Here is a 57671-nt window from a genome sequence, read left to right on the forward strand (position 1 = left end):
GGTGCGCGGCCTGGTGCAGGACCTCGAGCAGCTCAAGTTCCTCGGCGGCCTCCAAGGACTTGTCCCGCAGCTGGATGATGTCGACGCCGCCGGCGAAAGCGGCATTGATGAAGGCCTCGAAGTCGCCGCGGTCCTTGCGGGCATCGGTGCACAGATACAGGCGGGCGGTGGTGTGGACGTCGTTCCGGCTCATGCCACAAGCCTAGTTCCTCTAGACTGGGCCCATACCGCGGGAGCCCGTTGCTGCACCGTGCGCCATTGGCGCCCGGCGCCCCAGGGCTGAGAGGGCATCAGAGCCGACCGCTTGACCTGATCCGGTTAGTACCGGCGTAGGGAAGGATTCCGTCATCGGCACTACAGCCGGACTGAAAGATGCCAGCGCCGCCGCTGAAGACGCGCAAATGGGGCAGTATTACGACGTTGCCGTGATCGGCGGAGGCTTGGTCGGGCACGGCATCGCCTGGGAGCTGCGCCGCTCGGGCCGCACAGTGGCCCTGATCGACGACGCCCCCGGCACCGGGGCCAGCTGGGCCGCGGCCGGCATGCTTGCCCCGGTGAGTGAACTCCACTACCAGGAGGAGGGCCTGCTGGAGCTGATGCTCGAGTCCTCCCGGCTCTGGCCCGGCTTCGCCGCGCAGCTCCAGCCCACCACGCAGCTCCAGCCCGTGGCCGGGGAAGCCGGGGATCCCGGAACCGGTTACCTCACGACGCCGACCCTCGCGGTCGGCGCCGACGCGGCTGACCGGCAGGCGCTAGCGGACCTCCGGACCGTACAGCGGGCCTGTGGCCTCACGGTGGAGCCGCTGACGGTGCGTGAAGCCCGCGCCCGCGAACCCCTGCTGAGCCCTGGCATCTCCTGTGCTTTCGACATTCCCGCCGACCACCAGGTGGACCCCCGCCTCCTGCTGGCCCGGATCGCGGCGCTGCTGGCTGCCGACGGCGGAAGCCACGCCCTGCGGCGCCGCGCCACAGGGCTGCTCTGGCAGGACGGACGGGTCGGCGGCGTTCGCCTGGCCGGCGGAGGTGAGCTCCTCGCCGGGGAGACGATCGTGGCCAACGGCCTGGGTGCTGCCGGGCTGGGCGGGCTCCCGCCCGGGCTGCGGCTGCCGCTGCGCCCGGTCCACGGCGACATCCTTCGGCTCCGGGTGCCGGTCCGGCTGCGGCCGCTGCTGGGCTCCACCGTGCGCGGGCTGGTCCGCGGGGTGCCGGTGTACATTGTGCCGCGGCAGGACGGCACGGTGGTGATCGGGGCCACCCAGCGCGAAGACGGCCCGGGGGAGCGGACCGCGACCGGCCCGGGTGCAGTCTCTGCCGGCGGCGTCTATCAGTTGCTGCGCGATGCGCAGCAACTGCTGCCTGCCGTCGCGGAGCTGGAACTGCTGGAAGCCACCGCCCGGTCGCGGCCCGCCACCCCGGACAACGCCCCCTTGCTGGGCCGCGTTCCGGACCGGGCCTCGGGCGGCGCGGGCGACGTTGCGGGACTCACCATCGCCACCGGCTTCTTCCGGCACGGGATCCTGCTGACGCCCGTGGCCGCGCGGATCTGCCGGCAGCTGCTGGACGGCCGGGCGGACGCCCGCTGGAGCCGTTTCCGGCCGGACAGGTTCTCCGCCCAGAACCCAAACCCGCAGCAGCCCGGGGCCCACACAGACACTAGAAAGGACACACCATGAACATCAAACTCAACGGCGTGGAGCACACAGTCCCCGACGGCGCCTCCGTCAGCACCCTGGTCACCCAGGTCACCGGGCGGACGCTGGCCCCGAACGGGCAGTCCGCGGACGGCGGAAGGCTGGGCATCGCCGTCGCCCGCAACGCAGGGGTGGTGCCCCGCAGCCAGTGGCACGGCACGGCGCTCGCCGACGGGGACGACATCGAGCTGGTTACGGCAGTACAGGGAGGCTGAAAAGCATGGAAGAAACAACACTCACCGCAGCTCCGGGTGCGTCCACCGGAACCGATGACCCGTTCGTCGTCGACGGCGTGCAGCTTGGGTCACGGCTGATCATGGGGACCGGCGGGGCTCCGAGCCTCCACGGCCTCGGGGCGGCCCTCCTGGCGTCAGGCACCGAACTGACCACCGTGGCCATGCGGCGCTATTCACCTGCGGAGACGGGATCCCTGTTCCAGCTGCTGGTTGAGAGCAATATCCGCGTGCTGCCCAACACGGCGGGCTGTTTCACCGCCCGGGACGCCGTGCTGACCGCCGAACTGGCCCGCGAAGCCCTCGAAACGGACTGGGTGAAGCTGGAGGTCATTGCCGACGAGCAGACCCTCCTGCCGGACGCCGTGGAACTCGTGGATGCAACCGAGCAGCTCGTGGCACGCGGCTTCAAGGTGTTCGCCTACACCAACGATGACCCCGTGCTGGCGCTGCGCCTGGAGAATCTTGGCGCCACGGCGGTGATGCCCCTGGGAGCACCCATCGGCACCGGGCTGGGTATCCTCAACCCGCACAACATCGAGCTGATCGTCTCCAGGGCCTCCGTGCCGGTGGTGCTGGACGCCGGCATCGGCACCGCCTCCGACGCGGCCCTGGCGATGGAGCTCGGTTGCGACGCCGTTCTGCTCGCCACCGCAGTGACCCGGGCGCAGGACCCGGCCCGGATGGGAGCGGCCTTCAAGCACGCAGTCATCGCGGGAAGGCTTGCCAGACGGGCCGGCAGGATCCCGCGCCGCGAGCACGCGCTGGCATCCTCCGCGATGGAAGGCCGGGCCGAATTCCTCTAGGACACTTAGAGGCGCAGGATGGCGGTGAGGCGGGCCGTGTCGTGCCGGGTGCGGCGCCGGCCGAGGTACAGCACCACGGCCACGGCCGCCGCCGCGCCCAGCAGAAGGGGCAGGATCCAGGGAATCCAGGTCAGCCCGGGCTGGTAGCCCAGGCCAGCCGCCATGAAAATGATCCAGCTCAGCATTCCGACGGCCACCGCCACGCCGGCAGGTACGCTGATGCCGTACTTGGCATGCCGCTTGTCATTTGCCCAGACCACGAAGCCGACGGCCGCGGTCACCATGGCAACCACAATCAAGGACAGCATTTTCGGACTCCTGCTTCTGGCGGATCGGCAGATCCTGCCGTGGTCTGGCGGGTCGGCGGTTCCCTCGCGGCAGTTAAAGCGCGCCGAAACCTACGCGACGGACTTCTTCGGCGCCGATTTCAACGTAGCCCAGGACGCTGGACGGGATGATGATCTGGCGGCCCTTGTCATCGGTGAGGCGCAGTTCCGTGCCCTTCGAGATGGATTCCGCCACCACCTTGGCCAATTCGTCCGCGTCCTGCGCCGACTCGAGCGTGATTTCGCGGCCGATGTTCTGAATGCCGATCTTTACTTCCACAGCAAGGCCTCCCAGCCAATCAAAGTTCTAAAGGTGTTCTCTCCATTTGTAGCCTAGGACTCCTTCGGAAACCGGGAGATTCCGCGCCAAGCTAAACGATAGATCAGGTCGCTGGCCACATCGAGGTCGAGATCCCCGCCCGTTTCCAGCCAGTACCGGGCGCTGACCTGGGCCAGGCCGGCGAGTCCGCGGCCCAGGAGCCGGGCCTCAAGTTCGGGCAGCTTCGTGTCCTCGGCGATAACGTGTGCGACCGCATCGGCGAAGGTTTTATTGAACGACTCCAGCCGGGCGCTCACATCCGGATCGTTAATGAGGTCCGATTCAAAGACGAGGCGGTGGGCCTGGTCATCGTTGGCAATGAAACGGAAATAGGCGCGCATGACGGCCTGGACCCGCTCGTCGTTGTCCGTAGTGGAATTCAGCGCACCCAGCAGCAGCGCGATGAGCGTGCTCAGATGGCTGTCCAGCAAGGCAAGGTACAGCTCCCGCTTGGACGGAAAGTGCTGGTACAGCACCGGCTTGCTGACATGCGCGGTCTCCGCGATCTCATCCATCGCAGCCCCGTGGTAGCCGTTGGCAACGAAGACCTCATGGGCGGCGGCGAGCAACTGGGCCCGGCGTTCGTTGCGGGGCAGTCGTGCCGACCGGCCTCCGCTGCGGGCCTGTCCGTACCCCGTCCCACCCGCGGAGCCACGTTCACCCGGTGCCTCATGAACCACTGTCGGCCTTCTTTCCTTCGCTGTTAGGTCCCACTTTACGCGGGGGTAATATGACCTGGCGGTATCTTCGGGCATAGATTGAACTATGGCCTCCAAGTTCACCCCCGCCGCCACCCCTGCAACTCCGGAGCAACCGCTGGACCTGCTGCCGGACCCACTGCTAAACCAGGAGCCCGGCCCGCTCGTGGAGCCGGCCGAAGGCCTCAGCCCCGAAGAGGTGGAACGCTACTCCAGGCACCTGATCATTCCCGAGATCGGATCCCTCGGCCAGCGCCGCCTGAAGAACGCCAAAGTCCTCGTCATCGGAGCCGGCGGCCTCGGCTCGCCGGCCCTGTTGTACCTCGCCGCCGCCGGGGTGGGCACGTTGGGCATCATCGATGACGACGTCGTGGACCTGAGCAACCTCCAGCGGCAGGTGATCCACGGGGTTGCGGACGTCGGACGGCCCAAAATCGAATCCGCCCGCGACGCGATCGCCGCACTGAACCCGCTGGTGGACGTCCGGCTGCATCATGACCGCCTCGACGCCTCCAACGCCCTCGAGCTCTTCGCCGGTTATGACCTGATCCTCGACGGCGCCGACAATTTCGCCACCCGCTATCTGGTCAACGACGCCGCCGCCATCCTGGGCAAGCCCTATGTGTGGGGCTCAATCTTCCGCTTCGACGGGCAGGTCAGCGTTTTCTGGGAAAAGTACGGCCCGACGTACCGCGACCTTTACCCGGAGGCGCCGCCGGCGGGCTCCGTCCCGTCCTGCGGGGAAGGCGGGGTGTTCGGCATGCTTTGCGCCGCCGTCGGCTCGCTCATGGTGACCGAGGCGGTCAAGCTGATCACCGGCGTCGGGCGTTCCCTGCTGGGGCGCGTGGCGCTCTTCGACGCCCTTGGGGGGAGCTGGCGCGAAATCAAGGTGGCCCGGGACCCGGAGGCGGAGCGCATCACGGAACTGACGGATTATGAAGCGTTCTGCGGCATCACGCCGTCCGCGGAGTCCGGTACCGAACACACCGTCACCGCGACCCAGCTCGCCACGATGCTGGCGTCCCGGAAGGCCGGGCTGAAGGACTTCCAGCTTGTGGACGTCCGTGAGACCGGCGAGCACGAGATCGTCCGCATCGACGGGGCCGTGCTGATCCCGCAGGGCAGGATATTGGCCGGGGAAGCGTGGGGCGAGCTGCCCCGGGACGTGGACATCGTGTTCCATTGCAAGGCCGGAACCCGTTCGGCCGCCGTCCTCAGCGCGGCACGTGCTGCCGGCTACGAGCGGGTGAGCCACCTCGACGGCGGAATCCTGGCGTGGGTGCGCGATGTGGAACCCGGAAAGCCGGTCTACTAGGAGCCGGCCGGCCCCTACGCGGTCTGCTGGTCTGCCCGAGAGGGTGCGCCGGCGGGGCCGCCGTGGGCGACCGGGCACTCCGCCGCATCCGTCCGGGCGGCCGGCTGTTCGACCGTGATGCCGTAAAGGGCCTCAAGTGCTGCGACGTAGTCGTCCTGCTGCCCGTTGGCGGCAAGCTCGCGGGCCCGGACCGTCGGCACGTGCAGCAGCTGCTTGACCATGCGGCGCAAGGCAAACTCGACTTCTTCAGCCGCGGCGGTGCAGCCGTGCCGGGCGCGGACCTTTTCCATCTCCGCATCCAGCACATTCATGGTGTGCCGGCGCAGGGCCACAATCGCGGAGTCCACCGAACGAGCTTCCCGTTCCTGCTCAAAGGCGCCGGCGGCGCCCGCGACAATGCTGCTGGCCTGCTCCAGCGACTCCGACTGCTCCTGCGGGGCGGCGAGGCGCACCGACTCCAGGGTGAGCAGCTCCACGCCGTCGAGCTCGCCGACGGCGGGATCGAAATCGTGGGTCAGGGCAAGGTCGATAGCGATCAGCGGCTGGGGCGAGCCGGACCGGATCCGTGCCAGTTCCGAAGCCTCGACCCGGCTGTCGGATCCGCTGCAGCCGATCATGACATCCGCGGCCGCGACGGCGCCCGGAAGGGTCTCCTCGTCCAGGGCGGTGCCGCCGCGGGTGGCGACGAAGCCGGCCGCGCGGCCGGAGGAGGAATAGACGGAGACGTCGGTGCAGCCGCGTTCGCGCAGCAGCGACATGGTGGCCCCGGCATAGGCGCCGGTGCCGAACACCACGGCCTTCTTGGTGGACCAGTCCGGGTTTTCAGACAGTTCGGTGGCAAGGTCCAGGGCCACGGAGACGATCGAGAGGCCGCGGGAACCGAGGGCGGTCTGCGCCCCGACGTCCTTGGCGGTCTTGGACGCGGCCTGGAACAGCCGGACGAGCCCCGAGCTGGCCGTGCCCTCATGCTGCGCGGTGATCAGGGCCCGGCGCACCTGCCCGGCGATCTCGCGCTCGCCCACGACGGCCGAGTCCAGCCCGGAGCTGACCGAAAACAGGTGCCGGCTGACATCGGAGCCCGTCCGGGTGCTGAAGGACCGTGCGACGAGCTGTTCATTGAGCCCGGTGGAGCCGCTGATCTGGGAGATGAGAGCGGCGCGGGCGGCCTCGACGTCGTCGGGACGGTGCGCCTCGCCGTAGATCTCGAAGCGGTTGCAGGTGGCAAGGACAACGGCACCCGCTACGGCCGGCGATCCGGCGAGGGCGGATGTTGCGAGCTCTGAAGCCCCGGTGCTCAGTTGAGCAACGGTCTCGAGGTCGATGTCGGCGTGAGTCGCCACCAGTGAAAAGAGAACCACAGCAGGACCATCATAGCTTTGACGTCCCTCCGCCGGACAATAAAGCGGCGTGGGCCTGCGCACGCCGCCGTGTGATTCCCGCCACGGGCGTTCCTGCGGCCCCGCCTGTGACAGGTTGTCGTTATCTTTTGAAGCTGATTTTCGGCACAATCGGAGTCATGACTCCTAGCGCTGCGGCCACCGACGGCACGTTCCAGACGAGCACGTCGCACCTTCACACCTCAACCGGCGGTTCCGCCGCCGGCCAGGCAGCAGACGGCCGTCCGGGCCTGCCTGCCGACCACCCGCTGAAGGACGGACGCACCGCGGATTCCCCGCTGATCACGGCGTACCGCGGCGGCACACCTTCCCGCCGTCCGGTCTGGTTCATGCGGCAGGCCGGACGTTCGCTGCCCGAGTACCTCAAGGTCCGGGAGGGTGTGGCCATGCTGGACTCCTGCCTGCGCCCGGAGCTCGCCGCCGAAATCACCCTGCAGCCGGTACGCCGCCACGACGTTGATGCGGCCATCTTCTTCTCCGACATCGTCATCCCGCTCAAGCTGGCCGGCGTCGGAGTGGATATTGTGCCCGGCGTCGGACCCGTGCTGGACCGGCCGGTGCGCACCGCCGCAGACGTCGCCGCCTTGCCGCAGTTGACCTGGGAAGCTCTCGAACCCATCCGCGAGGCAGTCCGTCTTACGGTGGCCGAGCTGGGCAGCACCCCGCTGATCGGCTTTGCCGGGGCCCCGTTCACCCTCGCGGCCTACATGGTCGAAGGCAAGCCGTCCCGTGACCACCTCGGCCCGCGCACCATGATGCACGCCGATCCGGACACCTGGACTGCGCTGGCCAACTGGGCTGCTGATGCGTCCGGGATGTTCCTGCGTGCCCAGCTGGAAGCCGGCGCGTCCGCTGCCCAGCTCTTCGATTCCTGGGCCGGATCGCTGGGGCTGGCGGACTACCAGCGGTTCGTGGCGCCGGCCTCCGCGCGTGCCCTGGACCATGTCCGGCACCTGGGCGCCCCGCTGGTCCACTTCGGCACCGGTACCTCGGAACTGCTCGTGGCCATGCACGACGTCGGAGTGGACGTGGTGGGTGTGGATTACCGGCTGCCGCTCGACGAGGCCAACCGCCGCCTGGGCGGAATGGTGCCGCTGCAGGGCAATATCGACCCTGCCCTGCTGTCCGCACCGTGGGAGGTCCTGGAAGCCCACGTCCGGGAGGTTCTTGCGGCCGGCGCGTCGGCCCCGGGCCACGTGGTGAACCTGGGCCATGGGGTGCCTCCGGAAACGGACCCGACGGTGCTGACGCGCGTCGTCGAACTGATTCACTCGATTTCCCCGGAGTAAGGCCATGGGCGCAGCTGAAGGCAGCCCCCCGCCCGCCGCCGTGGTGGTGGGCGGCGGGATTTCCGGCCTCCTCGCCGCCCGTGAGCTGGTCCGCGCCGGCGTCCGCACCACCGTGCTGGAGGCTTCGGGGGAGTGGGGCGGCTGCGTCGGCCGCCATGTCGTCGGCGGCCTGACACTGGACAGCGGCGCCGAGTCCTTCGCCACCCGGTCGTCGGCGGTGGCGGACCTCGCAGCCGAGCTGGGTCTTGCCGCGGAGATCGTGGCCCCGAATCCCGGAGGGGCATGGGTCCAGTTGCCAGAGGGGCCCCGCGAACTGCCCCGGACCGGTGTGCTCGGCATCCCGGCCAACCCCTGGGATCCCGAAGTGCGGCGTTCCCTGGGCACGCTGGGCTCGCTCCGCGCCTCCTTCGATGCCCTTCTGCCGGGCTCGCTCGGCACCCGCGGCGCGGACACCAGCGTGTCCGCGCTGGTCCGCGCCCGGATGGGGCGCCGTGTCCTGGAGCGCCTCGTGGCGCCGGTCGTCGGAGGTGTCCATTCGGCGGATCCCGCCGTGCTCGATGTCGATATGGTCGCCCCGGGACTGCGTGCCGGAATGCGGCAGCACGGCTCCCTCGCCGCCGCCGTCGCCGCCCAGCGCGGGGGAGCCCGCGGAAAGAAAGCGGGCTCGGCCGTGGCAGGCCTGCGGGGCGGCATGCACACGCTCGTTTCCGCGCTCCTGGCCGATCTCCGCGAAGGCGGCGTGACGCTGCTCAACCGCACCCGGGCGGACGCCGTCGAGCGCACTGCCGGCGGCTGGCGGGTACGGTCCGGGGACCTTAACTACGACGCTGGCCTCCTCGTCGTCGCGGTGGAAGGTCCGGCCGCCGTCGATCTGCTGTCCGCGGCCCTGCCGGAGCTTGCCAGCCGCCGCCCGGCTCCCGGACCGGACGTCAGCCTGGTCACCCTCGTGGTGGACCTGCCGGCGCTCGGCTCAGCCCCGCGCGGCACCGGGGTCCTCGTTGCGCCGCAAAGTCCCGGCATCGCGGCCAAGGCCCTGACCCATGCCACGGCCAAGTGGGGCTGGCTCGCCGAACAGACCGCCCCCGGCACCCACGTCCTCCGCCTGTCCTACGGCCGGGCGGAGCGGCCTGCCGCCGGGCGGACGTCCGCTGCGCCGCCGGACACGGAGCCCCGGACCGATGCGGACCTGTTCGAGGCTGCCCTGCAGGATGCTTCGGCCCTGCTCGCGGTCCCGGTCCGCGAGGGCTCCGTCCTCGCCTGGGACGTGGTGCGCTGGTCCGGCGCCCTGCCGTTCGCGTCGCTGGGGCACAGACGCCGTGTCGCGGAGGTCCGGGAGATCTGCGCCGCGGACGGGACCCTGGCCGTGGTGGGCGGCTGGCTGTCCGGCAACGGACTCGCCGCGATCGTGGCCGACACGCCGAAGGTGCTGCGGCCCCTCCTGCCCTGAACAGGAGTTCGGACTTCCATTCCGACCCGGCGTCGGCGTCCACAGTGTGAAATCCAGCACTTCTACTTGTTGTAGAAGTCGCCGGTTTCGACTTAGCAGTAGGGAAGGGGCAGACTGGTAACCATGAGCCACACTTCTGCCGAATCTGTCACTAAAACCGGGTCAGTCACCGAATCAGCAAGCGAAGAAGCGACCGAGCAGTTCTTCACGCTCTGGACGGTCTTCAAGCGCTCGGCCGGCGTCGCGCGCAGCGACGATGCCGTCGCGGAGTTCGAGGCACTGACGGCCCGGCTGGCCGAAGCAGGAGTGGTCCACCGCGGCAGCTACGACGTCTCCGCCATGCGCGCGGACGCCGACGTCATGGTGTGGCTGCACGGACCGCAGCCGGAGGACCTGCAGCGGGCGGTCCGCGACATCCGGCGCAGTGAGCTTTTCGCGGGCACGGAGATCGCCTGGTCGGCGATGGGCGTCCACCGTGAGGCCGAGTTCGCCAAGAACCACACCCCGGCCTACTCCCGCGGGGTGGCACCGGCGGAGTGGCTCTGCGTCTACCCCTTCGTCCGCTCCTACGAGTGGTACCTGCTGCCCGACGCCGAGCGCGGCGCCATGCTCCGCGACCACGGCATGCTGGGCCGCGACTTCCCCCAGGTCATCTCGAACACGGTTTCCTCCTTCGCCCTGGGCGACTGGGAATGGATCCTCGGCCTGGAAGCCCCCGAGCTCGTCGACCTCGTGGACCTGATGCGCCACCTGCGCTCCACCGAGGCCCGCAACCACGTCCGCGAAGAAATCCCCTTCTACACCGGCCGCCGCATCTCCGCCGCCGAAATCGCCGAGGTCCTTGCATGAGCCCGCTCGATCCGCAGGTTCCCGCGCCCCAGCTGACCGCCGTCAACCCGGTCACCGAGGCCGGCCGGATGGCCCCCAAGGATTACGACGCCGTGCTCCTCGCCTCCTTCGGCGGCCCCGAGGGCCAGGAGGATGTCCTCCCGTTCCTCCGCAACGTCACCCGCGGCCGCGGCATCCCGGACGAGCGGCTCGAAGCCGTCTCGCACCACTACCGCGCCAACGGCGGCATCAGCCCGATCAACCAGCAGAACCGCGAGCTGAAGGCCGGCATCGAGGCCGAGCTGGCATCCCGCAGCATCGACCTGCCGGTGTTCTGGGGCAACCGGAACTGGGACCCGTACATCCCGCAGACGCTCCAGGACATCTACGACGCCGGGCACCGCAAGGTCCTGATGATCACCACGAGCGCCTACTCCTGCTACTCCAGCTGCCGCCAGTACCGCGAGGACATCGGCATGGCGCTGACCGAGACCGGCCTCGACGGGAAACTCGAAGTGGACAAGGTGCGCCAGTACTTCGACCACCCCGGCTTCGTGGAGCCGTTCATCGAGGGCACCGCGGCCGGCCTCGCCGACGTCCGTGCCCGCCTCGCCGCGGCCGGCACTCCGGACGCTCCCGTCCACATCCTCTTCGCGACGCACTCCATCCCCACCCGCGACGCCGAAGCCGCCGGACGCTCCGAGGAGGAGCCCCGCCACTTTGCCGAGGACTCCGCTTACGCCGCGCAGCACCTGGCCTCCGGCGCCGAGGTCATCCGCCGGGTTGAAGCCGAGACCGGCCAGACCGCGCCGTGGTCCCTCGTCTACCAGTCACGCTCCGGTGCGCCGCACGTGCCGTGGCTGGAACCGGACATCAACGACGCCATCGAGGAACTCGCCGGACAGGGAGTCAAGGGCATCGTGATCGTGCCGCTGGGCTTCGTCAGCGACCACATGGAAGTCGTCTGGGACCTCGACACCGAGGCCATGGAGACATGCGCGAAACTGGGGCTGGCCGCCGCCCGCGTCCCCACCCCGGGCACGCACCGGAAGTTCGTCGCCGGCATCGTGGACCTGATCTGCGAGCGGACCGCCGCGAACAACATCGCCGACCGCCCGCACCTGACCGCGCTCGGACCCTGGTACGACATCTGCCGGCCCGGCTGCTGCGCCAACTTCCGCGGCGAGAAGCCCACCATCGCCGGAGCCGACACCACCGTCGGGACCGGCCATGACCCCTACCCGGCAGCGTCCGCCGCCGGCACCTCCGCCCCGGTTGGTCAGGGGACCCTGTGACCGTCCGGATCGGCACCCGCGCCAGCAAGCTCGCCCTTACGCAGACGCAGCAGACCGCGGACCAGCTTGCCGCCGTCGGCGGTTTCGCGGTGGAACTGGTCCACATCCGGACCGAAGGCGATGTTCTCAAGGGCTCGCTGTCCCAGATGGGTGGCACCGGCGTCTTCGTCGCCGCCTTGCGCGATGCCCTGCTGCAGGACACCTGCGACGTTGCCGTGCACTCGCTCAAGGACCTTCCTACCGGTCCCGCCCTCGGGCTGAGCCTCGCGGCGACACCGAAACGCGTCGACGTCCGGGACGTGCTCTGCGCCCGGGACGGCCTCAAGCTCGCGGACCTGCCCGCCGGCGCCACCATCGGCACCGGCTCCCCCCGCCGCGCCGCCCAGCTGCGCGCCGCGCGTCCGGACCTGGTCATCAGGGACATCCGCGGCAACGTGGACACCCGGCTGGGCCGGGTCCCCGGACTGCCGGGCAACAGCACCGACGCGGTCGTGGACGGCAAGTCCTGCGATCTCGACGCCGTCGTCCTCGCCGCCGCCGGACTGCAGCGGATCGGCCGGCTGGACGCCGTCAGCGAATATCTCGAGACAGACATCATGCTCCCCGCCGCCGGCCAAGGAGCGCTGGCGATCGAATGCCGCACCGCCGACGCCCCCCGCAAGGCCGGGTCCACCGAAGGCTCCCAGGGTGTGCTGGCCCAGGCCCTCGCGGCCCTCGACGATCCGGACACCCGGCTCGCCGTCACGGCGGAACGTGCACTGCTGGCCCGGCTGGAGGCCGGCTGCGCCGCGCCGGTGGGCGCCTACGCCTACCGGAAGGGCAGCATGCTGCACCTCGAAGCCGTCGTCTGTGCCGTGGACGGCACGGCGACGCTTCGGGACAAGAAGGCCACTGACGGGCTGACCGAAGTCGGGGCAACGCTGCTGGGGATCGAGCTGGCGGAGGTCCTGCTTGCCCGGGGAGCCGCCGACATCGCGGACCTGGCCGCCTCCTGAACCCGCGGAATCAACGGTTCATGCAACAAGACAGCGACCGCAACGGCACGGGCGGCGAGGCTGCAGCCGGGCCGCAGGGGATGCGGGTGCCCGAGGGCGCCAGGGTCCTCGTTGCCCGCACCCCTGACCGGGCCGGGGAACTCGTCTCCGCCTTGCGCGAAGTGGGCGCGGAACCGTTGCTGTTGCCGCTGATCGACTTCGAGCTGGCCCGCGACCAGCACTCCCTCGACGTTGCATTCGATGCCCTCGGCGCCGGTGCCTACACCTGGCTCGTGGTCAGCAGCGTCACCGCCGTCCAGGCGCTCGAAGCCAAAGCCGCCGAGCGGGGTGTGGACCTGTGCCGCTGGCTGCCCGGCAACGTGCAGGTCGCCACGGTGGGGCCTGCCACCCGGCGGGTGCTCGAGGCCCGGGGAATCGCCGTGGACCTGGCACCGACCGGCCGCCAGTCCGGTGCCGGCCTGTTGGAGATCTGGCCGGAAGGCCGAGGGACTGTGCTGCTGCCGCAGGCCGACATCGCCGACGCCCGGCTCCGGCGCGGCCTCGCCGCCCGCGGCGCGTTTGTCCAGGCCGTCACCGCGTACCACACCGTCGATTACCCGGCCGATCCCGGGCGCCGCCTGCCCGTGGGCCCTTCGGTTCCGGGCGGGTCGGAGGCGACGGCAGGCCCCGGGGCCGACGCCGGCCCCGCCGCCGCGGTGCTCAGCGCCGCCGAAGCCAGGGCCGAAATCGCCGCCGGTACCCTCCACGCCGTCGTCGCCGCCTCCCCGAGCGCTGCCCGCCGCATCAAGGCAGACCTCGGGCCGCTCGGTACCTGCCGGTTCGTCGCGATCGGCCGTTCGACGGCGGCGCAGGCCGAGGCGCTCGGGCTCACTGTCTCCGCCGTCGCCGACGCGCCGACGGCGTCCGGCCTGGTGGCCGCCGTCGTGGAGTCCCTCGCATTTCCGTCCGCTTCCTCATCATCCCCGCATCCGCCCGCCGCGGAGCCCACCGCAAAGGATCCTGCATGAGCTTTCCGACCCACCGTCCCCGCCGCCTCCGGACCACGCCGGCCATGCGCCGGCTCACCGCCGAGTACCGCCTCTCGGCCGGTGAACTGATCCTGCCGGCCTTCATCCGCGAAGGCCTCACGGAGCCGAAACCCATTGCCTCGATGCCCGGCGTGCAGCAGCACACCACGGATTCGCTCAAGCGCGCCGCCGCCGAGGCGGTGCGGCTCGGCGTCGGCGGCATCATGCTGTTCGGTGTCCCCGCGCAGCGTGACGCCCGCGGTACCGCCTCGCTGGACCCCGACGGGGTGCTGAACAAGGCCATCCGGGACGTCCGGGCGGAGGTCGGCGACGAGCTCGTGGTCATGAGCGATGTCTGCCTGGATGAATTCACGGACCACGGCCACTGCGGTGTCCTCGATGCCAACGGCTACGTGGACAACGACGCCACGCTGGAGATCTACGGGCAGATGGCGGTGGCACAGGCGGAGGCCGGCGCCCACGTCCTCGGCCCTTCCGGCATGATGGACGGCCAGGTCGCCGTGATCCGGCAGGCCCTGGAGGAAGCCGGCCACGCCAACACCGCCGTCGTCGCCTATGCCGCCAAGTACGCCTCCGCGTTCTACGGCCCGTTCCGGGAAGCCGTCGACTCGCAGCTGACGGGCGATCGCCGGACCTACCAGATGGACGCCGCCAACCGCCGCGAAGCCATCCTCGAAGTGGAACTGGACCTGGCCGAAGGGGCGGACATGGTCATGGTGAAACCCGCCATGAGCTACCTCGACATCCTGGCCGACGTCGCTGCCATGAGTCCCGTGCCGGTCGCGGCCTACCAGATCTCGGGCGAGTATTCGATGATCGAAGCCGCGGCGGCCAACGGCTGGATCGACCGCCGCTCGGCGATCACCGAGTCCGTCCTTGGCATCCGGCGGGCCGGCGCCAACATGGTGCTGACGTACTGGGCCTGCGAACTCGCCGGCTGGCTGAAGGAGTCCTGATGCGTGCTGCCGCCGTGCCGGATCCGGAATCCATGGCGCACCCCACAGCCCCGGTAGGGCCCGGACGCATCCTGCTGGGCCTCAACAGCTTCGGTGACGTCGGTGTTTTCCCGGACGGGCACCCCGTCCCGCACGCCCAGGTGCTGCGCCAGCTCCTGGAACAGGCCGAACTCGCCGATGAGGTCGGGCTGCACGCCTTCGCCGTGGGGGAGCACCACCGCCGGGACTTCGCCGTCTCCGCACCCGAGGTGTTCCTGGCGGCCGCGGCGGCACGGACCAAGAACATCCGGCTCGGGTCGGCCGTGACGGTCCTCAGCTCCGATGACCCCATCCGCGTTTTCCAGCGCTTCTCCACCGTGGACGCGATCGCCAACGGCCGCGCCGAGGTGATGCTGGGCCGGGGTTCCTTCATCGAGTCCTTTCCGCTGTTCGGCCTCGACCTGGCGGACTACGACGTCCTGTTCGAGGAAAAGCTTGCGCTCTTCGACCAGGTCCGGGCGCAGAAACCCGTGCACTGGGAGGGCCGGACCCGGCCCGCCATCAGCGGGCTGAGCGTCTACCCGCCACTGGAACACCACCTGCTGCCGGCCTGGATCGGCGTCGGCGGGACCCCGGAGTCGGTGCTGCGCTGCGCGGAGTACGGCTACCCGATCATCTTCGCCATCATCGGCGGCCAGCCCCGGGCCTTCGCGCCGCTGGCGGACCTCTACCGCGAAGCGATGGCGAAGTACGGCCACCCGATGCAGCAGGTGGCCACCCACTCACCCGGCCACATTGCCGCCACCGACGAGGAAGCCCGGGAGGAGTTCTTCCCGCACTGGCTCGCGCAGCGGAACCGGATCGGATCCGAGCGCGGCTGGGGCCCGGGCAACCGGGGCGAGTTCGACGCGATGTGCACACCGGAGGGCGCCCTGTACGTCGGCTCGCCCGAGACGGTCGCGGCGAAGATCGTGCTGCTCAAGAAGAATCTCGGGGTGGACCGGTTCGACCTGAAATACAGCAACGGCACGCTCCCGCATGCCGCCATGATGCGCTCCATCGAACTTTTCGGCGCCGAAGTGGCGCCGCGCGTCGCGGACCAGCTGGCGGGAGCCACCGCAGGCACGGAACAGCAGCCACACGCAAGCCTGAAAGAATAGGACCCATGACTTCCAGCAGCCCTCGCAACGAGGAACTCTTTGACCGCGCCCGCCGGCTGATGCCCGGAGGCGTCAACTCGCCCGTCCGCGCCTTCGGCTCCGTGGGCGGGACCCCGCGGTTCATGGTCTCCGCCAAGGGACCCTACCTGACCGACGCGGACGGCGCCGAGTACGTCGACCTGGTCTGCTCCTGGGGACCGGCGCTGCTGGGGCACGCGCACCCGGCGGTCCTCGCCGCCGTGCACGCCGCCGTCGACCGCGGCCTGTCCTTCGGCGCCTCGACGCCGGACGAGGCCAACCTCGCGGCGATCGTCCGGGAGCGCGTCCCGGCCGCGGAACGGGTCCGCATGGTCTCCACCGGCACCGAGGCGACCATGACCGCCGTCCGGCTGGCCCGCGGCTTCACGGGCCGGGACCTCATCATTAAGTTTGCCGGCTGCTATCACGGCCACCTCGACGGCCTCCTCGCCTCGGCGGGTTCCGGCGTCGCCACGCTGGCGCTTCCCGGCTCGGCCGGCGTCACCGCCGCAACCGCTGCCGAGACGCTCGTGCTGCCGTACAACGACCTCGACGCCGTCGAAGCAGCCTTTGCCGCGCACGGTCCGAATATTGCCGCCGTGATCACCGAGGCAGCGCCCGCCAACATGGGCGTCGTGACCCCCGGAGACGGCTTCAACGCCGGCCTCTCGAGGATCACCCGCGAACACGGGGCGCTGCTGATCCTCGATGAGGTCCTGACCGGTTTCCGCACCGGCTACTCCGGCTACTGGGGCCTCACCGGGGGAGCGGCAGGGGCCGACCAGCCCTGGACGCCGGACCTGCTGACCTTCGGCAAGGTCATCGGCGGAGGCATGCCCACGGCGGCCCTCGGCGGACGCGCCGACGTGATGGACTACCTCGCCCCGGTGGGCCCGGTCTACCAGGCCGGTACCCTCTCCGGGAACCCGGTGGCCATGGCCGCCGGCGTCGCCACGCTGACGAACGCCACCCCGGAGGTCTACTCCTTCGTTGACGCCCGGTCCCTGGAACTTTCCACGGCCCTGTCCTCCGCCCTCGACCAGGCCGGCGTGGACCACTCCATCCAGCGTGCCGGCAGCCTGTTCTCGGTGGCCTTCGGCACGGCTGCCCGCGGCGTCCACAACTACGCCGATGCCTTGGGCCAGGAAGCCTTCCGGTACGCGCCGTTCTTCCATTCCATGCTGGACTCCGGCGTCTACCTTCCGCCGTCGGTCTTCGAGGCCTGGTTCCTCTCCGCGGCACACGACGACGCCGCGATGAACCGGATCTTCGACGCCCTGCCCGCGGCGGCCAAGGCGGCGGCCGCCGCAACACCGTAGCTGCCCGGCGCCGGGCGCGGCGTCCTTAAACGCCTGATGGCACCCGCCGCGGCGGGTGCCATCAGTTGTTAACGCGCGCGATGCAGCCGGACTAGAGAACGTCCGAGAGGAACCCCTGCAGCCGTTCGGTCCGCGGGTCCGTGAACATCTGTTCCGGCGGACCGGACTCGACGACGACGCCGCCGTCCATGAACGTCACGGTGTCCGAGACATTGCGGGAGAAGCCCATCTCGTGGGTCACCACCACCATGGTCATGCCGGTGCTGGCCAGGTCCGCCATCAGGGCCAGGACGCCCTTGACGAGCTCCGGGTCAAGGGCCGACGTTGCCTCATCGAAGAACATCACCTCCGGCTTCATGGCCAGGGCGCGTGCGATCGCGACCCGCTGCTGCTGGCCGCCGGAGAGGTTCGCCGGGCGCGCGTCGGCCCTGTGCTTGAGGCCGACAAGGTCCAGCTGGGCGAGTGCCTCGTCCCGGGCCTGCTCCTTTGACATGCCGCGCAGCTTGCGCAGCGCCAGGGAGATGTTTTCTGCCACCGTCTTGTGCGGGAACAGGTTGAACTGCTGGAAGACCATGCCGATCCGCCTGCGCAGCTCGTCGGGGTTGTCCTTGAGTACGGACCTGCCGTCCAGCAGGATGTCGCCCTGGTCGGGCTCGATCAGCCGGTTCATGACCCGCAGGAGCGTGGACTTGCCCGAGCCGGAGGGGCCGATCACGGACGCCGTGGTGCCCTTCTCGACGTGCAGATCGATTCCGCGCAGGACGTGGTTGGACCCGAAGGACAAATGGATGTTTCGTGCGGTCAGCGTTCCTGACACAAATTCACTCATACCTGGGCTCCCTTTCCGACCTTGGCGGCCGCTTCGTCAGGTTCCTTCTTTTCCGGCCGGCCCGCGCGCAGGCGGCCGTCAATCCAGTTCACGAAGTGCGTCAGCGGGACGGTCAGGGCCAGGTAGAAGATTGCCGCCGCGACATACGGTGACAGGTTGCCGCTCGTGGACGCCGCGTCCTTGCCGATCTGGAAGATCTCGCGCTCCGTAGCGAGGAGTCCCAGCAGGAAGACCAGCGACGACTCCTTGATGAGCGCGATGAACTGGTTGACCAGCGCCGGCAGGACCCGCCGGATACCCTGCGGAACCACCACCAGGCGCATGGACGGGCCGTAGCCGAACCCCAGCGCGCGCGAGGCCTCGAGCTGGCCTTTATCGACGCTCTGGATACCGGAGCGGAAGATCTCCCCGATGTACGCGCCGGCCATCAGGGACAAGGCTGCGATGGCCATCGGGTACGGGCTGGTGGAGCCGGTCAGCTGCCGGATGACCGGGCCGAAGCCCAGTCCGATCACCAGGATGGTCAAGACCGGCGGCAGTCCACGGAGGACGTCGGTGTAGACGCGCGCGATCCACCGCACGGCCGGATTCCTGGAGATCCCCATGAGGGCAAGCACCATGCCGAGCAGCGTTCCGATGATGCCTGAGGTGACGGCCAAGACGAGCGTGTTCGGCAGGCCGACGGCGAACATCATCGGGATGACTTCGCCCATCGCCTTCCAGTTCAGGAAGGTATCGCCGAGTTGCTTGAGGATTTCCAGGAGATCCATGGAGAACCCGGGCTACTTCGCGGGGATCTGGACGGCCTTGCTGCCCGGCTTCCAGCCCTGCGGGGTCTGCTCCGCCGCCGTCGGGCGGTCGGTGTACCACTGGGCCGTGAGCTTGGTCCACGTGCCGTCGGCGATGACGGCGTCAAGGCCGGAGTTGAGGGCGTCCATCAGTGCCTGGTTGTCCTTGTTCACGGCGTAGGCGGTGAAGTTCTGGGTGTTCACGATCTTTTCGGCGATCTTGGTGTTGTCGCCTTCCTTGACCTGGCCCGTGGCCTGCTGCGACGGGGCCACCCAGGCGTCCACCTGGCCGTTTTTCACGTTGGCGTAAACCGTGTTGTAGTCCGGGAACCGGACCGGCTCCAGCTTCAGGGTGTTGGTGACATAGTCATCCTGGACGGTGCCCTGGACCACGCCGATGCGCACGCCGGACTTCAGGTCGGCAAAGCCCTTGACTGCGGCGGTGCTCTTGGTCACTACGGCCATGTAGCCGAAATCGTACCCGTTGGTGAAGCCGACGGTCTCGCGACGCTTGTCCGTGGTGGAGATCGAGGAGGATCCGACGTCGAACTGCTTGTTCTTGACCTGCGAGAGGAGCGCGGAGAAGTCAGTGGAGGCGAACTCGACCTTGAGGCCGAGCTTGTCGCCGATCGCACGCAGGAGTTCGTTGTCGTAACCGGTGAACTTGCCGGAGGGGTCGATGAAGATGTTCGGCGGTGCGTCCGAGAGCGTTCCGACACGCAGCGTGCCTTCGGTTGCCAGGCCGAGCTTGGTCTTGTCGATTTTGTCCAGCGGCGTAACGTCGGCCGTCGTGTACTTGTCCAACGAGGTCTGGTCGCTGCCCTGAAGGGCGTCGGTGGCTGACGCGGAGGGTTGTGCCGAGCCGCCGCCGCATGCTGCGAGGGATGCCGCCATGGCGATCGCCACGGGTACGGTTGTCAGCCACTTCAAGGCTTTGCTTTTCATCACTCAATCACTTTCGTCTGAGGTTTAGTGGGTCGCGGCAAGCTCATGGGGCCCTCGGCTGCTGGCGTCGGCGCCGGGTGGAGCGCACAGTCCGCGAAAGATAATTGTGTCACCCCGGGCGGGCTCGGATTCAATCGGAATTATGCGGAGCCGCAGCGCCTCTGGGGCGAAGGATCTTCACCATCAGGGCTGATCAGTGGTCATCCGGGTGATGACGGCAGGCCGCAACGGAATCATCGGCGAGGAGGGCCCGCGTGTGCGCGACACCATGGCGGTGTGAGCTCCGTCGCAATCGCTGGAGTTGAGCGCGGCAGAGGACTAGCTTAGGGTCCCGCCGGGTGGACCGCTTTGTGTCAGAACTCGCCGCGGCTGGCGTCTTCCGGCGGCAGTACCGGCCAGTTGCCCTCGATCACCGCGGCCGGCTTGGTCTTGCGGAGATACGTCTGGAAATCGGTGGCCTGGGACGAGGCCCAATCGACCTGCAACTGGTGCAGATTGCCTGCCGGCATCATGAGCTTCGGGAACTTTCCCGCCATGGCATCGAGCACGCGGAGGGTGGCGAGCGCGTCGGCCGCCGAGGTGTGCGCGTTGTCCAGGTTGACGCCGTACTCCTCGCACAGGGCCGTCAGGGTGCGCTTGCCCTTGCGGTAGCGGTCCACCTGCTTGTTCATGACGTAGGGGTCCAGCACCGGGAAACGGCTGAGCTGCGGCACCCCGTACCGGGCCGATTCGGCCGCGAGCACAGTGAAGTCATAGCTGGCGTTGAAAGCAATCACCGGGACGCCGGTGTCAAACAGCTCCTGGAGCACCGCCGCCACTTCCCGCGTCACTTCAGCGGCGGGCCTGCCCTCGCGGCACGCCTTTTCGGTGGTGACGCCGTGGATGTCACTGGCCTCGGTAGGAATTTCCACGCCAGGATCGGCGAGCCACTCATGCTCCTGGATGATCCCGCCGGCCAGATCCACCACGGTGACCGACGCTGTGACGATCCTGGCGGAGCGCGAGTTCCGGCCGGTGGTTTCGAGGTCGAAGGCTGCGCGGGGGAGGGTGTTCCAAGTGCTCATGCGTCAAAGCTACCTGCTGCCACCGACAGTACTGCGTCACCCACGCCGCCGTGGCGCAGTGCCGTTTGCAAGGGCGCCGCACGGGCCCGTTCCCGGGCGGGGCGGCGGCCGGTTCGCCGGCGGTTCACCTGCGGGGCGGGCCGGACGGCGAGCAGAGGCGGGGCTCGCCCGGCTAGGCTTGAGCCATGCGGATGGAGTACGTGGAGGCGGTGCTGGAACTTGTGGCATCGATCCCCGCGGGGGCAGCGGTGGCCTACGGCGACATCGCCGAACTCCTGGGTTCCGGCGGTCCCCGGCAGGTGGGGTCTGTTTTGAGCCACCACGGCGGCTCTGTTCCCTGGTGGCGCGTCCTGAAAGCGAGCGGGGAGGCCCCGGCTGGCCACGAGCGCGAGGCCCTGGGACTGTACCTGATGGAGGGCACCCCGCTGCTGGGAAGCTACGCGGAGTTCTTCAGCACGGGTAAGGGACGCTGGCGGGTCGACCTGATGGCGGCCCGGTGGGCGCCCTCCGACGGTGACTTCGACCGGATTGACGCGATCGCCGAGCGGCTTGAACGCGCCCTGCATAAATTGTCGGCGCCCGATGATGAAATGACCGTGTGAGCACCTCCAGCCAGAACCCCTCTCTCCGCCTGCTTCCGCCCCGCAAACAGCACACCGTCGTTCCGTTGCTCTCGAAAGACCAGCGCGCCGCGGTTGAAGTCCCGCATGGTTCGGGACCTGTCCTCATCCCCGGCGCCCCCGGAACGGGAAAGTCGACGGTCCTGGTGGAGGCAGCCGTGCACCGCGCCCTGCGCGACGGCCTGGATCCGGAACGGATGCTGATCCTGGCACCGGGACGGCTCGCGGCCGACACACTGCGGGACCAGTTCACCGCGCGGCTGGACCGCAGCCTGAGTACGACGCCGGCGCGCACCTGGGCGTCCTATGCCTTCGACCTGATCCGGCGGGCCAAAGCCGAGGGCATCCTGCCGCTGCCGCGTCCGCCGAAGCTGCTCTCCGGCCCGGAGCAGGATCTGATCATCAAGGAGCTCCTCGAAGGGCATGCGCTGCCCGGGCTCGAGCTGCCCTGGCCGGGAGATCTAGGCGCTGCCCTGCAGACGCGCGGCTTCCGGCAGGAGGTCCGCCAGCTCTTTGACCGGATCATCGAATCCGGGCGTACGGCCGAGGACCTGGTGGTACTGGCCGCGCGCTGTGACCGGCCCGACTGGGTGGCCGCAGCGGCAGTGTATTCGGAGTACCGTGATGTCCTGGACCTGAGGATGCCGGAGGCCTTCGACCCGGCTGGGATTATCACCGCTGCCCGCCAGATCTTCCAGGATGCCCCGGACTTCCTGGCCGCTGAGCGCGACAGGCTGCAGCTGGTGCTGGTGGACGATATCCAGGAAGCGAACCCCGCCATATTCGAACTGCTCGCGGACATAGCTGCCGGCAAGGATTCGCTCATCACCTTCTCACCGGACACGGTGGTGCAGGGCTTCCGCGGCGCCCGCCCGGACCTCGTGGCCGAGCTGCCGCAGCTGCTCGTGCCCGCCGGCGGGACCGTCCTCGAACGCCCGCTATCGACGGCGCACCGCCACGCCCCCGCCGTTGCCGAGGCGTGGCTTTCCGTGGCCGGGCGCATCTCGCGCCGGGCCGGCGGCCAGTCTGCCCGCCGGCTCGAGCAGCCCGGCGGCGACTTATCCGCAGGAGCTGGCGCCGGCCGGGTCGAAGCGCACCTGCTGCCGTCTCCGGTGCACGAATTGCGCTACGTGGCACAGCGGATCCTGGAGGCGCAGCTGAACGACGGCCGGGAACTGGGGGAGATCGGCGTGATTGTCCGCAACGGCGGCCAGCTCGGACAACTGCAGCGTTACCTCTCCGGCCAGGGCATCCCGGTCCGGATTCCGGTGGCGGAATCCGCCGTCCGGGACGAGGTCGCCGTCCGGCCGCTGCTCGATGCGTACGCCGTCGTGCTGGACCCGGCCGTGCTGACCCCGGAGGCCGCCGTGGCGCTCCTGACGTCGCGGATCGGCGGTGCCACAGCGATCGAGCTGCGCCGGCTCCGCCAGTCGCTCCGCCGCGAGGAGATCCTCGGCGGCGGCGGCCGCAGCAGCGACGCGCTCCTCGTCGAGGCCCTGCTCGAACCCGGGGCCCTGGCCACGCTCGGCATCGAAGGGCACTCCGCCCGGCGGATTGCCCGGATGATTCTCGCCGGCAGGGAGGCCGCCCAGGCTCCCGGGGGCAACGCCGAAACGGTGCTGTGGGCCCTCTGGAACTCCACCGGGCTCGCGGCCCGGTGGACCGAGGCAGCGCTGGCAGGGGGAGCGGCCGGAGCCCGCGCCGACCGCGACCTCGATGCCATGATGGCCTTGTTCCACACCGCCGAGCGCTACGTGGACCAGCTTCCCGGGTCCGGTCCCGAACAATTCCTCGAATACCTGCTGAGCCAGGAGCTGCCCATGGACACCCTTGCTGCGCGGGCGCAGCTGGAGGACGCCGTGGAACTCATGACCCCCGCCAGCGCGGCCGGACGGGAATGGCCGGTTGTGATTGTCCCGGGTCTCCAGGAAGGTGTCTGGCCAAACACCAGGCTCCGCGGAGAACTGCTGGGCAGCACCCTGTTCGCGGACGCCGTCGAACACGGAGTGGACTACGCCCTGCAGCTGGACCCGCTCAGCCGCCTGCGGGAAATTCGCTACGACGAACTCCGGAGCTTCTCCACCGCTGTCTCGCGGGCCCGGCAGGTGCTGATCTGTACCGCGGTGTCCTCCGAAGACGAACAGCCTTCCTCGTTCCTGGACTACGTGGCGCCGCTGCACCCGGACCAGGACCGGCGGGGCTTCACCCCGGTGGAGCGGCCGCTGACCCTCCGCGCCCTCGTGGCGGAGCTGCGCCAGCATGCGCAGCTGGACGTCTTGGAGGCAGCCGAGGCCGCCGCCGTTCTGGGCGCCCTCGCATTCGCCGAACCCCCTGTACCCGGGGCGCATCCCCGCAGCTGGTGGGGTCTTGCGCCGTTGTCCTCCGATGCGCCCGTGGTCCCGGCCGGGGGCACTGTGTATGTCTCGCCGTCGAAGGTTGAAACGGTGCAGAAGTCCCCCCTGGACTGGTTCGTCCAGGCGGCCGGCGGCGAGGCGGCTACCGACTTTGCCCGCAGCCTCGGCACCCTTGTCCACGCCATCGCCCAGGACCTGCCGGACGCCTCGGGGACAGAATACGTGGCCGAACTCGTGCGCCGCTGGCCCGCGCTCGGGATGAAGGACAACTGGGAAGGCAAGCTCGACTTCCAGCGCGCCGAAGCCATGGTCCGGAAGCTGGCCCAGTACGTGCTGCTCATGCGCGCCGAGGGCCGCACCCTCGTGGGCGTCGAGCAGGATTTCGAGGTGAAGCTGCCGGACGTCGCCCCCTCGTCCCTGCCGGGTAGCGCGGACAGCGAACCCGGGCCGGGCCGCCCGGCCGTGCTGCGCGGGCAGGTCGACCGGCTGGAAATCGATGCCGAAGGCCGCCTGGTGGTCGTGGACCTCAAGACCGGCAAACGCCAGCCCGGCAAGGCCGACCTGGAGCGGCACCCGCAACTCGGCGCCTACCAGGCCGCCGCGCTGGCAGGAGGATTCGCCGGCGCCGACGACGGCCCGCCGCCTCTTCCGGGCGGTGCCGTCCTGGCCCAGCTCGGCACCGCCACCAAGAGCCCCGGCATCCAGGCCCAGGCCGCACTGGACCCGGCGGAGAACTGGGCGCTGGACATGGTGGGCGAGGCCGCGCGCGTAATGTCCGGCAGTACGTTCGAGGCGCGCCATGATCCTTCCAAGGGCGGGCACGGGGGCCACGGCTGCCGGCTGCCCGAGGTCTGCCCGCTATGCGCGCGCGGAAAGCAGGTTACCGAATGACCACCGACACAACGCCGCTTGTGCGGCCGGCGGCGCTTGGGGCCGCCCTTCCCGTTCCCAGGTTCAGCCCGGAGGAGCTGTCCGGGATGCTGGGGGAAAAAAACAGCCCCACTCCGGAACAGTCCCTGATCATTTCGTCCCCCTTGTCACCCCGGCTGGTCATCGCCGGTGCCGGCTCCGGAAAGACCGCCACCATGGCGGACCGGGTCGTGTGGCTTGTCGCCAACGGATGGGTCCGGCCGGAGGAAGTGCTCGGCGTGACCTTTACCCGCAAAGCCGCCGGTGAGCTTGCCACCCGCATCCGTGCCAAGCTGGCCGCGCTGCAGCGGATTGCAACTGCGGACCCCGGCAATGAGGTCTTTCCTGCGGGGCTGCTCAGCACCGATGCCCTCGAGCCGAAGGTCTCCACCTACCACTCGTACGCGAGCGGCATCGTATCCGACTACGGGCTGCGGCTCGGCGTCGAACGTGATGTTGTGCTGCTCGGGGGTGCCCAGTCCTTCCAGCTCGCCAGCGAGGTCGTGGAGGCTTTTGACGGTGACTACGAGCATTTCCGCGCCGCCAAGTCCACCTTGGTCAAGGCGGTCATCCAGCTGGCCGGGGAATGCGCGGAGCACCTGCAGGACCCCGCCGCGGTACGGGGCTGGGTGCTTGAGCGGGTGGCGGAGTTTGAGGCACTCCCGTACGTAGCGAGCGCCAAGAAGAATCCGAGCCAGGCCGCGGGCGAGCTCAGCGCCCTGCTCCGCACACGGGCCAGCGTCGCCGACATGGTGGGGCGCTACACCGACGCCAAGCGTGCCCGGGGCGCCCTGGACTTCGGGGACCTCGTGGCCCTCGCGGCACGGGTGGCCAACGAAATCCCGGTCGCCGCGGCCACCGAGCGCGGCCGCTACAAGGTGGTGCTGCTCGATGAATTCCAGGACACCTCGCACGCCCAGCTCGTGCTCTTCTCCCGGTTGTTCGGCGACGGCCATGCCGTGACCGCCGTGGGCGACCCGAACCAGTCGATCTACGGCTTCCGCGGAGCCTCCGCAGGGCAGCTCTTCCACTTCGTCCGTGAATTCCCGCTCCGGCTCGACGCCGCCGGCCCGGCCACCAAAGGCGACGACGGCGTGGCCGAAGGGGGCGCCCGCGCCCCCCGCTTCGCCGTGGCACCGACCTCGTACCTCACCACCGCCTGGCGCAACGGCCGGAACATCCTCGCCGCCGCCAATGTCATTTCCGGGCCGCTCAGCAAGGCAGCCTCCCAGGCCGGTGCCGCAGGTGCCCGGGACACAGCCGGGACCGTAGAGGTGCCGCCGCTGCAGCCCAGCCCCGCCGCGGTCCAGGGCAGGGTAGTGATGGGCCGCTTCGCTACGGACGAGGACGAGGCCGCTGCCATCGCCGGCGACGTGTTGAAGTTCCGGGTGACGGACTTCGAGGCGCCGGCCGCAGCGCGCCCCGAGCCGCCCGCGATGGCGGTACTGTGCCGGCGTCGTGCGCAAATGGAGTGCATCCGCCGCGAATTCGAGCAGCGGGGCATCCCGTACGAAATCGTCGGCCTCGGCGGGCTGCTGGACACTCCCGAGATCGTGGATCTGGTCTCCACCCTGCGGGTCCTGGCCGATCCGGGGCGGTCGGATTCACTGATGCGCCTGCTGGCCGGGGCGCGCTGGCGGATCGGTCCGGCAGACCTGATGGCGTTCCACGACTGGTCGAGCTTCCTGGCCCGGCGGCGGGGGCGCCCGGGTAGCTCCGAAGCGGACGACGCCGACACGGACGCCGGCGCGGACGGGACGGTGATCGAGGGCGACCTCACAGATGCCGCCAGCCTCGTCGAAGCACTGGACTGGCTGCCGCGCGAAGGCTGGGTATCCCGGCACGGCCGCGCGCTCAGCGCCGAGGCACTGGACCGGCTCCAGCGGCTCTCTGCGGAACTCCGGCAGCTGCGCGGGTTTATGGGCGACGACCTCACCACGTTGCTCGGTGAGGTGGAGCGCGCGATGCTCCTCGATATTGAAGTTGCCGCGCGCCCGGGGATCAGCATCCACCAGGCACGGCGGAACCTGGACGCCTTCCAGGACGCGGCGGCGGGATTCCTGTTCACGTCCCACCGTGTCGATGTGCTGGCCTTCCTCGCTTGGCTGGAGGCGGCTGCCGCAGAGGAAAACGGGCTGGACGCCGCCGCACCCGAGGTGAACCACGAGGCCGTGCAGCTGCTGACGGTCCACGCCTCCAAGGGCCTGGAATGGGATGTTGTGTTCGTCCCGGGGCTGAATGCCGGCGCGTTTCCCAGCAGCCGTGACTCGCGTTGGAGCAGCGGCAGCGCGGCCCTGCCCTGGCCGCTGCGCGGGGACCGGGCGGACCTGCCGCAGTGGGACCTGGACCAGCCGGACCAGAAAGGCTGGCTGGACGCGGAGAAGGAGTTCAAATCCGCTGTCCAGGTGCACGGTGAGGCCGAGGAACGGCGCCTCGCCTACGTTGCCTACACCCGCGCAAAGCACGTCCTCTGGGTTTCCAGCGCAGCCTGGGTGGGCTCCCGGGCCGGCATGGCGGAAATGTCTCCCTTCCTGGCGGAGCTGCAGGTGCTTGCCCGCAACGGGCAGGCAGAGATCCATCCCCGGTCCGTCAGCGAGGATTCACTGCCGGAGAAGAGCCCCCTGACGTCGGAGCTGGAGCTGGCGCTCTGGCCCTACGATCCTCTCGAGGGCCCCGTGGACCCGCGGACCGGGTCCCGGCTCCGGCTCGTCGCCGGACGACGGGCGGCCATGGAAGCAGCCGCGGAGCGGGTACTCGGGTCCCTTGCGGCCGATTCACCGCTCAGTGCCCTGGACGTGGACGCGGATCCGCGCGGGCCGCAGGAGGAACCCGGGAGCGCCGGGCAGCGGCGGCTCCTTCGGGGACCGGCGGTTGGCTGGGCCCAGGAGGCCGCGACCCTGCTGGAGCGACGCTCCCGGCGCAGCGTCGTGCACGAAGTCCACCTGCCAGGCCATATTTCCGCGTCCACCCTTGTGGACCTCGAGGACGACGCCGGTTCTGTGGTGGCCCGGCTCCGCCGGCCGGTTCCCCGCGAGCCGGGGATGTCCGCACGCCAGGGCACCGCCTTCCACGCGTGGGTGGAGGAATATTTCGGCGCGGCCGGGATGCTGGACCTCGGGGAGGCCGCCGGCTCGGATGACCATATCGATGAGGCCTACGGGCTGGACGCGATGGTGGAGACGTTCCGCCAGTCGGAGTGGGCGAATCGTGCGCCCGCCTACGTCGAGGTGCCGGTGGAAACGCGCATCGGAGACGTGGTGGTCCGCGGCCGGATCGACGCCGTTTTCAAGGATGCCGACGGCGGGTGGGACCTGGTGGACTGGAAAACGGGCCGTCGGCCGTCAGCCCGGCAACTGAAAGTCAAGGCCGTTCAACTCGCGGTTTACCGGCTGGCTTGGTCCCGGCTCAAGGGCGTTCCGCTCGAGGACGTCAGGGCGGCGTTCTACTATGTCGCGGACAACCAGGTGGTCCGCCCGCACGACCTTGGATCGGCAGAACGGCTCGAGGAAATCGTCGCGGCGGCCCTGGGCAAGGGTGGGCGGGCGCCGGGCACCGGCTCCACGACAGACATCGCCTAGGCCCCCAACCTGCCGAGTCAGTACGGCCTGCCGGGTTGAGCCCGGACAGCGCGGCCACCGACCCGGCTAGCGCGACTTGGCGTCGACCACCGGCAGCGCCGTGGTGGAAAGGTCTTCGACGGTCGGGCCAGCAACCACCGAGTTCGACTGCGTCGAGGTGTCTACGGCTGGCGGGGTGTCTTCGGCTGGTGAGGTGTCCTCGGCTGGTGGGGCATCGCCGCCGGGTGTGGCGTCGTCGCCGGCAGCCATGGGCGGGGGAGTGCCCTCGGCCTCACCAGTCCCGCCTGCCGAGGTTTCAGGGTCGGCTTCGCCAGCCGCACGTTCTGCGGTTCCAGGGCCGGCCCCGTCAGCGGCGTCTATTGCCTCAGGGTCCGCCCCGCCAGGGGTGCCTTCTGGGGTTCGCGGGAGTGCCGTTGAACCGTGCGACGACCTAGCACCGGTGGGAGTTCTGTCGGTCCCGGCTGCGTCATCGGAGTTTTCAGCACTGTCGTCCTCGCGGCGGATCTCGTCCACGGGGATCGGGGTCACTTTAACCGCTGGCACCGCTGTGCGCGGCGGAACTGCGGGCGCGCCGGACACCGGTTCCGGCGCGAGCAGCGTCACTTTGCTCACGGCCGGAACAGGAATGATCTCCACTGCCGGAGGCTTCGCCGGGGCGAGCGGGGCCGGGGCCGGGGCCGGGGCCGGGCGGGCACCGGCGGGCGTTGCCGCGGGCTGGGGCACGGCGGGCGGGGCCGCCGGCTGGGGCAGCGGCTCCACGCTGATCGGCTGGCCCCCGTGCTCCGCCACGTCCTCGGCCAGCGCCGTCAGCATTGATTCGGCCTCACCGATCATGTCCTCGTCCCCGGCGGCGAGACCCTTGACCAGATACTGCGCCAGGGCGAACTCGGCGGACAGGGCCGCGCGGCGGAGCAGATGGGCGTCGGGGGAGTCCCGGCGGCTGGAGGTGTAGTGCTCCAGGACGGCATCCACGAAGTCCTGCTCATTCGAGGCGACGAGCCAGGCCATATCATCTGCGGGGTCACCGATCCGCAGGTCCGTCCAGCCGGTTACCGCTGCCACCCGCTCGCCGTCCACCAACAGGTTGTCCTCGTGCAGATCGCCATGCACGACGCACGGGTTGAACCGCCACAGCGACACATCCTCCAGCGCGTGTTCCCACCGTCGCAGCAGCAGCGGCGGGATCTTGCCGGTGGTCGCCGCCTGGTCCAGTTCGTTGAGGCGCCGCTGGCGGAACTCGTTCGGCGTGTAGCTCGGCAGGTCGGCGTTGCTGACGAGGGAGTGCGGCAGGTCGTGGATGGCGGCCATGGCCGCCCCGATTTCCCTGGCCAGTGCCGCGGATCCCGCGCTGAGTTCCTCGACAGAGCGGGTGGAACCGCCAAGGTGCGAGTACACAAACGTGCTGAGCGCGCCCTGCCGGACGGTGCCGGCAACGGTAGGCATCAGGAAAGGGAGCTCCGCCCGGATAGCGGGGGCGAAGGCCCGCAGCACCATGAATTCCGTTTCCAGCCGGGCGCTGGCCTCGGCATGCCGGGGGGAGCGGACACGCCAGCGCTTGCCTTCAGAGTCCAGGAGGAGCGCCGAATCGAAGTCCGCCGGATCGTCAGGCGCGGAGCTCACTGCGGTCGGGGTCAGTCCAGGGACTGCCGCGGTTGCCACAGCTGCCAGTTCGATTGGTCTTCTTCTCACGCTTCCAAGGTAGATTGAGCAGCGCCCAAGATTGCGATGCAGCGCGGCGAGTCTCCAGATCGGGCATAAATAGCGTCGGAGGCCCGACGCCCGGCCTCTCCCGTGCCCGCCGTCACCCCGTCGCGTGACGGCGCCCGCAAACACCCCCGGAAAATGTCAATTGTCAGTGGGAGTCAGTACGGTGGATACATGAGTCTCGGGGAGTCACACGCATCATCAGCTGCATCATCATCGGCGGCATCACCGTCGGCTGCGTCACCGTCTGCTGCGTCGCCGCCGCCCGGAAGCGAACCACCGTCGGGCACGCCCACCGCTCCGGGACGGGGCCTGCTCGCCAACCACCTGCGGAACACGGTTCTCCCGGTGCGCCCTGCCCTCATCGACCGGGGATCGGCCGCCAGGGTCCAGCCGGGCATGCTGGAAAACCTTGTCTCCTCCGGAAGGGCGCGGGCCGTGGTGCTTTCCGGACGGCAGGCCCTCATCGACGGCGGCGGCCTCGTCCTGCTGGACGCCGCAGAACTGGCCGACCACCTCCGGGACACTGACTACGCCCCGGACCAGCTGGTCTACCTTGGCACGGCGTTGCCGGGGTCCGACCTTGAGACCGGCACCGAGCTGGTCCTCTTCCTCCTGCCGCGGCAGTTCGAGGTCAAGGCAGAGGAATTCGAGCCGCACATCGCGGGTATCCCCGCCGGGGCACAGTGGGCGGGTTTCCGGGACGTCGCCGCCCGCCTGAACCCGACGGAAACCGCCCTTTTCATCGAGGCCAGCGCCATCGCCAACTGGCATGCCAGCCACACCCACTGCCCGCGCTGCGGAACCGCCACGCAGCCGGAAGCCGGCGGCTGGGTCCGCCGCTGCCCCGCCGACGGCTCCGAGCACTTTCCGCGCACGGACCCGGCCATCATCGTCACCGTCATCGGCCCCGACGACCGGATTCTGCTCGGTGGCGGTGGCCCCCTGGACGCCACCAACTACTCCACGCTCGCCGGGTTCGTTGAGCCCGGGGAGTCCCTGGAGCAGGCCGTGGTCCGGGAAATCGGCGAGGAAGTCGGAGTCCGCGTCACCGCCTCCCAGTACCTCGGCTCCCAGTCGTGGCCTTTCCCGGCTTCGCTGATGCTCGGGTTCACGGCGACGACCGAGGACACGACGGCCACTCCCGACGGCGTCGAGGTGACCAGGGCGCGGTGGTTCAGCAGGAGTGAACTCCAGGATGCGGTTCTTGCCGGCGAAATCGTGATCTCCAGCCGGCTGTCCATTGCCCGGGCCCTGATCGAGCACTGGTATGGCGGCATCATCAAAGACCGTGCGGACGTCGGATGACGCACGGATGAAAGCCCCAGCCGCCGCGGGCGTACGCTGCGCCCGCCCATCGAAAACACCAAGTGATTAAGCACATGAAGTGACAACAGAGAACGTGAACACCAGTACCTTTCCCGGGCTCCTGCCCGACGCCGAAACCCGGGGCGGCGGGGCCGAACGGGTGTCCCCCGAGCCGGACAGCTCCCTTGAGGAGCGCATCCTCGGCGGCCTCGACGCCGAACAGCGTGAGGTTGCCAGCACGCTGAACGGCCCGATGTGCGTGCTGGCGGGCGCCGGTACCGGCAAGACCCGCGCCATCACCCACCGGATCGCGTACGGCGTCCACTCGGGCGTCTACAGCCCGCAGCGGCTCCTGGCCGTCACGTTCACCGCCCGCGCAGCGGCCGAAATGCGCAGCAGGCTCAGGGACCTCGGCGTCGGAAACGTCCAGGCCCGAACCTTCCACGCCGCGGCGCTCCGCCAGCTCCAGTACTTCTGGCCCCAGGCGGTCGGCGGCGCGCTGCCGAACCTGCTGGACCACAAGGCGCAGATGATCGCCGAGGCCGCGCGCCGGCTCCGGCTCAGTACAGACCGCGCCTCGATCCGGGACCTGGCCTCCGAAATCGAGTGGGCCAAGGTGTCGATGCTGACCCCGGCGAATTACCTCGAAAACGCGCAAGGGCGCGGGAACCCGGGCGGCTTCGACCTCACGGCGGTGGCCCGGGTCTTCCAGTCCTACGAGGACGTCAAGACCGACCGCAACGTGATCGACTTCGAGGATGTCCTGCTGATTACGGTGGGCATCCTGCAGGAGGACCCGAAGGTTGCCGCCACGGTCCGGGAGCAGTACCGGCATTTCGTCGTGGACGAGTATCAGGACGTTTCGCCGCTCCAGCAGCGGCTGCTGGAGCTGTGGCTCGGCGGCCGCGACGAGCTGTGTGTCGTGGGCGACGCCAGCCAGACCATCTACTCGTTCACCGGCGCCTCCCCGAAGCACCTGCTGGGTTTCAAAGCGATGTACCCGGGCGCCAATGTGGTCAAGCTGATCCGCGACTACCGTTCCACGCCGCAGGTGGTGAAGCTGGCCAACGACCTGCTTGCCGGCAGACGCAGCGGCGGCCAGGTGGCGGACGCGGCCTGGGCCACTCCCTTGCAGCTCGTGGCGCAGCGCCCGGCGGGTCCGGTGCCCCAATTCACCGAATGTTCGGACGACGAGGCGGAGGCCGCCACCGTGGCCGTCAAGGTCCGCGCGCTGCTCGACGCCGGCACCCCGGCGAGCCAGATTGCCGTGCTGTTCCGCACCAACGGGCAGTCCGAGGCATACGAGCAGGCCCTGGCCTCGGCCGGCATCGGCTACCAGCTGCGCGGGGGTGAGCGCTTCTTCGCCCGCAAGGAGGTCCGCGACGCCATCCTCCAGCTGCGGGCCGCCACGCGCGCCGTGGCTGAAACGTCCAGCCCCGAACCGCTCGGCCAAATGGTCCGCGACATTGTCGCGTCCCTGGGCTACACCGACACGGCGCCCCACAGCGGCGGGGCGCTCCGGGAGCGCTGGGAATCGCTGGCGGCGCTGGTCGCACTGGCCGATGAGCTCGTGCTCAGCCGCGGGGAACAGTTCACCCTGGCGGACTTCGTCAACGAACTCCAGGAACGCTCCCTCGCCCAGCACGCTCCGACGGTCCAAGGCGTGACCCTGGCATCACTGCACGCTGCCAAGGGCCTGGAATGGGACGCCGTCTTCCTCGTAGGACTGAGTGAAGGACTCATGCCGATCTCCTTCGCGGACACTCCCGAAGCCGTGGACGAGGAACGGCGCCTGCTGTATGTCGGGATAACCCGGGCCCGGGAGCACCTGTTCCTGTCCTGGTCCACCGCGAGGACCCCCGGCGGCCGCGCCAACCGGAAGCCCTCCCGCTTCCTGGACGGACTGCGCCCCGACTCCGTTGCCAGTTCCGCGGTCCGCGGCGCCGGCGCCGCGCCGCGCCGGAAGGCAGCCGTTCCCGCGTCGTGCCGGGTCTGCGGAAGCATGCTCTCCTCCGGTGCCGAGCGCAAGGTGGGGCGGTGCAGCCAGTGCCCGCCCAGCTACGAGGAACAGACCTTCGACGCGCTCCGGCAATGGCGCAAGGAGGTGGCCCTGGCCGCGGATGTTCCGGCCTTCGTGGTCTTCACCGACGCCACCTTGACGGCCATCGCCGAGGCCCGCCCCGGATCGCTCGAAGAACTGGCCAAGCTCGCCGGTGTGGGTCCGTCAAAGCTGGAGAAGTACGGTGAGGCAGTGCTGGCCGTTCTCGTCGAAAGCGCAAGCCTCTGATGGCCGCGGACGCGGCCCGCGCGGCTGGTGGACGGCCCGCACAGTACGCCGCCGCGCCGGGTGTCCCGCTGACCACGCCGGACGGAGCCCCGGTGGAGGTGCGGCGCTCGGCCCGCCGCCGCCGGACGGTCGCCGCCTTCTGGGAAAACGGCACCGCCGTAGTTGCCATCCCTGCGTCCTTCACCCGCACGCAGGAGCGCGAGTGGGTGCACCGGATGCTTGAAAAGCTCCGTCTTCAGGGCGAAAGAGGAACCCCCGGCGCCGGCAAGCGCAGGCCGCGCAGCGACGCCGCCCTTGCCGGCCACGCCGCGGAGCTGTCGGCCAAGTACTTCGGTGGCCGCGCCGCGCCGTCGTCGGTCCGCTGGGTAAGCAACCAGAACTCACGGTGGGGGTCGGCGACGCCCTCAGACGGGAGCATCCGGCTTTCCGAGAAACTCAGGCCCATGCCGCAATGGGTCATTGACTATGTGCTGCTCCACGAGCTGGCACACCTGCTTGTGGCCGCGCACAACGCCGCGTTCTGGCGACTGCTGGAGGCTTATCCCGACACGGAGCGGGCCAAAGCCTTCCTGGAAGGCGTTTCCTTCGCGACCTCGCGGGGCCTGGCTGAAGACGGCGACGCTTGCGGTTGCGGAGGCGCCGACGGAGGCACCGGTCCAGCAGGGATTGACTGACGAACGGTTGCCCGGGGCGGGAGCCCACGCAGGTGCCGAAAAGCCCCGGCGGGAACCGAAGTTCCCGCCGGGGCTTTTCGCTGTTACTGCGCCGCCCGTTGCCGGTGATCCGGCCGGTGCACTGCTACGGCTTGGGGCTGCCGCCTTCTTCCGGAGCGTCATCCGGGCCCTGTTCCTCGGACCGGTGTTCTCCGGATTCCGGAGTTCCGGCCTCACCTGCGGCAGACTCTCCGCCCGCAGGTTCGTCGAAGCCGCCGCTCAGCAGCTTCTGCAGCGCGTCGTCCACCTCAGAGTCGCTCGCCTCGGCGAGCTGCCGGCGGGCGCTGAAACCCTGTGGGTCATCCAGGTCCTCGGCAGTGGGAAGCAGATCGGGGTGCTGCCAGATGGCGTCCCGGCCCTCTGCGCCGCGCTCTTCTTTCAGGAGGGCCCACAGTGTGGCGGCCTCCCTGAGCCTGCGCGGACGCAGTTCCAGCCCGACGAGGGAGGAGAACGCATGTTCAGCGGGGCCACCGGTGGCGCGGCGCCGGCGGACGGTCTCGCGAAGGGCGCCGGCGGAGGGCAGCAGCTTTTCGGTAGCCGCCCACGTGAGTTCGTCGACCCAGCCCTCCACCAGGGCGAGGGCCGTCTCCAGCTTCTCCAGGGCTTGTTCCTGCGCCGGCGTGCGCTGCGGCATGAAAACGCCCTGCGACAACGCCTCCTGGATGCCCTCGGGGTTGCTGGGGTCCAGCTCCCGGGCGAGTTCCTCGATCCGTGACGTGTCGATGTGGATGCCGCGGGCGTAGGCCTCGATTGCGCCGAGCAGGTGGCCCCGGAGCCAGGGGACCTGCACGAAGAGCCGGGCATGGGCCGCCTCGCGGACGGCCAGGAACAGCCGGATGTCGTTCTCCGGCAGGCTGAGGCCTTCACCGAATTTCGCCACGTTGGAGGGCAGCAGCGCCATCTCAAGGTCGGCCAGCGGAACGCCGATGTCGGTGGAGCTGACAACGTCGGCTGACAGGGCGCCGATCGCCTGGCCCAGCTGCATGCCGAAGATCGCCCCGCCCATGTTCTGCAGCATGGAGGACGCGCCGCCCATCATGGACTTCATCTCTTCGGGCATCTGTTCCGTCATCGCCGAGGACAGCGCGTTTGCGATGCTGTTGGCGACCGGCTCGGTCAGCCGCTTCCACGTCCCGAGGGTCTCCTCGACCCATTCGGCCCGGGACCATGCCCGGCCGATCAGTCCGGTTGCCGGCAGGCCGGTGACCTGGTCAAGCCAGAGCTCGGCGAGGCGCAGGGCTTCGTCGACTTCGCGGTTCTGCTGGGCAGTGACGGAGGGGTCGGAACCGCTCGCAGCCACCCGCCGTGCATTCTCATGCGCCAGCTGCCAGTTGACGGGTCCTTCGGACGTGGCGCTCATCATCGCCTGGACCTGCGAAAACATCTGCGCGAGGAGGTTCGGGTCGTCCGGGAGACCGGCGGCCTTGGCGAGTTCCGCGGGATCGATATTGCCCATGCCCTGACCGCCCATCAGGTTCTTCAGCATCTCGGCCAGCGGATCCTTGGGTTCCTCGTCGCCATTGGACGGATTGAGTGGGTTTGAGGTCATGTTCCCGCCGATCGTCGGTGTGGCTTTTTCTCAACTTCACGGTACCCCGCAGCGAGAGGGGCTGTCTGCCGAAAGAGTGTCCCGTTCGCTCTAGGCAAAGACCCCATGCGCCGGGCCGCCGTAGCGGTGAGCGCGTACTGTTAGAAGCTGGAATATTTGCAGGCGGCGGCCGAGGCTGCGGCGGGGGTGCGCTGTTCACGGGGTCCGCAGGTCCCGGGCGCCGGCAGGGAGAGGTCTGACATTGACGATTACCCAGGGTGAGCAGCCCGCCAGTGAGCCGGCGCCCGGCCAGACGCAGGGCCGCAGGGCAATCCTCGGGGGAGGGCGCCCTCCGCGCACGAAGGACAAGCGGTCCTCGGCCATGCTCGTCTCGGGCCTCCTGGCCCTGGGGCTGGGCATCACCGCGGTGACCCTGCCCGTTCCCTACGTCGTGGAATCGCCTGGTCCGATCTTCAACACCCTTGGCGATGACCACGGTAAGCCGGTCATCAGCGTCACCGGGCACGAGAGCTTCCCCGCCAAGGGCAACCTTGACCTCACCACCGTGTATGTCGACGGCGGCCCCAACGGGCCCGTCAGCGTCTTCGAAGCCTTCTCGGCCTGGCTGGACCGTACGAAGGCGGTGTACCCCGAGGAACTGATCTATCCGAAGGGCGTGACCAAGGAGCAGTCCCAGCAGGAGAACGCGGTCGCGATGACCACCTCGCAGGAAAACGCGGTCGCCTCCGCGCTCAAGGAACTCAACATCCCGTTCGAGCAGAAGATGCAGGTCGCGGGCCTCTCGGACGGGTCCGCCTCCAGCGGGAAACTGCAGGAAGGCGACACGCTGGTCGCCATCAATGACAGGCCGATCACCGCCCTGGGCGTCGTCCAGGCGGAGCTGGCCGCCGGCAACGGGGCGCCGGTGACTGTCGCCGTCGACCGCGGCGGCAGCCGGATCCCTGTCGCCATCACTCCTGCCAAGGCCGCCACCGGCCGCTTCATCCTGGGCGTGATGCTCCAGTACAAGTTCACGTTCCCCTTCGAGGTCAAGATCTCGCTGGACAAAGTCGGCGGTCCCAGCGCAGGAATGATGTTCGCCCTGGGGATCATCGACACTGTCACCCCCGGCGACCTCACCGGCGGCAAACACGTCGCGGGTACCGGGACCATCACTCCCGACGGCGTCGTCGGCCCGATCGGCGGCATCAGCCAGAAAATGCAGGGGGCACGGTCCGGCGGGGCCACCCTGTTCCTGGCGCCCGCCGACAACTGCGAGGACGTCACCGGGCATATCCCGGCCGGGCTGCAGGTGGTCAAAGTGGAGAATCTGGGTGAGGCGCGGAAGGCGGTCGAGCTGGCCGCGTCAGGGGCCGACACATCCGGGCTTCCCGCCTGTCCGAGCAACTAGACTGGCCGCGGAACTAAGCTCTACCGCCACTCGTGGCACCTATGAGGGGTGCCTCCGCCTGCCCGGGCGGGTGGCCGCCGTCGATACAATGCAGCAACACATCTTGACCCGCACCGACTGATCACCACACCCAGCAACTGACAGCTATGAGGTACCGAGTTTGTCCCGTCCCGCCAGCACCGTTCCGCCCGGAAGACCGCAGACACGACGAGGCGCACTGACGCCGACGTTGATCGTCGTGGCCCTGATCGTGGTCGGGTTCATCTTCTTCGCCAATGTCTGGACGGATGTCCTCTGGTACCAGCAGCTGGGCTTCTTCGAAGTCTTCCTGACCGAAAACCTGGCCCGCATCGTGATCTTCCTCGCGGGCTTCGCCGTCATGTTCGCGGCCGTGTTCTTCGCCATCCGGATCGCGTACCACGCGCGGCCGGTGTACGCTCCGGACTCGGACATCCGGGACAACCTGAACCGCTACCAGGTCCAGCTGGAACCGGTCCGCCGGGTCGTCATGGTGGGGCTGCCGATCCTGTTCGGCCTCTTCGCGGGCAGCGCCGCGGCGAGCCAGTGGCAAAAGGTGCTGCTGTTCCTGAACCAGGAGCCCTTCGGCAAGTCCGATCCCCAGTTCAACATGGACATCAGCTTCTACCTGATGACCCTGCCGTTCCTCGGCTTCGTCACGGGCTTCCTGATCAGCGTCACCATAGTCGCCGGCCTCGCCGGGATCCTAACGCACTACCTCTACGGCAGCATCCGGATCATGGAACGCGGAATCTTCACCAGCCGGGCTGCCCAGATCCACCTTGCAGTCACCGGCGCGGCGTTCCTGCTGCTGCTCGGCGCTAACTTCTGGCTTGACCGCTACTCCGCCGTACAGAACAGCGGCGGCCGGTGGGCCGGCGCGCTGTACACGGACGTCAACGCCGTGATCCCCACGAAATCCATCCTTGCCGTGGCGGCGGCCCTCGTCGCCGTGCTCTTCATCGTCGCTGCCGTGATCGGAAAATGGCGCCTGCCCGTGATCGGCACGGCGATGCTCGTGATCACCTCGATCCTGGCCGGAGGCGTGTACCCCTGGGTGATCCAGCAGTTCCAGGTCCGTCCCTCCGAGCAGACCCTGGAAAAGCCGTTCATCGAGCGCAACATCAACATGACCAGGGATGCCTACGGCCTGGATAAGGTGCAGGAGAAGCGGTACAACGCCACGACCAACGCCGCTACCGGCGCCCTGGCTTCGGACGCGGAGACCACTGCCAACATCCGCCTCCTGGACCCGAACCTCATCTCCGATGCGTTCGCGCAGCTTGAGCAGTACCGGCCCTACTACCAGTTTCCCAAGGCCCTGAATGTGGACCGCTACGAGGTGGACGGCAAGGTCCAGGACACCGTCATCGCGGTCCGGGAGCTCAACCCGGACGGTCTTGCCACCAACCAGCAGTCCTGGCTGAACCGCCACGTGGTCTACACGCACGGGTACGGCGTCGTTGCCGCCAAGGGCAACAAGTTCACCGCTGACGGCAAGCCGGACTTCCTCCAGGCCGGCATCCCCTCCAACGGTGTGCTCGGCAACGACTCGACGTACCAGCCGCGAATCTACTTCGGCGAAGACTCGCCCGAGTACTCGATTGTCGGCGCCCCGGAGGGTGCCCCTCACCGCGAGCAGGACCGGCCGGCAGGCAAGGAAGGCGACGCGGAAACGCAGTACACCTTCACCGGCAACGGCGGTCCCAACGTGGGCAGCTTCTTCAACAGGGTCCTCTACTCCATCAAGTTCCAGTCCTCCGATCTGCTGCTCTCCGACGGCGTGAACGCCGCATCCCAGATCCTCTACGACCGCAACCCCCGGGACCGCGTCCAGAAGGTCGCCCCGTACCTGACGGTGGACGGCAACGCCTACCCGGCCGTCGTGGACGGCAGGGTGAAGTGGATCGTCGACGGCTACACCACCAGCCAGTACTACCCGTACTCCCAGCAGGAGCAGCTCTCCGCTGCCACCACCGACTCGCAGACGACGGCGGGCCGGGCCGTGGCCCTGCCGAACAACTCGGTGAACTACATCCGCAACTCCGTCAAGGCCACCGTGGACGCCTACGACGGCTCCGTGACCCTGTACGCCTGGGACGACCAGGACCCCGTACTCAAGGCCTGGCAGAACATCTTCCCGACCTCGCTGAAGCCGTTCTCGGAAATGTCCGGCTCCCTCATGAGCCACGTCCGCTACCCGGAGGACCTGTTCAAGGTCCAGCGCGAACTCCTGGGCCGCTACCACGTCACCCAGCCGGACAACTTCTACACGAACAACGACGCGTGGAGCGTGCCCAACGACCCCACGGTCCAGGACGAGGTCAAGCAGCCGCCGTTCTACATGTCCCTGAAGATGCCGGACCAGGAGGCGCCGGCCTTCCAGCTGACTTCCTCGTTCATTCCGCAGGTGGTTAACGGCACGGCCCGCAACGTGCTTTACGGCTTCCTGGCCGCGGACTCCGACGCCGGCAGCGAAAAGGGCGTGAAGGCCGAGAGCTACGGCCAGCTGAGACTCCTGCAGATCCCGCCGGAAGCCCAGGTGCCCGGCCCGGGCCAGGCGCAGAACAAGTTCAACTCGGACCCGACGGTCTCCCAGGCGCTGAACCTGCTGCGCCAGGGCGCGTCGGCGGTGCTGAACGGCAACCTGCTGACACTGCCGGTCGGCGGCGGGCTGCTGTACGTCCAGCCGGTCTATCTGCGTTCCACCGGTGAAACCTCGTATCCCACACTGCAGCGCGTGCTGGTGGCGTTCGGGGACAAGATCGGTTTCGCTCCGACCCTGGACGTGGCACTGAACCAGCTGTTTGGCGGCAACTCCGGCGCCACGGCCGGTGACTCGGCCAACAACGGCCAGACGCCGGCGGTCACCCCGCCGGACGGAGCTGCACCGCCGGCCGCGGGAACGCCTGACGCGAAAGCAGATCTGAAGGCCGCACTGGACGAAGCCAGCGCAGCCATCAAGGCAGGCCAGGAAGCCCTCGCCAGGGGCGACTTTGCCGCCTACGGCGACCAGCAGAGGCGGCTCTCCGCGGCACTGCAGAAGGCGCTCGACGCCGAGGCCAAGCTCGGTGCGACCCCCGCGCCCGCGGCGTCCCCCACGCCGAGCAGCTGACTCCGAGGACCCCGACCTCGCCTTCAAGCCGGGCCCCGCTCCACCGGAGCGGGGCCCGGCTTCATGTCCGAGACACAGATCACGCCACCGGAATTTGGCCTCAAGTTCACAGGCAGGTAGAGTTGTTCTTGCGACGCGGGGTGGAGCAGTTCGGTAGCTCGCTGGGCTCATAACCCAGAGGTCACAGGTTCAAATCCTGTCCCCGCAACTGAAGAGAAGGTCCGGAGTCCTGGAAAAGGGACTCCGGACCTTCTGCTTTAAGGCCAGCCTTTTAGAAACACGTGCGTCGGTGAGGTGGCGGGGAGTCCCGGAAAAGTGGCGGCGTCCGGGAGTTCCGGAAAAGTAGGGTAGTGTTGATCAAGCGACGCGGGGTGGAGCAGTTCGGTAGCTCGCTGGGCTCATAACCCAGAGGTCACAGGTTCAAATCCTGTCCCCGCAACTGAAAAGACAAGTGTAAGGCCCGGATCTGATGATCCGGGCCTTACTTGTTGTTCTGGCTCGTAGTGTCCTGGCTCTGTGGTTCGGGCTCCTGGTGGCCTGACTCTTGGTGTCCTGACGGACGGCCGGCTCAGTCCTCCTTGAGGCGCTGGTACGTGTCGAGGGCCCGGGCCCGGGACTCCGGCAGCCCGACGACCGGCGCGGGGTATTCAGGAACCGCGTCCGCTTTCCATGGTTCGTGGATTCGCTTGGCGTCTAGGGCGGACAGCTCCGGGAGGTAGCGGCGCAGGTAACGGCCCTCGGCGTCGAACTTCTTGCTTTGTGTGACCGGATTGAAAATGCGGAAGTAGGGGGAGGCGTCGGCACCGGACCCCGCCACCCACTGCCAGTTGGCCGGGTTGCTTGCAGCGTCCGCGTCCACGAGGGTGTCCCAGAACCAGGCCTCGCCCACCCGCCAGTCGGCCAGCAGGTTCTTGACCAGGAACGAGGCGGCCGCCATCCGGACCCGGTTGTGCATCCATCCGGTCTGCCAGAGCTGGCGCATGCCTGCGTCGACAAGGGGGTATCCGGTGCGGCCCTGCTGCCACGCCGTCAGTTCCGCGGCCGACGGCGTCTGCCAGGCGAAACGGTCGAATTCCGGCCGGTAGTTCCGGGTCGCTAACTCCGGGTTCTCGTATAGCAGCTGCCAGCAGAATTCGCGCCAGCCCAGCTCCGAGCGGAAGATGCCGACGCCCGCGGGGGGCTGCTGCGGAAAGTGTTCGCGCAGGGTGTGCCAGATCCGGAAGGGGCTGATCTCCCCGAAGCGCAGGTGGGGGGAGAGCCGGCTGGTCCCTTCGACGCCGGGGATGTCCCGGCCGGTGCCGTACGCCTCCGCCGGTCCGTCGACGAACTCCTCGAGCCTGCCATGGGCGCCGGCCTCGCCCGGGGTCCAGGTCGCGGCGAGGCCGGCGCTCCAGTCCGGAGTGCGGGGGATCAGCCCCCAGCTTTCCAACGGGTCACTGGCCGGCGGCTGTCCGGAGGTGCCGGTGGCCGGCGCGGGCAGGCGCCCGGGAGCGTCAAGCGGGAGTCGGGGTTCACCGCCGTCGAGGCAGGCCCGCCAGAAGGGCGTGAAGACCTTGTAGGGGCCGCCAGCGCCGGTGCGTACCGTCCAGGGCTCGAACATCAGGTTCGCCTGGAAGCTAGCGGTGGTGATGCCGTGTTCTGCCGCCCACTCCTTGAGTCCGGCGTCGACGTCGCGTTCCGGGCCGCCGTAGCGGCGGTTCCAGAGCAGCTGCGTGGTGCCGGTTTCGCCGGCAACTTCGGGAATGACGCGGGCGGCGGGGCCACGGCGGAGCAGCAGCCGCGAGCCTGCGGCCGCGAGATCGGCCCCGAGTGCCGTCAGCGAGTGGTGCAGCCACCACTTCGCCGCTCCGCCGAGCGGGCGCAGCCCCGGGGAGTCTTCGTCCAGCACATAGACAACGGTGAGCGGGGCCCCCTGGGAGAAGGCTTCGGCCAGGGCAGGGTTGTCATCGATGCGGAGGTCATCGCGGAGCCAGACAAGTGTCGAAGAATGGGATCCGGAGGACATGGGTCAACGGTACACGCAGGGCCGAAGGCGCATCACTCCGGGCACGCCTGGCACTCCTGGCACTCCTGGTACGGCAGAGGCCGGGTCCCCGGGAGCGTCCAAGGGATCCGGCCTCAGCGACCAGCATGTGCGGCTGCCTGCCTACTAGGGCGCAGCCGACGGTGCTACAGCTTGTCGAAGTCGGCCTCGTCGACGGTGGATTCGGTGCGCTTGCCCTCGCCGGCCCCGATGGCGGCGGGGGAGCCACCGGACTTCAGCGCCGCGAGCCGCGCTTCAATTTCGGTCTGCTCGCCGAGGTCCTCGAGCGAGTTGAACTGTGCGTCCAGGCTGGAGGCCGCGAGCTCCTGCTGGCCGCGGACCTTTGCTTCTTCCCGGCGGATCTTCTCTTCAAAGCGGCCCACCTCGGACGTGGGGTCCATGAAGTCGATGCTCTTGAGGGCGTCGTGCACCTGGGACTGCGCCGCGGCGGTCTTGGAACGCGCCACCAGCTCGTTGCGCTTGCTGGTCAGTTCGTTGAGCTTGCCCTTCATCTGGTCCAGGCCGTGCTTGAGCCTGTCCACAACCTCGCCCTGGGAGGCAATGCTCGGCTCGGCGGCCTTCGCCTCGTTCTCCGATGCCATCTGCCGCTGCAAAGCGACCTTGGCGAGGTTGTCGAATTTTTCGGCGTCGCCGGTGTCGCCGTTGGCGCGGTACTCGTCGGCCTTGCGGGACGCAGCGAGGGCCTTCCTGCCCCAGTCCTGGGCGTTCTTGACGTCCTCGTTGTAGTCGTCCTGCAGCATGCGCAGATTCCCGATGGTCTGGGCCACAGCGGACTCGGCCTCGGCAATGTTGTTCGTGTAGTCCCGGACCATCTGGTCCAGCATCTTCTGCGGATCCTCAGCCTGGTCCAGGAGGGAGTTGATGTTCGCCTTCGCCAGCTGCGCCATGCGGCCGAAAATGGACTGCTTCATGGTGTTACCTTTCGTCCTGCTCAGTGTTCCCACCGAATTCAGTGATTAGTGGATGTACCGCTTCTATCCGCCGGCCGGAACGCTTTCCGGCCGGCGCTTAGTCTGTGTGCCGGCCCGCGCCGGCTGCGCGCTTGCCCGGACGCCGGCTAGAAGCTGCCGGAGTCACCGCCGCCGAAGTCGCCGCCGCCGCCGAAGTCGCCGCCGCCGGAGTCGCCGCCGCCCCAGCCTCCGCCGCCGCCCCAGCCGCCGCCGCCACCCCAGCCGCCGCCACCGCTGTTGAAGATGGAATTGATCAGGATGCCGCCGAGGATTGCGCCGCCCAGGCCGCCGCCTCCGCCGCCGCCGAACATTCCGCCGCGGCCGTAGCCTTGCCCCTGGTTCGCATAGTCACCGAACTGGTCGACGTCGTACTGTGCCTGCTGGGCCGCCTGCGCCGCCAGGGAATGCGCCTGCTGCGCGTACTGCAGCGCCGTGACCGGGTCGTTGCGGGAGATGGACAGGGCATAGTCCAGGTTCCGCTGCGCTTCCGCAAGGCGCGTGCGCGCCTCGGTGCCGACGCCCCCACGGCGGGCCGTGATGTAATCCGACGTCGCGCTGATCTGTGCCTGCGCGGACATGATGCTCTGCTGCAGCGAGGCCTGCGCGCGGCGCGCCTGTTCCTGCTGGTCGCGGATGCCGGCCAGTGCCGAATCGAGCGACTGGTGCGCTGTTTCGACCCGTTCGAGAGTGGCAATCGGATCGATCTTGCCGGCCTGCATCTCTGCCTTGACCCGGGCGAGTGCAGCCTCCACTCCGGCAACCGGGCCCGCAAGCTCCGCGTGTGTTCCGGACTGGATCATGGCCCGGGCCTGCGCCAGGTCCTGGGACGTGTCAACGACGGCGGACTCCAGTCCTCGGCGCGCGTCGTCGAGGTTCGCGGCCACTTTGTTGATGGCGTCAATCAGGACGTTGGTCTGGTGCAGGCTCTCTTCCGCGGCGCGGACCGCCACTGCCGCGAGGCTGCCCTCGCCGGCGCCGAGCTTTTCCCGAGCCGTGGCCGAGGCGTTCTGCACAAACTCCAGCCGCTCCTTTGCCTGGGTGATGTTGTCGGCCACCTGTGCCAGCGCGCTCTCGGCGTACTTGGCACGCAGCTCGGTCAGAAGCTGTTCCGCACTGGCGATTTTCGCTTGGGCCTGCGACGCCCCGGCGCTGACGGCGGCAAGCGCCTGCGGGGCGTTCTTCTCCAGCTCGCGGAGGGAATCGAAGTCGGCTTTCTGCTCCTGGAGGGACGCCAGGGCAGCCTCGGAGCGGCGGATGATCTCGCCGAGCCAGGCGCGCTGCTGCTCCTCGGTGTCCGGGATGTGGTCGTCCAGCTGCTGCTGCAGCTTGAAGGATTCGGACATGTGGCCCTTGGCTTCCTGCAGCGCCTTGGTGAAGTTGCCGACGGCGGCGTCGCCGTACTGGGCCTGCGCGAAGCCGAGCTCCTGTTCGCTGGATTTGATGGCGTCATCCGCTTCGATCAGGAGCGAGCCGCCCTTGCGGCGCAGCTCCTCGACGCTCATTGATGCCAGCGGGTCCGGTGCCGCTGCCCCCTGCTGTTCACGGTCCGGCTCGGAGCCCAGGGCCGCTTTCTTCCGCCTGTTGCGCAGGAGCAGGTAGGCGCCCGCGCCGCCGACCGCTACGACACCTGCGCCCACGAGGACACCAGCGCCGGTATCGCCCGAGGAGACCGAACCGCTGCCGCCCCCGGCGGCGTCGCCGACCGCGGCGGCTGTGTCGATAGCTGCCTGGGCGAAGTCACGCTTTCCCCCGGCCAGATTCGCCACGACGGCGTTCTGGCTGATGTTGCTCGTCTTGGAAGCGATCGGGCTGGCCGAGTTGGGCGCAAAGTAGTACTTGCCGTCGTCGGACATCGCGAGGATGACATCGGCCCTGCCCATGCCCTTCTTCGTGGCCACCGCCTGAGCCCATGCTTTCGGGTCGGCGGGGTTTTCGAAGGTCTTCGCGGTGACCACATACAGGTTGTACTTGTGGTCCTTCAGGAGCTTCTGGATGGCGTCCTGGACCTCGGCCTTGCGGCTGCCGAGCACGTTGGCGCCGTCCACCACATTCTGTCCGGACGGAATCGTTACCGGATCTTCCGCCAGGGCCGGAGCGGCAGGAAGCGCCAGCAGTCCGGCCACGCCAAGAACAGCGAGGATACGTTTCAAGTTAGACCGCATGTGCAACCCTTCAGCACTTCTGCGACCGGTTCGGCCGAACCAATCGTTTTTGAATGCAGCAGCGCCCCCACGCAGAGATGAAGCCGCAGGTCGCTGTGGCGATTCAATTTGATTCTATGGTCCACCCCATTGGGCGTCCACCGGCGGGAATATGCCACCAGCGAAACGCGCTGAAGGGTAGGACCAGCCGGCGGCAGCCCGTCCCGCAGGCGTTCAGGAACCTCCCAGCAAATGTCCGCTCTAGTATCAGTGAGAGCGTCCATAGTTAACTCAGACGAGGATGAGAGGAAGACCCATGACTGAGAACCCAGTGCCCGGAGCGTCACCAGAGAACCGGGGGCCGGCAGGGCCGCACGAGGGCTCTTCGGAGCAACGGCAGGCCGCGACCGGGCCGGACTCAGCTCAAGAGAACCCGACCCTCCGGCTGAACCATGCGGAAGGCGCTGCCCCGCGGCCCGTGTACCCCGAACGCCAGCCGTTCTACGGCGGGCAGCCCGCATCGCAGCAGGGCGCGGCTCCCCAGCACGGCCAGCCGCAGTATCCCTCCCAGTACGGCCAGCACCAGCACAGCGGGGCCGGCTACGGCCAGCCGCAGTACGCCGGGGCCGCCAACGCCCCCAAGCGCAAGGCCGCGTTCGGCGTCCCCACGCTCGTCGCCAGCATCCTTGCTGCCGGGCTGGTCGGAGGCGGCGTCGTGGCGGGGACCACACAGCTTCTGGACGATACTCCGTCCCTCTCCTCGGCGAGCAGCAGCAACAGCCAGGCAGGCCCCGTCATCGTCAACAACAAGGATGACGTCAACGCCATCACAGCGGCCGCCGTCAAGGCGAGCCCCAGCGTGGTCACCATCAAGGCAACCAGCGGCAGCGAGGGCGGGACCGGTTCAGGAATCATCCTCGACGGCGAAGGCCACGTCCTCACCAACACCCACGTCGTGACGCTCGACGGGAAGGCCGCCAACGCCGCCATCGAGGTCCGCATGAGCGATGGCAAGGTCTACACGGCCAAGATCGTCGGGACCGATCCGCTCTCCGACCTCGCGGTTGTGCAGATCCAGAACGGCTCCGGGCTCGTCCCGGCAACGCTGGGCGACTCCGGCAAGCTTAACGTCGGGGACACCGCCGTCGCGATCGGATCGCCGTTGGGACTGACGGGAACCGTCACTGACGGGATCGTCTCCACCCTCAACCGCACCATCAGCGTCGCCTCCTCCGCAGCTCCCAAGGATGGGGCGGATGATTCCCAGGGCGGAGACCAGGGCTTCCAGTTCGCTCCTCCGGGCGGCGGCCAGGGCCAGAGCACCGCGAACGAGGGATCCATCTCCATCAACGTGATCCAGACGGACGCGGCCATCAACCCGGGCAACTCGGGCGGCGCGCTGGTCAACACCAAGGGCGAGATCATCGGCGTTAACGTCGCCATCGCCTCGGCCGGAGGGGACAGTGCGGGCAGCGGCAACATCGGCGTCGGCTTCAGCATCCCGATCAACAACGCCAAGCGCGTGGCGCAGGAGATCATCGCCAACGGCAAGGCCACCCACGGTCAGTTCGGCGTCAGCGTGAAGGCCAAGACCGCCAGCACCTCGGCCTCCGGGTTCTCGGTCGGCGCGGAAGTCGCCACCGTCGAGGCCGGCTCCGCCGCGGACAAGGCCGGCGTCAAGGTCGGTGACGTGGTGACCAGGTTCCAGGACCTGGCCATCAGCGATCCCAACCAGCTGACCGCCGCGGTCCGCGAACAGGCCGCTGGAGCTGCAGTGAAGGTAACCGTCCTCCGCAACGGCCAGGAGCGGCAACTCGACGTCACGCTCGGCGCCGCTGCAGAGCAGTAGGACCCGCCGCCAGGCCGGGCCCGCACCAGCAGGTGCGGGCCCGGCCTTTTGCGTTCCGGCGGCACTCTGACATCGGCGTTAACCCGGCCCGCGGCCGCACACCGCTATATGGTTAGCTAGGAGCAACCCCGGGCATCCGGGCGTTCCGTGGCCAGGACCCCACCCGGCTGGCTGTCCACCCGCATGGAAGGCTGCTGTACACACAGTGGAAGAGACTTTGAAGATCATCGTGCTGGTCAAGCACGTTCCTGACGCGCAGTTCGACCGGCACCTGACCGGCACCGCCAACACGACAGACCGTTCCGAGAGCATCCTCTCCGAGCTGGACGAGTACCCCCTCGAAGCGGCCCTGCAGCTGATCGAGGCCCGCGGCGGAGAAGCGGCCGGGAACAGGGTGATCGCACTCAGCATGGGCCCCGCGGGCGCGGTGAACGCGGTGAAGAAATCGCTGCAGATCGGCGCAACCGAAGGGGTGCACCTCAGCGATGAAGCACTTGCCGGCTCCGACGCCGCCGCGACCTCGCTGGCCCTCGCCGGGGCCATCCGGCACCTTGAGGCAGACGGCCCGGCCGACCTCATCTTTGCCGGCATGGCCTCGACCGACGGAGAAACGTCGCTGGTCCCGGCCCAGCTCGCAGAACGCCTGGACCGGCCGCAGGTCACCTTCGCTTCCGCACTGGAGCTCGACGGCCGCAGGCTCACCGCCCGCCGCGACGGCGGTTCCCACGCAGATACCATCGAGGCAACCCTGCCAGCCCTCGTTTCGGTGACGGACCAGATCAACAGCCCCCGCTACCCCAACTTCAAGGGCATCATGGCTGCCAAGAAGAAGACCATCACCACGCTGACCCTCGCCGACATCGGCGTCGACCCGGCCCTGGTGGGGCGCTCCGGTTCCTGGACCACCGTCGAAACCGCGGAGGCCCGGCCGCCGCGCACGGCCGGCACCATCATCACTGACGAAGGCGACGCCGGCATCAAGCTGGTGGAGTTCCTGGCCGCCCAGAAGCTGCTCTAAGGGGATCATCCGAACATGGCAAAAGTACTTGTATTCATCGACAATCCCGGCGAGACGCTGAAAAAGTCCAGCCTCGAGCTGCTCACCATCGCCCGTTCCCTGGGCGAACCGGCGGTTGCGTTCAACGGGGAACTGCACGACGGCGTGGCGAGCACCCTGGGCGCGTACGGCGTCCAGGCCTTGTACCGGCCCTCCGCCGCGGACCTGGACGATTACCTCGTCGGCCCGAAGGCGTCCTATCTGGCCGCCGCCGTGCAGACCGCCGGGGCCGGCATCGTGCTGGCCGAGAACACCGCTGATGGCAGGGAAGTCGCGGCCCGGCTGGGCATCAAGCTCGGCGCCGGCGTCATCACGGACGTCGTGGGGGTCGACCCCGACGGAACCGCGCACAAGTCGGTGCTCGCCGGTTCCTACATGACAACGGCGAAGGCGACCACGCCCGGTGGCCGTGCTCACGGTAAAGGGCAACACCATCACGCCGGAGCCGGCCGTCACCGGCACGGCGCCGCAGTCCACCACCGTCGAGGTGCCGGAGACGGCCACCGCCGCATCGGCCAGGATCACTGCACGCAATGAAAAGGCAGCCAGCGGACGTCCCGATCTTTCCGATGCGCGGATCGTCGTGGCCGGCGGACGCGGCGTCGAGGGGGATTTCGGTCCCCTCGAGGAGCTTGCGGATGTGCTCGGTGCCGCCGTGGGCGCTTCCCGGGCCGCGACGGACGCCGGCTGGATCGGTCATGACGCCCAGGTGGGCCAGACCGGAAAGACCGTCTCGCCCCAGCTCTACATCTCCGCCGGAATTTCCGGTGCCATCCAGCAGAAAGCCGGGATGCAGACCGCCAAGGTGATTGTGGCGGTGAACAAGGACGCCGAGTCGCCGGTGTTCGAAATCGCCGATTTTGGCGTGGTCGGGGACCTTTTCAAGGTCCTGCCGCAGGCCACCGAGGAAATCAAGAAGCGCAGGGGATGATTTTTTGACCAGCAATGCCGCTGCGGCGCAGAGCCCGTTCGACCCGGAACGCTCCCGGATCGGGCGGGTGCTTTGTTTCGCCGCGCATCCGGACGACATCGACTTCGGGGCCGCCGGCACGATTGCCGCCTGGACCGCAGCGGGGGTGGAGGTCAGTTACTGCATCATGACCGACGGCGACGCGGGCGGCTTCGACCCGGAACAGCGGGACGAAATCGTGCGGCTGCGGAACGAGGAGCAGCGCCGCGCCGCTGCCCTGGTCGGTGTCACGGACATCCACTACCTGCACGAGCGCGACGGCTACCTCGAGCCCACGCATGAGGTGATCCGGGAGGTGGTTCGGCTGATCCGTCAGCTGCGGCCCGACGTCGTGCTTGCCATGCACCCCGAACGGAACTGGGACCGGATCCAGAAGAGCCACCCGGACCACCTGGCCGTAGGGGAGGCGGTGACCCGGGCGGTGTATCCGGCGCTGGAGAACCCGTTTGCCTACCCGGAGCTGGCTGCAGCGGGCCTCGAGGCGTACAAGCTGCCGTGGCTGTGGCTCTTCGCCGGGCCGGAGGAGCGGGAGAACCACTTCGTGGACGTCACAGACCAGGTGGACGCCAAGCTCGCCGCGATCCACATCCACGTGAGCCAGCATCCCGACGTCGAAGCGATGGGGCGTACCGTGCGGAGCCTGATGATGCGGACTGCCGAGCGCGCCGGGCTGCCTGCCGGCCGCAGCGCCGAGGCCTTCCATGTGGTCACCGTGAACGGACCGGGCACCATCGCGGGCTTCTAGTGTTGCCCCCGGCCCGCGGCTGTTCTAAGCTGGCCTCGGTTTAAATCATATTTATTTTGGAAGGCAGACCTTTGATGGCGAAGACTGCGCAGCACCCCGTCCTCGTGGTCATGGGTGTGTCAGGATCGGGTAAATCAACCGTGGCCGGCCTGGTGGCAAGCCGGCTCGGCTGGGATCTCGCCGAAGGCGATGACCTGCACCCGCCGGCCAACGTGGCCAAGATGCACTCCGGCCAGCCGCTCACCGACGATGACCGCTGGCCATGGCTGGAGTCCATCGCCGACTGGATCAGGGCCCACACCGCGTCCGGAACCCCGGGGGTGATCACGTGTTCGGCGCTGAAGAAACGCTACCGGGACGTCCTGCGCGGTGAAGGCGTGGTGTTTGTCTTCCTGGAAGGAACCAAGGACCGCATCTCGGACCGGCTCGCCTCCCGCCATGGACATTTCATGCCCCCCGCGCTGCTCGCGTCCCAGTTCGAGGCACTCGAAGCCCCCACTGAGGACGAGAACTTCATTTCCCTGTCCGTCACCGCGACGCCGGCGGAGGAAGCACAGGAAGTCATCGACCGTCTGGGCCTGGAGGCCAGCCGCTCCACCCGCCCGTAGCCTTGCTTTGCTCGGAGCCTAGGCTCCGAGCGGGGCGGCCGCCACCGTCGGCAGGGTCGGCGCGGTCGAGCCGCCGGCCGGTTCCACCGTGATGCCCAGGGACGCCGCGGTGCGGATACCCGTGACCACGGCGGGCTTCGACAATGCCTCGGCGTCCATGAGGCCCTGCGATACCGGGGCGGAACCGTCCTTCGGGATCAACCACATCTGGTAGACCTTGCCCGGCGGCGGCGGCGGGACGTTGTTCATCTTGACCACCACGGCGTCCTTGGACGGGGAGACGGCCACGGTGGCGGTGCCACCGCCCGCCACGTCGACGGTAGCCTGGCGGACGTCGCCGGCCTGCATGACCTGGTTGAGGGGATCGTTCTGGTTCGCCATATAGGCGCCGACGCCGACACCGCCGACGGCGATAACGGCGGCGGCCGCGATACCCACGAGCCAGTTGCGCATACCCTGCGGCCGGCGTCGCTCTTCCCGGCGGCGGCGGGCCGCACTGAGTTCATCGGCGGGCAACCCGGGGGATTCCGCCGGCGGCGGGACGGCATCGGGCGCCGCAAGGCCGGGCTGCTGTCCCGGGCCGGCATCCTGTGCCGGAAGGGATGCGAGGATGCGGTCCAGGAGTCCGGCCGGCGGTTCTGCCTCCACGGCGAAGCTCGCCGCGAGGGTCTCCTGCGCCTGGCGGACGCGTTCGTAGAAGGCGGTGCGCTCCGCGGCCGGCGCGGCGGCGAAGTACTGCTCGATGGCTGCCCGCTCGGCGTCGTCGACGGCGTTGACGGCGTACAGCTCCGCGAGGTCCACGGCCCTGCCGGAGGAGAGGTCCGTGGCGATATCAGCCCCGAAGGGGCCGGGAACACGTGCGTTGTTGTGCGCATTCATGTCGGTCATCTCAACTCACCCCCAAGCAGGTCTTCAGTCGGATCAGTCCGTCGCGGATGCGGGACTTGATGGTGGGGACGGCCGCGTTCAGCTTTTCTGCTACTTCCCGGTACGTGAGGCCGCCGTAGTAGGCGAGCCGCACCGATTCCTGCTGCGTGTCCGTCAGCGTCCCGAGGCAGCGGGCCACCGCCTCGGCCTCAAGCCGGTTCCCGACCTCGTCGGAGACGGAATCGTGGGCGATGTCCTGGCTGCTGGCGCCGTACTTCGCTTCCCGGTCGCTGGACGACTGGGAGGAGCGGACCTTGTCCACGGCCCGCCGGTGCGAGATGGTCATGAGCCAGGCGAGGGGGCTGCCGGCGTCGGAATTGAATTTGGACGCATTCTGCCAGACCTGGAGGAAGACTTCCTGGGTGGTGTCCTCGCTGAGCTCGGGATCGATCAGGACGCGGCGGGCCATGCCGTAGACGCGCCGGGAGGTGAGCCGGTAGAACTCGGCGAACGCGGCCTGGTCGCCCTGCGCGATCTGTTCCAGCAGAACACCCAGCCGGCCGTTGACGTCGACTGAGGCGGCTGGGGGAGTGGCAGCCTCGGAATTCGGGGCGTTGGGAGTGTCCATCACCTCCAAGCATAAGGCGCCGGGCGACCCCGGGTCAGGACACTCTGCTCCCGGAGCGTCGGCGCCCGCGCGCCGGCGGGCCGGTCGCTGGTCCAATTGCACTATGGTCACCTGCCGTTCCTCGCTCCTTCCCCGTGCTCCTGCGGCTGCCTCCAGCGGGCTTCACAGGTGATTCGGCGCGGCGGGAGGCGCGGATGGGCGCAGGGAGGTGCACACTTCGCGCACTCCGGAGTTGCCGGCTAGATCCGCGCCCCGGCGAAGCCGTTCTGGCGCCAGGCCTCATAGACAGCGATCGAGGCGGCGTTGGCGAGGTTCAGCGAGCGCAGGGCGGGGAGCATGGGCAGGCGGACGCGGGAGGTCACATGGGGATCGTTCTTGAGCTCTTCGGAAAGCCCCACCGACTCGCGGCCGAACAGCAGGACATCCCCCGGGCGGTAGCTGATGTCCGTGTAGGAGACGTCGCCGTCCGAGGTGAATGCAAAGACGCGCTCCGGCGCCAGGGCCTGCCAGGCAGCGTCGATGTCCGGGTGGACGGTCACGACGGCGAGGTCGTGGTAGTCCAGGCCGGCGCGCCGCAGTTTGGCGTCGGAGAAATCAAAGCCCAGCGGTTCCACCAGGTGCAGCTGTGCCCCGGTGATTGCGGCAAGCCGGATGGCATTGCCGGTGTTGCCGGGTATTTCGGGAGTATGGAAGAGGATTCGGAACACCGTTCCATCCTAGCGAGCCCTTGCCGCGTCAGACGCCGCTAGTGCATTCCGCGCAGCAGCCGCGCGAGCACCGGCACCGCGACGGTGTTGGGCGCCGGGCCGGAGCTCAGGAACTGCTTCAGCCCCCGCGCCAGGCCTGCCCCGTTCACCACCTGCACTGTGTCGTGGGCACCGGTGCGGCGGTGCCGGTCGATGACGGGTTCGTGCAGGTTGCCGTCGGTGCTGTGCACCACCGTCCAGCCCGTGACATTCAGCTCGGGGAAGATGTCCTGCATCCGGCGCACCACGTGGGCCAGCTGCGGCGGGGCAATCGACCGGCCGCCGTGCGTCAGGGAGCTGCCGTTCCAGGCGTAGGCCCCCGGTGGAAGCAGCATGGAACCGATCACCGCCATCCGGTAGCCGGCGAGGACCACGTGGTCAATGGAGCTGTTGTCTGCCGGTGACCGCAGGCCGTTGAGGAGGCGGGCGGCAGGAATGGCGGGGAGGATCTGGCGGCTTATCAGCTGCACGGTCCGCATTTCCCGCTGGATCCTGGCCTCTGCACCGAAAATGCCGCGCTTCCGGGGCAGCCCGTGCACCTGCTGGCGCGCCAGTTCCTCCGGGATCAGCGGCACCTCGCCGGTCTGGGCGTACTGCTCAAAGGGCGGAACATACACGGGGGCGTCCGCCGCGGTGTTGCGGGGGGTGTTCGGGCGCCGGACATTGGCGGAAGCCCGGCTGCCGGCCGCCGGGGCATCGAAGTGCGCATCCTCGTGACCGGAGGGCCAGGTGTCTGAGGGTCCGGGATCCGAGGTCCCGCCAAACGGGCCGCGGCCTCTGCCGTAGGAACGGTCGTAGTCGGCACGGCTCCGGGCATCGATCAGTGTCTCGTAGGCGAGGGTCACCCGCCGGAAGGCTGCGGGATCGCCGCCGTGGTCCGGGTGCGCGGTACGGGCGGCCTTGCGGTAAGCCACCTTGATTTCCTTGTCCGTCGCCGTCACCGGGATGCGCAGGACCTGGTAGTGCGAGCTGTTCCCCTGGGTCAACCAAGAATCCTTTACGTTGATGGTGCCGGCCCGTCCTGGACGGCCGGCACGGCCAGTTTAACCGGCTAGGGGAACAACGTCTCCGCGGTCCCGGATGGTTCCCCTGCGCTGGCCCGCCCCGCCCTTGTCGGGTGGTCCCGGGAACCGTCCGGCACCGCTGCTCCGGATAACCACCGGCAGCCCCGCGGCTACCGGGGCGACTTCGGGGAGAGCCGGTTCAGCGCCAGCGCCCCGACCAGCAGGCCGAAATCACGAAGCGCCACGTCGAAGAAGGACCCGAGCACGAGCAGGTTGACGATGATGCCGAGCAGCCAGGCGGCAACCAGCAGCGATCCGAAACGCGGGCGGAACGCCACTGCCAGTCCGGCGATGATTTCGACGACGCCGACGACGTACATGAAGGTCTGTGCCGGAAGCGGGACCACGGACGTCGCTACCGGTGCCAGATAGACGTTCCAGTCGGTCAGCAGGTTGGTGAACTTGTCCAGGCCGAACAGGATGGGCGCGACTGTGAAGACGGTCCGCAGCAGGAGGAATGCCTGCGGTTCCCGCCCCCGGCGGGCCGTGCGGGTGTCTGCACTGTGGAGTGTTGAGGATTGCATCAGAGGCTCCTTCTAAAAGTAGGTAGCTTGATTTTAGAAGCATCCGATAATTTAAACAATGATCTTGGTTTTAGAACTAGAATGGCCGCATGAGCAGACTTTCGTGGGCGGGCAGGATTGCAGCGCTTGCGTCCCTGGGTGACGGCACCCGGAGAGCGCTGTTCGCCTTTGTTGCCGCCGCAGACGCCCCGGTGAGCCGTAATGACGCAGCCGAAGCGCTGGAGCTGCCGCGGAGCACTGCCTCGTTCCACCTGGACCGGATGGTGCACGACGGGCTCCTGGCGGTGGAGTTCCGGAAGCTCGGGGGCCGCGAGGGGCCCGGTTCAGGCCGTCCCGCCAAGCTCTACAGGGCCGCAGTCCAGGAAGTGGCCGCCTCCGTCCCGGAGCGCAATTACGATCTTGCCGCGGAACTGCTGGTTTCCGCGATCGAGGAGTCCGCGGCGGGGGGCGTCCCGGCTCGCGACGCGCTGGTCCGGTCCGCACGCGCGCGCGGCCAGGGGGCGGCCGGCGGTGTGCAGGGCGCGGCTGCATTCGAGCAGCTGCTCACGGCGGAGGGTTACCGGCCCGAGGACGACGGCGAGGGCGGGCTCGTGCTGCTGAACTGCCCCTTCCACCGGATCGCTGCGGGCCATGCGGACGTGGTCTGTGCCATGAACGGTGCCTTCCTGGGCGGCGCCGCCGAAGGCTGCGGCATTCCTCCCGAGCGCGTGGAGGCGCTGGCAGTCGAGGAACTGAGGAAGAGCGGAGCCGCGCGGCCGGGACAGTGCTGCGCCCGGATCCGGCCGCAGTGACCGCGCGGCTTCAGGCTGCGTTGAGCCCGGCCTTGCCCTTGGCCCTGGCCCTGCCCTTGGTCCCGGTCAACAGGACGCCGGCGACCACCAATGTGCCGCCGAGAACCTGGACCAGCGTCAGGGGTGTGCCCAGCGCGACGGTGATGATGGCGGTGAAGACGACCATCAGGTTGAGGTAGTTTCCTGCCGTGCCCGGCGGGATGGACTTCAGCGCCAGGTTCCACAACAGGTACGCGCCCAGGGACGGGAAGACGGCAATGTAGGCCATGGACCAGCCCTCGGCCGGCGTATCGGGGAACTGTACGTTCAGCGCGAGGGCGAACGGTGCCAGGGTCACTGCCGCCATCACCACCTGCACGGCGGTGGCTGCGATGGCCGGCACGTCCAGCCGGCGGGCAATGATGGTGTAGAAGCCCCAGACAATGATCGCGCCGATCATCAAAAGCTCTCCGGTGTTGATGGAGAGGCTCAGTACCCGCGAGAGCTCGCCCTGGGTCAGCACAAGCAGCACGCCGAATAGGCCGAGGCAGATGCCGAGCCAGCCGAGGCGGGTGGTCTTCTCCCCGAGCAGGACGATAGCCATCACGACGATCAGGGCCGGGTTGGCCGCGGTGATGAGGGAGGCGTTGAGGGCGGAGGTGTAGCCGAGTGCCCCGTACAGCAGCAGGGTGTAGCCGCTCATCCCCAGCGCACTCAGGAACAGGAGTGCGGGCCAGCGGCGCAGCACGGCCCGCCAGTCCGGCTTCTCGACGAACTGGGCCAGGAACAGCAACGGCACGGCCGCCAGCGCCCAGCGCCAGAAGGTCAGCTCCAGCGGGGCCATCGAGGCCACGGAGGCCTTGCCCACCACGTAGTTTCCCGACCAGAACAGGGTGGCCAGGACAAGGTAGAGGGACGCCTTCACCCGCTCGAATGTACACCAGCACGCGGGCCCCGCCCGGCCGCTTCGCCATAGGCCCCGCGGGTAGAATTGGGTTTGTGCCTGTATACCTCGACCATGCCGCCACCACCGCCCTCGCCCCGGAGGCGCTGGCTGCCCTGACGCGCGAACTGGCCCGCACCGGAAACCCCTCCTCGCTCCATGGCTCGGGCCGCCGCGCCCGCCGGGCCGTCGAAGACGCGCGGGAAATGCTGGCGGCGGCCGCCGGGGCCCATCCCTCGGAGGTCATCTTCACCTCGGGCGGGACCGAGTCCGACAACCTGGCGGTTAAGGGTCTGTACTGGGCCCGCCGCTCCGAGAACCCTGCACGGACGCGCATTCTGTGTTCCGCCGTCGAACACCATGCGGTGCTGGACGCCGTCGAGTGGCTGGAACGGCACGAGGGCGCGGAGGTGTGCTGGCTGCCCGTTGACGGAGCAGGAGTGGTGGACCTAGGCGTGCTGCAGGCCGAGCTGTCCCGGGATCCGGCATCGATCGCCCTGGTGACGGTGATGTGGGCCAATAACGAAGTCGGCACCATCCAGCCGGTCGGCCGGATTGTCGAACTGGCGCACGCGGCCGGAGTTCCCGTGCACTCCGATGCCGTACAGGCCTTCGGCTCCCTGCCCGTGGATTTCCGCGGCAGCGGCCTTGATGCCATGTCCGTCTCGGGGCACAAAATCGGCGGACCTGTCGGCGTCGGCGCGCTCCTCCTGGGCCGGGCGGTAAAGCTGACCCCGGTCCAGCACGGTGGGGGCCAGGAACGGGATGTCCGGTCCGGTACCCTCGATACTGCCTCGATCGCCGCCTTCGCCGCGGCTGCCGAGGCCGCCTCGGCAAAGCTGCCCGGGGAGGCCGCCCGGATAGCCGCTCTGCGGGACCGCTTGATCGACGGCGTTCTGGCCGCGGTTCCCGAGGCCGTGCTGCGCGGCGCCCCGGGGGCCGGGCGGCTGCCGGGCAACGCCCACTTCACCTTCCCCGGCTGCGAGGGCGATTCCCTGCTGTTTCTGCTGGACCTGGCGGGCGTCGAGTCCTCCACCGGTTCGGCGTGTACGGCAGGCGTTCCGCGGCCCTCCCACGTGCTGCTGGCCATGGGCCTGGACGAGTATACGGCCAGGGGCGCGCAGCGCTTCACCCTGGGGCACTCCTCGACGGATGCGGACGTCGACGCCCTGCTGGCTGCCCTGCCGGACGCCTATCTCCGTGCCCGCCAGGCGGGCATGGCCGGACACGAATCAAGCATCCAGACCGCCGCAACCGTTGCCCGTCAATCCGCCCGTCAGGCTGGCGGCAGCAGCTGATCCAGCGGGATGTCCGCGTTCGCCAGGACTGCGGCGCAGAAGGCCCGTCAGGCTTTTGGGGAGGAATCGGCGTGGCGATAGAATGGTCGGCGGGCATTGTGTTATCCCCGGCCGCCCAACCGGCCCGGGGCAAGCGCCCGACAAAGCCTCCCGCCTAACGAAAGCCAGTATGCGAGTTCTTGCAGCCATGAGCGGCG

The 57671-nt window shown here is 68.8% G+C and carries 47 protein-coding genes, 2 tRNA genes, 2 pseudogenes and 1 riboswitch (2 of these 52 only partly in view); of the genes and pseudogenes, 31 read left to right on the forward strand and 20 right to left on the reverse strand.

Features of this window, described 5'->3' with window-relative positions:
- Positions 1-193: the 5' portion of a thiamine phosphate synthase gene (gene thiE / locus QFZ65_RS07025; protein WP_306909316.1), read on the reverse strand. It extends 503 nt beyond the left edge of the window; the window shows 193 of its 696 coding nt (coding positions 1-193); it begins with the start codon at positions 191-193; the stop codon falls past the left edge of the window.
- 26 nt (positions 194-219) lie between these two features.
- Positions 220-353, forward strand: a riboswitch (TPP riboswitch).
- A gap of 48 nt (positions 354-401) precedes the next feature.
- On the opposite strand from thiE, the gene thiO reads away from it, so the two are divergent.
- From thiO to QFZ65_RS07040, 3 genes are read left to right on the forward strand one after another with little or no spacing between them, the layout of a single operon-like run.
- A complete protein-coding gene (thiO, locus tag QFZ65_RS07030) occupies positions 402-1673 on the forward strand; it encodes a glycine oxidase ThiO (RefSeq protein WP_306909318.1) in 1272 nt (423 codons plus the stop codon).
- Positions 1670-1906: a sulfur carrier protein ThiS gene (thiS, locus tag QFZ65_RS07035; protein ID WP_306909319.1), complete on the forward strand. Its 237-nt coding sequence runs from the start codon at positions 1670-1672 to the stop codon at positions 1904-1906. The genes thiO and thiS overlap by 4 nt, the downstream gene beginning before the upstream one ends.
- Before the next feature lie 5 nt (positions 1907-1911).
- Positions 1912-2730 (forward strand): thiazole synthase, encoded by an 819-nt coding sequence (locus QFZ65_RS07040; RefSeq protein ID WP_306909321.1) that lies wholly within the window; start codon positions 1912-1914, stop codon positions 2728-2730.
- A 5-nt stretch (positions 2731-2735) separates the two neighbouring features.
- Here the strand turns inward: QFZ65_RS07040 and QFZ65_RS07045 are convergent, their stop codons facing one another.
- The 3 genes from QFZ65_RS07045 to QFZ65_RS07055 all read right to left on the reverse strand — a co-directional run bounded on the left by QFZ65_RS07045 (position 2736) and on the right by QFZ65_RS07055 (position 4055).
- The gene (locus QFZ65_RS07045; RefSeq protein ID WP_306909323.1) at positions 2736-3038 is read right to left on the reverse strand and encodes a hypothetical protein; all 303 of its coding nucleotides are present in this window, start codon (positions 3036-3038) and stop codon (positions 2736-2738) included.
- Positions 3039-3111: 73 nt separating this feature from the next.
- The gene (locus QFZ65_RS07050) at positions 3112-3336 is read right to left on the reverse strand and encodes a DUF3107 domain-containing protein (protein ID WP_306909325.1); all 225 of its coding nucleotides are present in this window, start codon (positions 3334-3336) and stop codon (positions 3112-3114) included.
- 53 nt (positions 3337-3389) lie between these two features.
- The gene (locus QFZ65_RS07055; RefSeq protein ID WP_306909327.1) at positions 3390-4055 is read right to left on the reverse strand and encodes a TetR/AcrR family transcriptional regulator; all 666 of its coding nucleotides are present in this window, start codon (positions 4053-4055) and stop codon (positions 3390-3392) included.
- 85 nt (positions 4056-4140) lie between these two features.
- Here QFZ65_RS07055 and moeB point away from each other — a divergent pair, with 85 nt between their 5' ends.
- Entirely contained in the window at positions 4141-5388 is a 1248-nt protein-coding gene (moeB, locus tag QFZ65_RS07060) for a molybdopterin-synthase adenylyltransferase MoeB (RefSeq protein ID WP_306909329.1), read from the forward strand.
- Positions 5389-5402: 14 nt separating this feature from the next.
- On the opposite strand, the gene QFZ65_RS07065 is transcribed toward moeB, so the two are convergent.
- Complete coding sequence (locus tag QFZ65_RS07065) at positions 5403-6746, reverse strand: glutamyl-tRNA reductase (protein ID WP_306909331.1); 1344 nt, start codon at positions 6744-6746, stop codon at positions 5403-5405.
- Between the two features lie 158 nt (positions 6747-6904).
- Here QFZ65_RS07065 and hemE point away from each other — a divergent pair, with 158 nt between their 5' ends.
- The 9 genes from hemE to hemL all read left to right on the forward strand — a co-directional run bounded on the left by hemE (position 6905) and on the right by hemL (position 17099).
- A complete protein-coding gene (gene hemE / locus QFZ65_RS07070) occupies positions 6905-8074 on the forward strand; it encodes a uroporphyrinogen decarboxylase (protein ID WP_306909332.1) in 1170 nt (389 codons plus the stop codon).
- Positions 8075-8078: 4 nt separating this feature from the next.
- Positions 8079-9521 (forward strand): NAD(P)/FAD-dependent oxidoreductase, encoded by a 1443-nt coding sequence (locus tag QFZ65_RS07075; RefSeq protein WP_306909334.1) that lies wholly within the window; start codon positions 8079-8081, stop codon positions 9519-9521.
- A gap of 123 nt (positions 9522-9644) precedes the next feature.
- The gene (gene hemQ / locus QFZ65_RS07080) at positions 9645-10370 is read left to right on the forward strand and encodes a hydrogen peroxide-dependent heme synthase (protein WP_306909336.1); all 726 of its coding nucleotides are present in this window, start codon (positions 9645-9647) and stop codon (positions 10368-10370) included.
- The gene (locus QFZ65_RS07085; RefSeq protein WP_306909338.1) at positions 10367-11644 is read left to right on the forward strand and encodes a ferrochelatase; all 1278 of its coding nucleotides are present in this window, start codon (positions 10367-10369) and stop codon (positions 11642-11644) included. The genes hemQ and QFZ65_RS07085 overlap by 4 nt, the downstream gene beginning before the upstream one ends.
- Positions 11641-12639: a hydroxymethylbilane synthase gene (hemC, locus tag QFZ65_RS07090; RefSeq protein ID WP_306909340.1), complete on the forward strand. Its 999-nt coding sequence runs from the start codon at positions 11641-11643 to the stop codon at positions 12637-12639. Before QFZ65_RS07085 ends, hemC begins: the two co-directional genes overlap by 4 nt.
- Before the next feature lie 20 nt (positions 12640-12659).
- Complete coding sequence (locus tag QFZ65_RS07095; protein ID WP_306909342.1) at positions 12660-13646, forward strand: uroporphyrinogen-III synthase; 987 nt, start codon at positions 12660-12662, stop codon at positions 13644-13646.
- On the forward strand, positions 13643-14623 hold the full coding sequence (hemB, locus tag QFZ65_RS07100) for a porphobilinogen synthase (protein WP_306909344.1): 981 nt from the start codon (positions 13643-13645) through the stop codon (positions 14621-14623). Before QFZ65_RS07095 ends, hemB begins: the two co-directional genes overlap by 4 nt.
- On the forward strand, positions 14623-15762 hold the full coding sequence (locus tag QFZ65_RS07105; RefSeq protein ID WP_306909345.1) for an LLM class flavin-dependent oxidoreductase: 1140 nt from the start codon (positions 14623-14625) through the stop codon (positions 15760-15762). Before hemB ends, QFZ65_RS07105 begins: the two co-directional genes overlap by 1 nt.
- 5 nt (positions 15763-15767) lie before the next feature.
- Complete coding sequence (gene hemL / locus QFZ65_RS07110; RefSeq protein WP_306909348.1) at positions 15768-17099, forward strand: glutamate-1-semialdehyde 2,1-aminomutase; 1332 nt, start codon at positions 15768-15770, stop codon at positions 17097-17099.
- Between the two features lie 91 nt (positions 17100-17190).
- On the opposite strand, the gene QFZ65_RS07115 is transcribed toward hemL, so the two are convergent.
- The 4 genes from QFZ65_RS07115 to QFZ65_RS07130 all read right to left on the reverse strand — a co-directional run bounded on the left by QFZ65_RS07115 (position 17191) and on the right by QFZ65_RS07130 (position 20725).
- Entirely contained in the window at positions 17191-17928 is a 738-nt protein-coding gene (locus QFZ65_RS07115; protein WP_306909350.1) for an amino acid ABC transporter ATP-binding protein, read from the reverse strand.
- A complete protein-coding gene (locus tag QFZ65_RS07120; RefSeq protein ID WP_306912519.1) occupies positions 17925-18689 on the reverse strand; it encodes an amino acid ABC transporter permease in 765 nt (254 codons plus the stop codon). Before QFZ65_RS07120 ends, QFZ65_RS07115 begins: the two co-directional genes overlap by 4 nt.
- 21 nt (positions 18690-18710) lie before the next feature.
- Entirely contained in the window at positions 18711-19661 is a 951-nt protein-coding gene (locus QFZ65_RS07125; protein WP_306912520.1) for an ABC transporter substrate-binding protein, read from the reverse strand.
- Between the two features lie 353 nt (positions 19662-20014).
- A complete protein-coding gene (locus QFZ65_RS07130; RefSeq protein WP_306909353.1) occupies positions 20015-20725 on the reverse strand; it encodes a 3'-5' exonuclease in 711 nt (236 codons plus the stop codon).
- Positions 20726-20910: 185 nt separating this feature from the next.
- On the opposite strand from QFZ65_RS07130, the gene QFZ65_RS07135 reads away from it, so the two are divergent.
- The 3 genes from QFZ65_RS07135 to QFZ65_RS07145 are packed head-to-tail and all read left to right on the forward strand — an operon-like array spanning position 20911 to position 28186.
- Positions 20911-21327, forward strand: a complete 417-nt coding sequence (locus QFZ65_RS07135; RefSeq protein WP_306909355.1) for an MGMT family protein — start codon at positions 20911-20913, stop codon at positions 21325-21327.
- A complete protein-coding gene (locus QFZ65_RS07140) occupies positions 21324-24590 on the forward strand; it encodes an ATP-dependent DNA helicase (protein WP_306909357.1) in 3267 nt (1088 codons plus the stop codon). Before QFZ65_RS07135 ends, QFZ65_RS07140 begins: the two co-directional genes overlap by 4 nt.
- On the forward strand, positions 24587-28186 hold the full coding sequence (locus tag QFZ65_RS07145; RefSeq protein ID WP_306909358.1) for an ATP-dependent DNA helicase: 3600 nt from the start codon (positions 24587-24589) through the stop codon (positions 28184-28186). The genes QFZ65_RS07140 and QFZ65_RS07145 overlap by 4 nt, the downstream gene beginning before the upstream one ends.
- A 432-nt stretch (positions 28187-28618) precedes the next feature.
- On the opposite strand, the pseudogene QFZ65_RS07150 reads toward QFZ65_RS07145, so the two are convergent.
- A pseudogene (locus QFZ65_RS07150) lies at positions 28619-29875 on the reverse strand (macrolide 2'-phosphotransferase); the annotation flags it as partial.
- Positions 29876-30064: 189 nt separating this feature from the next.
- On the opposite strand from QFZ65_RS07150, the gene nudC reads away from it, so the two are divergent.
- The 3 genes from nudC to QFZ65_RS07165 all read left to right on the forward strand — a co-directional run bounded on the left by nudC (position 30065) and on the right by QFZ65_RS07165 (position 34159).
- Entirely contained in the window at positions 30065-31198 is a 1134-nt protein-coding gene (gene nudC / locus QFZ65_RS07155) for an NAD(+) diphosphatase (RefSeq protein WP_306909360.1), read from the forward strand.
- A 121-nt stretch (positions 31199-31319) separates the two neighbouring features.
- Positions 31320-33485 (forward strand): ATP-dependent DNA helicase UvrD2, encoded by a 2166-nt coding sequence (locus tag QFZ65_RS07160; protein ID WP_373427633.1) that lies wholly within the window; start codon positions 31320-31322, stop codon positions 33483-33485.
- Positions 33485-34159 carry a M48 family metallopeptidase gene (locus QFZ65_RS07165; RefSeq protein WP_306909362.1) on the forward strand — a complete coding sequence of 225 codons (675 nt, stop codon included), beginning with the start codon at positions 33485-33487 and terminating at the stop codon, positions 34157-34159. Before QFZ65_RS07160 ends, QFZ65_RS07165 begins: the two co-directional genes overlap by 1 nt.
- Before the next feature lie 124 nt (positions 34160-34283).
- Here QFZ65_RS07165 and QFZ65_RS07170 read toward each other — a convergent pair whose 3' ends face one another.
- Positions 34284-35747: a zinc-dependent metalloprotease gene (locus QFZ65_RS07170; RefSeq protein ID WP_306909363.1), complete on the reverse strand. Its 1464-nt coding sequence runs from the start codon at positions 35745-35747 to the stop codon at positions 34284-34286.
- Positions 35748-35988: 241 nt separating this feature from the next.
- Between QFZ65_RS07170 and QFZ65_RS07175 the strand changes: the two genes are divergently transcribed.
- The 4 genes from QFZ65_RS07175 (at position 35989) to QFZ65_RS07190 (ending at position 40709) form a co-directional block, all read left to right on the forward strand.
- A complete protein-coding gene (locus QFZ65_RS07175) occupies positions 35989-37137 on the forward strand; it encodes a PDZ domain-containing protein (RefSeq protein ID WP_306909365.1) in 1149 nt (382 codons plus the stop codon).
- A gap of 160 nt (positions 37138-37297) precedes the next feature.
- Positions 37298-40270, forward strand: a complete 2973-nt coding sequence (locus QFZ65_RS07180; RefSeq protein WP_306909368.1) for a UPF0182 family protein — start codon at positions 37298-37300, stop codon at positions 40268-40270.
- Positions 40271-40404: 134 nt separating this feature from the next.
- A tRNA-Met gene (locus QFZ65_RS07185) sits at positions 40405-40478 on the forward strand.
- Between the two features lie 157 nt (positions 40479-40635).
- Positions 40636-40709 (forward strand) — tRNA-Met (locus QFZ65_RS07190).
- Between the two features lie 129 nt (positions 40710-40838).
- On the opposite strand, the gene QFZ65_RS07195 is transcribed toward QFZ65_RS07190, so the two are convergent.
- The 3 genes from QFZ65_RS07195 to QFZ65_RS07205 all read right to left on the reverse strand — a co-directional run bounded on the left by QFZ65_RS07195 (position 40839) and on the right by QFZ65_RS07205 (position 45426).
- Positions 40839-42275 carry a deoxyribodipyrimidine photo-lyase gene (locus QFZ65_RS07195; RefSeq protein WP_306909370.1) on the reverse strand — a complete coding sequence of 479 codons (1437 nt, stop codon included), beginning with the start codon at positions 42273-42275 and terminating at the stop codon, positions 40839-40841.
- Positions 42276-42439: 164 nt separating this feature from the next.
- Complete coding sequence (locus QFZ65_RS07200; protein WP_306909371.1) at positions 42440-43225, reverse strand: PspA/IM30 family protein; 786 nt, start codon at positions 43223-43225, stop codon at positions 42440-42442.
- Between the two features lie 146 nt (positions 43226-43371).
- Positions 43372-45426 (reverse strand): TPM domain-containing protein, encoded by a 2055-nt coding sequence (locus tag QFZ65_RS07205; protein ID WP_306909373.1) that lies wholly within the window; start codon positions 45424-45426, stop codon positions 43372-43374.
- Between the two features lie 295 nt (positions 45427-45721).
- Between QFZ65_RS07205 and QFZ65_RS07210 the strand changes: the two genes are divergently transcribed.
- The 5 genes and pseudogenes from QFZ65_RS07210 to QFZ65_RS07230 all read left to right on the forward strand — a co-directional run bounded on the left by QFZ65_RS07210 (position 45722) and on the right by QFZ65_RS07230 (position 50634).
- The gene (locus QFZ65_RS07210) at positions 45722-47254 is read left to right on the forward strand and encodes a S1C family serine protease (protein WP_306909375.1); all 1533 of its coding nucleotides are present in this window, start codon (positions 45722-45724) and stop codon (positions 47252-47254) included.
- Positions 47255-47459: 205 nt separating this feature from the next.
- Complete coding sequence (locus tag QFZ65_RS07215) at positions 47460-48272, forward strand: electron transfer flavoprotein subunit beta/FixA family protein (protein ID WP_306909377.1); 813 nt, start codon at positions 47460-47462, stop codon at positions 48270-48272.
- A 15-nt stretch (positions 48273-48287) separates the two neighbouring features.
- A pseudogene (locus tag QFZ65_RS07220) lies at positions 48288-49242 on the forward strand (electron transfer flavoprotein subunit alpha/FixB family protein).
- 4 nt (positions 49243-49246) lie between these two features.
- A complete protein-coding gene (locus QFZ65_RS07225; protein WP_306909378.1) occupies positions 49247-50026 on the forward strand; it encodes a PIG-L deacetylase family protein in 780 nt (259 codons plus the stop codon).
- Between the two features lie 74 nt (positions 50027-50100).
- The gene (locus QFZ65_RS07230; RefSeq protein WP_306909379.1) at positions 50101-50634 is read left to right on the forward strand and encodes a gluconokinase; all 534 of its coding nucleotides are present in this window, start codon (positions 50101-50103) and stop codon (positions 50632-50634) included.
- Positions 50635-50652: 18 nt separating this feature from the next.
- Here QFZ65_RS07230 and QFZ65_RS07235 read toward each other — a convergent pair whose 3' ends face one another.
- From QFZ65_RS07235 to QFZ65_RS07255, 5 genes are all read right to left on the reverse strand, one after another.
- The gene (locus tag QFZ65_RS07235; RefSeq protein WP_306909381.1) at positions 50653-51522 is read right to left on the reverse strand and encodes an anti-sigma factor; all 870 of its coding nucleotides are present in this window, start codon (positions 51520-51522) and stop codon (positions 50653-50655) included.
- Position 51523: 1 nt separating this feature from the next.
- Positions 51524-52129 (reverse strand): sigma-70 family RNA polymerase sigma factor, encoded by a 606-nt coding sequence (locus QFZ65_RS07240; RefSeq protein WP_306909383.1) that lies wholly within the window; start codon positions 52127-52129, stop codon positions 51524-51526.
- A 239-nt stretch (positions 52130-52368) separates the two neighbouring features.
- Positions 52369-52836, reverse strand: coding sequence for a tRNA (cytidine(34)-2'-O)-methyltransferase (locus QFZ65_RS07245; RefSeq protein WP_306909385.1), 468 nt, complete (start codon positions 52834-52836; stop codon positions 52369-52371).
- Positions 52837-52874: 38 nt separating this feature from the next.
- Complete coding sequence (locus QFZ65_RS07250; protein WP_306909387.1) at positions 52875-53861, reverse strand: J domain-containing protein; 987 nt, start codon at positions 53859-53861, stop codon at positions 52875-52877.
- A gap of 188 nt (positions 53862-54049) precedes the next feature.
- A complete protein-coding gene (locus tag QFZ65_RS07255) occupies positions 54050-54463 on the reverse strand; it encodes a hypothetical protein (protein ID WP_306909389.1) in 414 nt (137 codons plus the stop codon).
- 89 nt (positions 54464-54552) lie between these two features.
- On the opposite strand from QFZ65_RS07255, the gene QFZ65_RS07260 reads away from it, so the two are divergent.
- Positions 54553-55254 (forward strand): metalloregulator ArsR/SmtB family transcription factor, encoded by a 702-nt coding sequence (locus QFZ65_RS07260; protein WP_306909391.1) that lies wholly within the window; start codon positions 54553-54555, stop codon positions 55252-55254.
- A 10-nt stretch (positions 55255-55264) separates the two neighbouring features.
- Here QFZ65_RS07260 and QFZ65_RS07265 read toward each other — a convergent pair whose 3' ends face one another.
- Entirely contained in the window at positions 55265-56158 is an 894-nt protein-coding gene (locus tag QFZ65_RS07265; RefSeq protein WP_306909392.1) for a DMT family transporter, read from the reverse strand.
- Between the two features lie 74 nt (positions 56159-56232).
- Here QFZ65_RS07265 and QFZ65_RS07270 point away from each other — a divergent pair, with 74 nt between their 5' ends.
- Positions 56233-57474 carry a cysteine desulfurase family protein gene (locus QFZ65_RS07270; protein WP_306909393.1) on the forward strand — a complete coding sequence of 414 codons (1242 nt, stop codon included), beginning with the start codon at positions 56233-56235 and terminating at the stop codon, positions 57472-57474.
- A 169-nt stretch (positions 57475-57643) separates the two neighbouring features.
- Positions 57644-57671 carry the 5' portion of a tRNA 2-thiouridine(34) synthase MnmA gene (gene mnmA, locus QFZ65_RS07275; RefSeq protein WP_306909394.1) on the forward strand. 1106 nt of this gene lie beyond the right edge of the window, so only the first 28 of its 1134 coding nucleotides appear in the window; it begins with the start codon at positions 57644-57646; its stop codon lies beyond the right edge, outside the window.

The sequence above is a fragment of the Arthrobacter sp. B3I9 genome (assembly GCF_030816935.1).
In the GTDB taxonomy this organism is placed as follows: domain Bacteria; phylum Actinomycetota; class Actinomycetes; order Actinomycetales; family Micrococcaceae; genus Arthrobacter.

Excerpts from the sequence above, each read along its gene's own strand:
- QFZ65_RS07240 (WP_306909383.1), bottom strand. The coding sequence starts at position 52,129 with ATGGACACTCCCAACGCCCCGAATTCCGAGGCTGCCACTCCCCCAGCC.
- QFZ65_RS07045 (WP_306909323.1), bottom strand. The coding sequence starts at position 3,038 with ATGCTGTCCTTGATTGTGGTTGCCATGGTGACCGCGGCCGTCGGCTTC.
- QFZ65_RS07210 (WP_306909375.1), top strand. The coding sequence starts at position 45,722 with ATGACTGAGAACCCAGTGCCCGGAGCGTCACCAGAGAACCGGGGGCCG.
- QFZ65_RS07095 (WP_306909342.1), top strand. The coding sequence starts at position 12,660 with ATGCAACAAGACAGCGACCGCAACGGCACGGGCGGCGAGGCTGCAGCC.
- QFZ65_RS07115 (WP_306909350.1), bottom strand. The coding sequence starts at position 17,928 with ATGAGTGAATTTGTGTCAGGAACGCTGACCGCACGAAACATCCATTTG.
- QFZ65_RS07130 (WP_306909353.1), bottom strand. The coding sequence starts at position 20,725 with ATGAGCACTTGGAACACCCTCCCCCGCGCAGCCTTCGACCTCGAAACC.
- QFZ65_RS07205 (WP_306909373.1), bottom strand. The coding sequence starts at position 45,426 with ATGCGGTCTAACTTGAAACGTATCCTCGCTGTTCTTGGCGTGGCCGGA.
- thiO (WP_306909318.1), top strand. The coding sequence starts at position 402 with ATGGGGCAGTATTACGACGTTGCCGTGATCGGCGGAGGCTTGGTCGGG.
- hemE (WP_306909332.1), top strand. The coding sequence starts at position 6,905 with ATGACTCCTAGCGCTGCGGCCACCGACGGCACGTTCCAGACGAGCACG.
- QFZ65_RS07260 (WP_306909391.1), top strand. The coding sequence starts at position 54,553 with ATGAGCAGACTTTCGTGGGCGGGCAGGATTGCAGCGCTTGCGTCCCTG.
- QFZ65_RS07170 (WP_306909363.1), bottom strand. The coding sequence starts at position 35,747 with ATGACCTCAAACCCACTCAATCCGTCCAATGGCGACGAGGAACCCAAG.
- hemB (WP_306909344.1), top strand. The coding sequence starts at position 13,643 with ATGAGCTTTCCGACCCACCGTCCCCGCCGCCTCCGGACCACGCCGGCC.
- QFZ65_RS07200 (WP_306909371.1), bottom strand. The coding sequence starts at position 43,225 with ATGAAGCAGTCCATTTTCGGCCGCATGGCGCAGCTGGCGAAGGCGAAC.
- hemL (WP_306909348.1), top strand. The coding sequence starts at position 15,768 with ATGACTTCCAGCAGCCCTCGCAACGAGGAACTCTTTGACCGCGCCCGC.
- QFZ65_RS07235 (WP_306909381.1), bottom strand. The coding sequence starts at position 51,522 with ATGACCGACATGAATGCGCACAACAACGCACGTGTTCCCGGCCCCTTC.
- QFZ65_RS07230 (WP_306909379.1), top strand. The coding sequence starts at position 50,101 with ATGGCGAAGACTGCGCAGCACCCCGTCCTCGTGGTCATGGGTGTGTCA.
- QFZ65_RS07075 (WP_306909334.1), top strand. The coding sequence starts at position 8,079 with ATGGGCGCAGCTGAAGGCAGCCCCCCGCCCGCCGCCGTGGTGGTGGGC.
- nudC (WP_306909360.1), top strand. The coding sequence starts at position 30,065 with ATGAGTCTCGGGGAGTCACACGCATCATCAGCTGCATCATCATCGGCG.
- QFZ65_RS07145 (WP_306909358.1), top strand. The coding sequence starts at position 24,587 with ATGACCACCGACACAACGCCGCTTGTGCGGCCGGCGGCGCTTGGGGCC.
- QFZ65_RS07040 (WP_306909321.1), top strand. The coding sequence starts at position 1,912 with ATGGAAGAAACAACACTCACCGCAGCTCCGGGTGCGTCCACCGGAACC.
- thiS (WP_306909319.1), top strand. The coding sequence starts at position 1,670 with ATGAACATCAAACTCAACGGCGTGGAGCACACAGTCCCCGACGGCGCC.
- QFZ65_RS07105 (WP_306909345.1), top strand. The coding sequence starts at position 14,623 with ATGCGTGCTGCCGCCGTGCCGGATCCGGAATCCATGGCGCACCCCACA.
- QFZ65_RS07195 (WP_306909370.1), bottom strand. The coding sequence starts at position 42,275 with ATGTCCTCCGGATCCCATTCTTCGACACTTGTCTGGCTCCGCGATGAC.
- QFZ65_RS07255 (WP_306909389.1), bottom strand. The coding sequence starts at position 54,463 with ATGCAATCCTCAACACTCCACAGTGCAGACACCCGCACGGCCCGCCGG.
- QFZ65_RS07085 (WP_306909338.1), top strand. The coding sequence starts at position 10,367 with ATGAGCCCGCTCGATCCGCAGGTTCCCGCGCCCCAGCTGACCGCCGTC.
- QFZ65_RS07165 (WP_306909362.1), top strand. The coding sequence starts at position 33,485 with ATGGCCGCGGACGCGGCCCGCGCGGCTGGTGGACGGCCCGCACAGTAC.
- QFZ65_RS07125 (WP_306912520.1), bottom strand. The coding sequence starts at position 19,661 with ATGAAAAGCAAAGCCTTGAAGTGGCTGACAACCGTACCCGTGGCGATC.
- QFZ65_RS07135 (WP_306909355.1), top strand. The coding sequence starts at position 20,911 with ATGCGGATGGAGTACGTGGAGGCGGTGCTGGAACTTGTGGCATCGATC.
- moeB (WP_306909329.1), top strand. The coding sequence starts at position 4,141 with ATGGCCTCCAAGTTCACCCCCGCCGCCACCCCTGCAACTCCGGAGCAA.
- hemQ (WP_306909336.1), top strand. The coding sequence starts at position 9,645 with ATGAGCCACACTTCTGCCGAATCTGTCACTAAAACCGGGTCAGTCACC.